Here is a 57,671-nt window from a genome sequence, read left to right on the forward strand (position 1 = left end):
TGGCACTAGCGAAGAAAAATCGGTTATTCCATAGCGGCTGAGCTCTTTTATCAGCGTCGGATTGAGCTGCATGGGTTCGGGATTGGCCAAAAATGTTACTGCGATCACACCTCCAAAAAAAATACCTGCTACAAAAAACATATTCCAAAGTTCCTTTTTCCAGTCATATTGAAAAAAGGAAATGTTCGCCGGGATACACATAGCGCAAACGTGCCTGAGCGACGAAGAGATACCAAAGGATTTATTACCCAGTATCAACAAAGCAGGTACCGTAAGACCGATCAGCGGCCCGGCCACATACCATGGCCAGGGCTGTTTTATCATTTCCAGCATAGTTTTAGATTTTTATCAAATTTTTTTTCTGAGCTTATCCCAGGCGCCGCCGTTATAAATCTCGACCGCCGCTGCCCTTAATAGTTCCGCCGCGATCTCGCTGCGGGCACCGCTCCGGCAACAGGTAAACACCGGCTTTCCATCTTTGTTAAAAAACACGGCTTTTGAGCCGATCGTATCAAGTAGTATATTAACACTCCCGTCGATATGCCCGGACGCAAATTCCTGAGGGCTGCGCACGTCAACGATCAGTGCACCGCTGTCAACCAGACTTTTGAAGTCTGGTTGACATTTTCCGAATAATACCGATACAATTCCCATGCTCCGATTCACAAAAGTGTACTTGGACAAACGAAATTGCTTACTTCTAACTCACCAGACTCTTTGATTGCCTTAAATCCTCCTTTTACATCGATCAGATTATTATATCCTCTGGCTTTCAGTATGGAATTAAATATCATTGACCGGTAACCACCTGCACAGTGCACTGCATATGATCTATTTTTATCGATCTGAGCCAGATAATCATTCACATAATCGAGTGGGACATTTTCGGCGCCAACCACATGTTCAGAATTAAATTCGATGGCTTTGCGTACATCCAGAACGGTGAGGGAAGGATCAATTTTCAAACGTTTACTCAATTGATCCGGGCTCACCAGTTCAATCTGATCTACTTCCTTACCTGCTTTAATCCAGGCATGTACTCCACCTTGCAAATACCCGATGGTATGGTCATAACCAACCCGGGCCAGCCGTGTCACCACTTCTTCTTCTCGTCCCGGCTCTGTGATCAGCAAAATTCTTTGTTTAATATCCGGTATCAAGGTCCCTACCCAGGGAGCAAAACTTCCATTTATCCCGATATTGATGGAATTCGGAATAAACCTCTCTGCAAAGATCTCCGCATCCCTGGTATCAATCATTACAGCATCTGTTTCATTAGCCGCCGCTTCAAAAGCAGCTGGATCCAGCGCATGGGCTCCGCGTTCGAGTACTGTATCGATGCTTTCATAACCGCTGATGTTCATCATCACATTTTCGGGAAAATATGCCGGAGGAGGCATCAGGCCATTGGTAACCTCTTTAACAAATTCCTCTTTGGTCATATCAGCCCGCAGCGCATAGTTGAATATTTTCTGATTACCAAGCGTATCAGTAGTTTCCTTGCTCATATTTTTGCCACACGCACTGCCTGCTCCGTGAGCGGGATACACGATAATGTCATTTGGCAACGGCATGATTTTCTGTCTTAAAGAATCAAAAAGATGTTCCGCCAGCTTTTGCTGCGTCAATTCTGCTGATACTTTTTGTGCCAGGTCCGGGCGTCCTACATCACCAATAAAAAGTGTATCACCGGTGAAAATTCCAACCTGTTTTTCCTGCTCATCTTTTAACAGATAACAGGTACTCTCCATCGTATGCCCAGGCGTATGCAAAATTGAAAAAGTGACATCTCCCACGCTCAGTACCTGACCATCTGCCGCTACAAGGGCATCAAATCCAGGTCTGGCAGTCGGCCCATACACAATTTGCGCACCTGTTTTTTCGGCAAGATCAATATGACCTGAAACAAAATCCGCATGAAAGTGTGTTTCAAGCACATATTTGATTTTTGCCCCATCTTTTTCGGCCCTTTTAATATAAGGTTCCACTTCACGAAGCGGGTCGATAACGACCGCTTCCCCATTACTTTCAATATAATACGCGCCCTGTGCAAGACAGCCAGTATAAATTTGTTCTATTTTCATTTGATGTATTATTAATGTTGTGCTTTCTTCTTTGAGATAACGATACAATGTTCGGGATATCGGTTCAGGAGTTCAGTGACATTTATCACGCTGGACCAAAACATTGATAACATTTTTCCATTTAGGAAGAAACTTTCCTGTTCGCCGGAGGTATTGTCTATAATCCGGATAAGCGACAAGAAGCATCCGCTCTTCATAAATGGATTTAAAATGAAAAAGCACCACGAGCAGCACCACAACAATCATTTTACCTGCGTGCCCTTGGTGCAAGCCATAACCAGACAGACCTGTGATAATCCCTGTGTAAAGCGGATGACGGATAAGGTAGTAAATGCCATTTGTTACCAGGCGACCATCAGACCGAACAAACGGAAACGGAGTAAGACTTTTTCTGAGCTGATACAAACCGGCCAGAAAAATTACTGTTCCACTCATTAGCAAGGCAAGCCCGACAATTTTGATAACTGGATTTGCTTTTATATTGAATAAAGCGGGAATAAAGATGTATCCAGCAAACAACGATAATTGGATACCCACAAAAATCAGGTCTTTCTTTTTTCTCCTGAACATTACACAGTTATTTTGCACGAAGCATTTAATTTATTTCAGGTGCAAGAGCTCGGTTGATATAATATAGATCCCCATCACCAGCACAAACCAGCCAAATCCTTTTTTTAGATAAGTCGCATTTATCCTTTTAGCAACTGCCCCACCGATCAGCACCCCGGTCATGGAAATGGCGGTAATTTTTATCAGGAATATCCAGTCAATTATAAAGTGACCCATATCGCCGGCAAAACCGATGAGCGAATTCAGTGCGATGACCAGAAGTGAAGTGCCGACCGCTTCTTTCATTGGCATACCAAGGACAAGTACAAGTGTCGGTATCAAGAGAAAGCCTCCGCCTGCCCCAAGGATTCCCGTGGTCAGTCCGATTCCTACACCGCTCAGTAACATTCTGATCATATTTCCTATCAAATCGCATTCAAAGCACCCCGGTTTTCTTTCCTTGCTTCTGATCATCCCAATGGATGCTGCTACCATTAAGGCCGCGAAAAGAATCATCGTCAGTATTGGCTCGGTGATTCGGAGCTCGCCAATCCTGAACAGATCCCCCGGGATCATTGGGATCAGCAATTTGCGTGTTAAAAAAACCGTCGTGATCGATGTGCTGCCAAAAAGCAGCGCCGTTTTAATTTTAACAGAACCTTTCCTGTAATTGTTATAAGCCCCTACTAGACTAGTTGATCCCACAATAAAAAGAGAGTAGGATGTTGATAAAATCGGACTAATACCAAACAGGTAAACAAGAACCGGAACGGTGAGTATAGACCCGCCACCTCCGATCAGGCCAAGCGAAACACCGATAAATACAGAGGCTATATAAGCTGTAATTTCCATTTTGAATCAATTATGATATAAAATTCAGAATCTTCTTATGTCTGGAAAGTGATAAAAGTCACATACAGAAAACAATTTGATTATGACCATCAGAATATGAAATTGGACAGGTTACTGAGATCATTTCCCAATTCAACCAAATTTCAGATAATTCATATTTATGATCACTGATCGTTTTGTTTTAGTAAAAAACGGATCTGGTTAATTGAGCTGAATGGTCCATCCTAAATTACGCTGGACTGAAAATTGCAGGGCGCAGATATAAAATCAAACAAACCGGAAGAAGGCATTTTAAATGTCTTTTTTTTATACTTCATACATTAAAATGACAACAAGACAAATCGTACTCGCATCAAGACCGGTAGGCTTACCGACTAAGGAAAATTTCAGATTTGAAAATATTGACCTTTCCGAAATAAAGGACGGAGAAGTGCTGCTTAAAGGGTTATACTATTCAGTCGATCCCTACATGCGGGGCAGAATGAATGATGCTAAATCTTATGTTCCGCCATTTCAGCTGAACGAACCTTTGACAGGCAGCGTGGTGGCTGTTGTATCTGAAAGTAAATCAGATTCCTTTACAACGGGCGATTATGTTCTGGCATCTTTGCCCTGGATGGAGAAATGTATTGTGAACGAAAAAGAAATTCACAAAATTGATACAACCATAGCGCCCGCCAGCAGTTATCTGGGTGTGCTGGGCATGACCGGCTTAACGGCATATCTGGGACTTATGCAAATCGGGAAACCAAAATCCGGCGAAACTGTTGTAGTTTCTGGCGCTGCCGGGGCGGTAGGTATCGTAGTTGGACAAATAGCAAAAATTCAGGGTTGCCGGGTAATCGGTATCGCCGGATCCGACAAAAAGACAAACCTGCTAACGGAAGAATTTGGTTTTGACGTGGCTGTCAATTACAAGACAACCGATGATTTAACAAAGGCGATTGTAGATGCTTGTCCGGATGGTGTCGATATTTATTTCGATAATGTGGGTGGCGAAATATCCGACGTGGTGATCAGCCTCATGAATTTCCATTCACGAATTCCATTGTGCGGACAGATTGCACTCTACAACAATACCGGTGATGTCACAGGCCCAAGGCTGCAGCCTATGCTGCTAACAAGAAGCATACTGATGCAGGGTTTTATTGTGAGCGACTACAAAAGTTTATTTCCCGAAGCCACCAAACAATTATCTGAATGGGTGAAAAACGGAAAATTAAAATCCACAGAAACCATCATAAACGGCTTTGAACAGCTCCCAGATGCACTAATTGGATTGTTCAGCGGAGAAAATGAAGGAAAAATGATCGTTCAAGCAGCGGATACAGAATAAATTCTATGTTATCTTGATCTCAGGAAAGAGCGTTTTGCCTGGCGATCCATTGAAAATAGGGAAAACAGATTCTGACCCGGCGAAGCGGCCATTTATTCGCTAGGCACCTCCAATGAAGACTGTCATTTCCCAAATAAATTTTGCTTATGCCGGAGTGCGGCGCCGGCATAAGCAAAATTTAAAACTTGAAACAGTTATCCAATGACTTAATTTGAGGATTTCACTATCAAAGTAATCTTAGAGAATACTTATTTTCGCAACGCGTTAGCTCCATGGCTAATCTTACTTCCCTACTACTACACTCACCATACCTCGTGCCGGAACTGTCACTCTTATACCATTTTTTGAGAAAGCTGATCTTGCTTTTAAATTTGTGTAATCTAAGGGACCACCTGCAATACCGCTCGGCGCAGAGCCATTGATGATGACTTTTCTCGAAAAATCACCATTGTCATTACTGCCTTCCAAACTATACCAGTAAAAACGGTCACCTTTTTTCAAGTTTTCAAATTTTACCTCTGCCGTTTGGGGAGAAGCAGAAATATTGATCAGAGCGACACTTGCCTGACCTGAAGAAAATGTAGAGGCGTAGGATTTAATAGCAGTATTGCTGGCTTGAACAGTGGATTTCACCAACCTGTCTCCCATATTCTTTTGAAGAAAGTAAAGATAGTAAAATGAGGGTCTAGGTGTCCATTTGGCAACATTGGGCTCATTGCCATCACTAAAAAGTCCGTGATCATCGCCTTCCGCCCAAAAATTCAGTAAGTCCCACCGAGCAGCCAGACCGTATTTATTAACAATTGATTCTCCAACAACAAGCGCAGCAAAAACTCCACTTACGTTTGAAACCTGTTGTTTGGAGCTTTTGGCCCACATGTTCCATTCGGTCATCGCAATTGGTTTTAAGCCGGCTCCATTTGAAGTAATGGTCTGGGTAACATAATTCATCATTTTTGAAGGCTGGGAAATTGCGGCACCCAAAACCACAGCAGCTGTGGAATTCTCTTCATAAGGAGTAAAATAATTATGGACAATATAAAAATCCGGCCTATTACCCGCTTCGGGGAGCATACCTTCATTCCATGTTTTGACGGTATTGGTCTGCCAAGATTCTGGTACGGATTCGTACATGACGGCACCTATACTGATTTTTGCCCCTACTTCCGCAGCTGCCTTTCGCATGGAATCGGCAAAAACTTTAAAGTGCTGCGCGTAAAGTTTCCCAGTCAAATATTCGGGCTGTCCGTCTTTGTTTTTCGAAACATCAATCCGATATCCCCACTCCCAGTCGCCATAATTTTCATTGCCAACTTCCCAGTATTGCGTCCGTCCTTTGTCATAACGTACCCAGTCGGCGGCAAGATGCGCAGCCGTTGCCACCGGATCCGAGCTTGTCCCGTAACGGGCATAACCATAGTTCACGGTCAACACGCCCTTGCTGTTACTTTGGCTTAACATATCATAATAATTATCCAGCGACGCGCGCCAGTTATCATTTGTCTTTCCAAAACCATAACCAGGTTCTTTTTTTATATTATCCTTATCGGTAAGCATGATTGGCGCATCAGCTGGTAAACCGCCGGGTCTTGCATTCCAAAAATAAACGTCACTGCCACTGCCGGCAGGAAAGCGGATAATATTGGGTTTCAGATTATTAATATGGTTCATAAAAACCGGCTCGCTTATCATGGGTGTCATCCAGGTATTGGCATTGTGTCCAAAACTTGTCAGCGGAATTTTAGTAATAACCTCCGAAGCATCCACAGTGACGGTCACATCTGCTGATGCAGGTACGTCGGATTCTATAAAAGCCGGGGTCTGAAAAGTTTTTGGCATCCAGGTATCCAAAAACAACCCCATGGTTTTTGCAGTTTCCGGATCATTCGCAGGCTTAATCTCCTGCTCTGTTGCTTCCTGATCACCAGAAATCACATCTGTATTTTTACAGGAAAAAGTAACGGGTATTATCCATATCATAAGAACGATACGGAAAAAATATTGCTTTGTAAACAACATAATCGATTCAGTTTAAGCCAGCAATTACGATTTGGCAAGGGCGTAGGAATAGTGTAAACAAAAGGTATCAACGATACCCTTTGTTCAATAATAGTGAGGATAAACGGTTATTATCTCAACCCAATATGATCAAGGTAAATCGAACCTGACCAGCCAGTTTCCTGAAACATTAATTCTGTTATTGTTGCTGGATTTCCAAGATCGGACTTACTAAGTTTATATTCCGTCCAAACGCCTTCTTTCAGGATGATCACAAAAGGACTTCCCGTATTGGCCACTACGTTCAGCTTTTTTCCTTCGGTTCCCGGAAGACCAAATACGGAAAAACTGATCTCAGAATAACTTGCCGTAGCAACACTTGCGCCCGCAAATTTCAAAGCGCCCCAGGCACCGGTGAAAGTCATTTTTGCAGCATCGTTACCATCACGGACGTTGTCGGTACTGGCAAAATCCGCCGTGCTTCCCCAGCCCCAGTTTGACCAGCCGTTCATTAGGGCATCTTCATAAATAGCGTATTTCAAAGGCGCTAGATCAGGCAGATCACCCACGAATTTTAAAGCCTCAGCAGATTCTACAGTAAGGCCGGAATAAGCTACCAGTGTAACAATGCCCTTGTTGGCTGTTTTCGGAATTTTTAAAACAATCTGCGTTGCAGTTTTGGATACAAATTCAGTAATCGGTGCTGTCAGACCTTTTAGTAAAACCCCTTGAACCAGGTCCAGATTTGTACCTGTAATAGTCAGCTCTTTTTCTCGTTCAGCCGGATTTGGCGCAATCGATTTCAAGATTGGTAAGGCAATAACCAGATCTTTTTCGGTCTCGATGGTCATGGGCTCTGTGCCGCCTGCTAAAAAAATCAATGGCCCGGTCTGCGCTCCAAAAGGCACCGTTACGACCAGTTCGTTCAAAGTTTGGCTGACGAACTGGATTACGGCCGTGTCTTTGGCAAAACGCACTTCTTTGATCCAGTTTAGATATTGACCTTTGATGGTAATATTTTCACCAGGGCGTGCGGATTCCGGCACAGATTCTATCTTTACAGCAACCTCAAAACTTAAAATTGTTTTAGACACAATATCGCCAGCCGCAGTTTTCAAAGTGACCGTTCCCTCTGAAGTTTCATTGGGTACAACCAAAACGATCAGTTCCGAAGACTGCTTCACAAACGCAGAACTCGGCACGGTGGCATTTTTAAGTTCGATGGCCGTAACTTTATCAAGATTAGTACCAATAAAACTGATCTGCTCACCAGGTTTTACACCGGACGGACCAAAACTTAAAAGCTGAACATCATCCGTAACCGTAACATCGTCTTCCTTGCAAGCTATAAAAATGCCCACAAACATTATCATGCAGAGGATGGTGAAAAACCTCTTGTTATTTATTTTTCTCATGTTGATATCGGGATAGGGCTATTTTTTAATTGTTTTTGGAACCACACGGAAATTGTCGAGCGAAATGTCGGCATCAAGATCTCCTCCCCCATGAAATAATAACCTGGTGTAATACCCAGCCGGACTTACCGCCATTTTAACACCTGCCGCTTCGTAGCTTGCAGCAACCTGTTCAAAAGGTATAATCACTGTTCTCCACTCGCCTTTTGTGTCATACGGCGGAGCCCACTGGTAAGCATCAGTAACAAAATCCTTGCTCAATCCAACATTGATTTTCAACATGTTGTTATTATAAGGCTTCACAGTATTCACCTCAAATTTAAGGTTATAATCGGCCGGTTTAAGAATGGCTTCATCCGGGACATTTTTGCTGATAGCTCCCATGGCATCCGGCGGGCCGCCTGCAACTTCTTTCCAAGCCCACCCTGCAATAGCTTCCTTAACACGGATATAATTTCCATTAATCGCTACCGGATCGCCTTCTGCTGGTTTGGTAACAACATATTTTTCATTCCACCAACCTGTAAAAGGATCACTGCTCAGGAAAATATTGCGGTTGTCACGAAACCAGAAATCTGATTTTGTTTCACCAAAATTCGTGGAAACTGTAATCTGGCCAGCCGCAGCATCTGCGGGCACCCTTACCCTGATCGTTTTTGCTTCAACCGAAACTATCTCACCTTTTGCACCGCCTGCAAACGTAACGGTAAGAGGCTCATAAAAATAATCTCCATTGATTGTAGCAACCTCACCTGCAGCAACATATTCACAAGCCATACTGGCCAGAGATGGCTCACTGATCTGCACTTTAAAATCGTGTTCCAAAACTGCTCCGCCCGAAAATAAGATCCTCATTTTGTTGGTAATATCCTTCGGAATAACGCTCGGAATACTGACCAGAATTGATTTGTTTGATACATAAGTTGGTGTCAACGCAGCACGCTGGTCATTGAACCAGATTTCCGAAGCGTCCTGTAAATTCTCGCCAACAATAGCAATTAAGGTTCCCTGAAAAGCAGCTACCAAAAGCGAGTCAGAAGATTCAGGTTTGGTAACACGCACATAGGTAATACTCGGAGCGCCGCCATTCGGCAGATCATCTTCCGAACAGGAAATTGTAAAAACGGCCATTCCGCATAATACTGCGAACAGCACGGTGAATTGATATATAGTCTTCATTGAATAATTCTTTTTGATACAAAAACAGAAATTATTTTTTGTAATAATCAACCGCGGGTTTCTGAAGATTGGGCGCCTGGCTCAACTCCGCCGAAGGAATCGGCAACAGGAAGTTTCCACTGTTCGCAATAATCGTCCGCTCGTTGGTCGCCCAGGCTGTTTTGGTAAATGTCCAAGATGTCGGATTCGGAAACTGATCCGGTGCTGTAAAAAACAGACCACGGTCCTGCGAATTTAAAATTGCATAAGCTTTGGCCGGGTTGTAATAATGCAAACTGACCAGATCGTACCATGCCATACCTTCCATTGCAAATTCGACAGTTCTTTCTTTGAAAATCGCATCAAAAGTTAAAGGATCTTCAACAGCAGGTAGGCCGGCACGTGTATGCACCTTGTTGAAATAGGAAAGCGCGGTTGCATCGGCAGTAGAAGCATTATTCCCCAAGACCGCCTCAACATATATAAGATACATTTCTGCAAGACGCATCATATAGGTATCATTCCCATAATTTTGAGACGCAGCCAATCCACCAACATCCTTCGCTTTTCCGGTTATATATTTTTTGATCGAAACAAAATTGTTATCCGTACCTGTGAAAGGAAAAATCAGCTTTTGTTCCCCTCCCGGGATAGTCTGGGTAATCTCAGGATAAGAAGCTCCGGGAAGCATGAAAGTCGCTTTCAATCTTTGATCAAGCGTTCTCCCCTGCATGCCGGTGGCTGTGGTTTTGATCCCATCATATTGGCTTATCATCCACCAGGTTGCACTTTTATCACCTCCCCAACCGTCTCCGTTGGCAATGTCAGAACTGTAAGCCAGGTAAGCAGGAGATGTATTTTGTGTTCCATATGCGCCGGGAGAATATACCCATTGCAGCGAAAAAAGCGACTCCGGGTTGTTATCATAAGGAAAAAGAAAAAGATCCGAGTAATTCTTCATTAGAGAAGCACCACTTTTTGTGATTACCCTTTCCGCAAAATATTTTGCACTGTCCAAAAACATCTGACTTCTTTGTCCGGATCCGTTTGATTCCACACCAGAGCGGTTCAGGTAAAAACGAGCAAGCATACCTTCAGCTGACCATTTTGTTACGCGTCCGGGACGGATAGGCGTTTCAGGCAGATCGTTGGCAGCACTCCGCATTTCACTGGTTATGAATTTCCAGACACTTTCAGGCGTATTTCTGGTGACTGTAGTATCAGACAAAAGTTTCAGGTTGTCTTCAATGACCGGTACGGCTCCCCAGTTCATGACTAAAAAGCGGTAGGCCAGCGCACGGATAAAGCGGGCTTCTGCGATAGCCATTTTTTTTACGGTTGGCGAAACGGCTGCTCCGGCAAACTGGTTGATATTATTGATTGCCAGATTGGATTGTCCTACTACAATAAAGAAAGATCTCCACGCAGAACCATTTTCAGGTGTGTTTCCTGTTGTATTGAAAAGTACATTTCCCCGGTCGTTGTACGCAGAAAATGCAGTTCCAGCCCGAAAATCCCCAAGGTTATAAGATGCTTTGTCATTGTAGTCAAACCAGACTTTACTGTACAGAAGTGCAGTAGCGGCAAGTACCTGATCATCGGTCTGATAAAAACTTGCGTCTACAATAGAATCCAGTGGAGGTCTTTCCAGAAAATCCTCAGAGCAGGCCGATAAAATGAAAACCGGTATCAAAGCGGTAATCAAATAATATATATGTTTAATATCTTTCATGTTTTTCAAAAAATTAGAAGTCTAAGCCCAAACTAAAAGTATAAACCGGAGTCAGCGGATAGCGGCCGTAGTCCAGACCAATCGCCTGATTACCAGGACTTGCATCCCTGGATACATAAGCTCCAACTTCCGGATCAAAGCCGGTATATTTGGTGAAAGTCAAAACATTTTGTGCACCAAAACTCACTCTGGCTCCCCTTACAATTTTCTGTTTTGACATAAATGCCGCAGGCACGTTATAGGTAAGCGACACGTTTTTCAAACGAATGAACGAGCCATCTTCCACCCATTTATCCGTATGGCGGGTGAAGTTTCCATTCGGGCCGTTGGAAATCCTGGCCACATCGGTTCCCGGATTCGCAAGTACCACTTCACCTGATTCATTGGTAATCGGTTTTGCATAGTCCATCGCGTGAACCAGAAGATTCCGGCTCAGATTAATATTGCTTGCATTGGTGTTCAGCTTGCCGAGATAATTGTAAATGTCATTTCCATAGGTACTCGTAAATAACAAACTCAGATCAAAGCCCTTGTAAGAAAATGTGTTTGTCAAACCCGCGAACATTTTCGGCCAGGGATTACCAATGGAAGTAAGGTCATTTTCATCAATTTTTCCATCGCCGTTCAGGTCTTTGAATTTGACATCACCCACCCAAATATTGTCTACATTTGTAGGCAGGCGATTTCCGTTGTTATCAACAGGCACTGCACTCGCATCAATTTCAGCAACCGACTGGAACAGGCCTTCTTCCTGATAGCCCCTGAAAAGCCACGGAGCTTTGCCCACTTCCGAACGCTGCGTCCAATCCTGCATCCACCAGGAAGTACGGTCCACAAAAGCACTTTCAGAATAGAAAGATTTGATTTTAGTTTTGAAACTTGAAACGTTGAAGCTGGTTTCCCATTTAAAACCGCCTCTGTTAATATTGGTCGTATTGATTGTGAAGCCAAAGCCTTTGTTTTGCAGCGCACCAATATTAACCGTTGGCGACCCAACAGCTCCGGTCCCGTTAGTTCCCATATACCAGGGAAGCGGTTTTTCCATCAACAAATTGTCGGTATTTTTGATATAATAATCCAATTCAAACTGTATCCGGTTATCGAGCAAACCTACATTGATACCAAAGTTATTCGTTTTGGTCTCCTCCCATTGAAGTCCTGGATTGCTGTATTTTGTTGGCAGAAATCCCGTTGAAGTTGGTGTTGCACCCGTTCCCATCGGAGAATAAATGCCACCACTTCCGCCCTGGTTACCTGTAATCCCGGTCTCAAATCTCAATTTCAACTCACTAATGGCCGGAACGTGGAAAAATGCTTCCTGCGAAACTCTCCATGCCGCAGAAACAGATGGGAAAAAGCCCCATTTATTATCCTTTCCAAAATTGGCGGAACCATCACGGCGGACCGTTCCCATCACGATATATTTATCACCATAGTTGTAATTCAACCTTCCAAGATATGATTCCATCGCCCAGTTGCCTGAACCACCAGAATTACTTGAAGTAAGCGCGTCACCGGCTGCAAGGTCAAAAATGTCGTTGGTAAGAAATCCGGTCCTAGTAGCACCAACATTTTTCCAGCCAGATTCCTGGGCTTCATGACTTACCATAACGTTGATATTATGTTTTCCAAAAGACTTTACATATTCCAAAAGTTGGTTCCAGTTCCAGTATGTATTAACGCCCGTTCCGTTGGTAAGTGAAGCCGCAACATTTTTCGCCCAGCCTATTGAATAAGTTGGGATATAATAAGTTGAATTTGAATAACCAATATTGGTATTAAATGAGGACCTGAAATTAAGTCCTTTTACAATTTCAATCCCAAGATTCAAGCCGCCTAAAAATTGTCTTCTCAACAATTTATTTGTGGTCAGGTTTGCAATGGCAATCGGGTTAACAGGCGCGAACTGATTTGCACCATTGTTCAGATCACCTCCACCCCAGGAACCATCCAAATTTTTAACAGGCACCTGAGGTGTCAGCTGCAAAGCACTGGCAATCACATTTTCCTGGCTCGTTGTCAGGTTATCATTGGTTTGGTTGAAGCTCAAATTGGCCCCCAGAGACGCCCATTTTCTTGGTTTATTGTCAAGATTAAGACGGAAACCGTAACGGTTGAAACCTGATCCCAGTGCAACGCCATCCTGTTTCAGATATTCTCCTGACAAATAATAAGTCGTTTTATCATTTCCGCCGCTCAAACTCAGCTGATGTTTATTCATAGGAGCACTTTTGAAAAGCTCCTTTTGCCAATCTGTGCCTGTTCCAAGCAAGGACGGATCCAGAAATTCTGTGGGTGTATTGCCACCGGCAAGCTGGTGATATTCACCCACCATCTGCGCATACTGCTGCAAATTCATAACGCCAAGCGGCTCTGGAGCCGTTTGCAAACTATACTGATAGCCATAAGAAATTTTTGTATCCCCAGATTTTCCACGTTTCGTTGTGACGATCAATACCCCGTTGGTTGCCCGGGAACCGTAAATCGCTGTGGCAGAGGGACCTTGCAATACTTCAATGGATTCAATATCAGCGGGGTTTAATCCAGCCAGTGGATTTGAAGAACTTTGTGAACCGTAAGCCACAGACTGGCCGGGAATCTGAACTCCATCCACGACATAAAGCGGCTCATTACTGCCACTAATGGAATTTACACCACGGATATTCACAGAAATTCCACCGCCAGGCTGACCTGAATTTTGCGTTACATACACCCCTGCTGCTCTCCCCTGAATGGCTTGTTCAATTGTTGTATTAACAGTTCGCCCGATATCTTTTGCTGAAACCGACGTCTGTGCCGTGGTAAGATCGGCTCTTTTCATCTGGCCGTAACCAACAACAACCACTTCTTCCAGTGCTTTTGTATCAACCAGAAGCGTAACATCTAAAACGCTTTTATTGCCAACCGGCACTTCTTTCGGCAGATATCCAACGAATGAAAATATCAAAACCGAGCTCGTACCCGGTACTGAAAGCGAAAACCTGCCATCGGCAGATGTCGTTGTTCCCTGTGGCAAACCTTTGATCACGATACTTACCCCCGGAAGAGGCTCGCCTTTTTCGTCGGTCACTTTACCGGAAACATCAACGGCCGTTAATAAATATCCGGAAACCTTATTTGATAACAAACTGGTCGGACCAATGTCACTTTTTGTCAGTGTTGATGCAGGCAAACTGCTTTGGGCATTGACAGGAACATTATTCGCTGTGGTTGCTTTTCTCTTTTTAACAACTATCGTTTTATCAATAATAGAATAACTGAGAGGCTGGTTTTCAAATACCCGGTCCAGAACGGATTTCAGTTCTTCTCCATTAACCCGGATATTTACGGGTAATGTATTTTTCAACAAGCGGTTGTTATACAAAAAATTATATCCTGTTTGCTTTCTTATTTCATTGAATACTTTTTCCAGGCCGCTATTATTTTCGTTAAGTCTAACGGTCTGTGAATATACGCCCGCACTGACCTGCATAAATGCTACCAGAAAAAGCAAAGCGGTGAGCTTCATAATTCGTCCTATTTTTAGTTTTGAGCTGCCAGGGAGCAATCTCTTTTTTGAGCAGACGCGACCTGGAATTATGCGGGCAAAGCCGCATTGATAAAGTAAAGCATATTTCATACTTTTACATTGTTGAGGTTAACTGTACATGTTTCGTGTTTCGCAATAAATACTGGGCTGGATTTTAACCTGAATCTTTTCCGCTGTACTTTTTTCCTGCCAGGGAATCAAGTGTGGCTGATTCCACTTCGGACTCCACTCCGAAGTGTTTTTTTTGGTCATCCTGCAAACTTCCGTCAGCTGTCGTCCATTTCTATGTTGGGTTTAAATTTTTGAATTGTAGTTGTTACCTATCAGTTATTCCACAGCACTCACCTCCACCTGTTTGTCTTTTACTTTAAATTTCACTCCGCCACCTTCTTCCAGAATATCCAGTATACTTGAAATAGCTACTTTTTTGGACACATATCCCGTAAACTGATCCTGCGGAAGTGGACCGCTGTATACAACATCCAGATCATACCACCGTGAAAGCTGGCGCATCACTTCCTGAATACTGGTATCCTTAAATTTGAAGTAACCTTTCTGCCAGGCCACTGCGCTTTCTGTATCCACTTTTTCGACAGCAATTGCAGCTTGTTTCGGTTTGACGATAGATTGTTCGCCTGGTTTCAATTTCACCGTTTCCAAAGAAATTTTTCCCTCTGCAATCGTAGAAACCTTCACGCTTCCTTCCAGCAGGGTTGTTTTCACAACAGACTCATCACGGTAAGAATTGACATTAAAATGTGTTCCGATCACTTCGATGATCTGGTTATTTGAAACGACCATGAAGGGAACACGCTTTTTATTCAGACTGACTTTTGCCACTTCAAAATACACCTCACCGGTAATTTCAACTTTTCTTTCATCTGCACTGAAAACCGCAGGAAACCGGATTGACGAAAGAGAATTCAGCCATACGTTTGTACCGTCCGAAAGCCTGATCTGATATTGACCTGCTTTAGGTGTGGTGATCTGGTTGTAGATTCCGGTTTTATTAGGAATGCCGTCACGATCTTCCAATTGTTTTCCGTAAACCAACTGACCATCTGTCACTTTATTGATGTTAATACCAGACTGGCTTGCGATTTGTCCGTCACCGGCTTCATTCAAATTGATAACAGATCCATCCGCAAGCGTCAGCATAGCTTTATTTCCGCCCGGAGCAGCATCGCTTTCAAGTGCCTGAGCGGCGATATTTTTAGCAGGTTTTGATTTTTGCATCAGGATATAATAACTTCCGATTCCGATCAGCACCAATACCGCGGCGACAGCGAACCGACGGAAATACCACCAAAGACTTACAACATCAGTTTCATGCTCATCTTCATAATCTAAAACCTGTTCTTGTTCCATTCGATCGATACGGTCTTCAATTTTTCCGATTAAATCAGAATAAATATCCGAGTTTGCAGGCTCAGCACTATTCTTTAAAATATGCTGATAGCGGTCCATCACATTCCGTGCTTCAACAGGGGAAATAGAATTAAACCAACGCATAAACGCCTGATGTTCTTCTTCTGTATGGCGGTTTTCCGCATACTTTTCCAGAAAGGGGTAGTAATTTTCTTCCATATAGTGAGAAGACGGATTGGCTTGCTAAAAGAACCCCTCACTATTGAAATTATTTTCACTTTTTTTTGAACTTATTGAATACCAGACAGGAAATACATGATAATTACCATATCTGTTGTCATTTCCCCATGTTTACGGAGATAATCTTTCACAAAATTTGTTGCCGCATAAAGCTGTTTTTTGACAACCGACTTAGAGATTGAAAGCTTCTCGGCAATCTCGTCCAGCGATAATTCTTCTTTTGTTTTAAGCTCAAAAATCTGTTTCCTTTTTTCAGGAAGCTGATTTATAGCATCTTGTGCAAGTTGAAAATATTGACCGTATATAATTTCTGAATCCGTCTGATCTGTGCTTTCTTCTGAAAACGGCCCGGTCAGATTTCGATATCTGTTTTCCGTCTGTTCCCTGCGCAGATGATCCAACAGGAGATTTTTTGCCGTTTTAAAAATATAGGGCTGAAAAGATTGAACATACAAAAGGCCTTCTTTTTTCTCCCAGATCTTCACAAAAACATCCTGAACAATTTCCTCGCTAAGCTCCCTTGATCTTGTAAAAAGAAAAATATACCGGATTAATGAAGAAAGATGGCCAGTATATAAACTTGCAAAAGCCTCTCTGTCGCCTCCTGCGCAGCGCTCCATAAGGTCCCTCTCTTCTTTAATTTCGATCATTGGTTGATTAGCCGTCAAAATATTTTCATGCATTGGTATCCAAAGTAATTAAACTGGCAATCAGGAGTTAACATTTTGTTTAAAAATAAAATTCAAATATTACATTTATTCTACAATAAGTTCTATTCAACATGAAAAATTTGTGCCAAAATGGAAAGAAAATACGAATAATATTCTCCTCAATCATATAGGATTTGATAAGCTTAGGGAAAAGATTATAACTGTATATAAATGAATGAGTTAATGCAACGCTGATTAGAAAATAGCATCAATATTTTTGATCATGCAGGTGGCTAATGCTTTTAAAGAATGTAAGATAGACAGAAATACAGTACAATTGATTTCATAGTGTCCTTCTTATGACCAATCGTAGAAATAAATAGGGTAAAACATAACGACTATTCTTCAGAATTCATTAGCTGGCCAGTAGAGCAGCCATTAAAAATTTTAAATGGATAATGACGACATGCTTCTGCTGCACCGTCCTTTATCATTCATAAAGCCTGATCAGGTCGCGCGAGTTATTAAGAAATTAAATGACAGGTTAAAATTATAGTTTGCCAGTTTCACTGCTTTCCAAACTCATTTAATTATTAAAATATGATAACCACATTTAATCGGCCATTCTTTATAGTTTTCCTGCCTGTATTTGTAACTTTTCTATGGCAATTTAGAACTTACCAGGCGTAAAATACCCGAACCGAATAGCGTTTGTAATTATAATTCAGAAGAACGCCGTTTTGGCTGATGTAACCTACCGTCGCTGTGGTGCTGAGCTTTTCTTTACTGCTGGCAAGCGACAGACTGTAATTCTGTATGGCGGCATCCCTCAAAAGCAGATCATACCAATCAGTCCCTTTTCCGGCATAATGAGCTGGATTTTGGTACTCGACCGGAATGCTTGTTGCCTGTCCGAGCCGAATTTTTTCCTGAAAAACTTCATTCTCATACTAAGCAAATTCCTGCGCGTTCATCATATCCGGCCGGCCACGCTGAGGCACCTGCTGTACACCGTAACTTGCGTTAAAGCTGATGGTGGAACGCCCGTTTCCAGCTCTTTTTGTTGTGATCAGCACTACCCCATTGGAAGCTCTTGACCCATACAACGCAGTTGCTGATGCATCTTTCAGGATTGAGAATGTTTCAATCTCATCAGGATTAATGTTGCTGATATCGCCCACAATCGGAAAGCCATCCACAACATAAAGCGACTGACTACTTCCGCTGATCGAAGCAGCACCACGAATCCGTATAGACATACCTCCTACTGGCTAATTGTAATCCAAGTGAAGAATAGTCATATCATTGAAAGTGTCATTCGCAATTATCAAGTAAATAAGTCTTTTAATACCTGGTTTGCCGCGTGATATCCACACAAACCATGCACACCACCACCAGGAGGAGTCGAAGCCGAACATAAATAAATTCCCCCGGTAGATGTCCGGTACGGGGATAAACTTAAAACCGGACGGCTATACAATTGAGCCACGTTTTGAAGTCCGCCGTTAACATCACCGCCAATATAATTTGGATTATATTCCTGCATCTGTAATGCATTCAACGTACTTCTTTTCAGTATTGTATCTTTAAAACCGGGTGCAAATCTCTCAATCTGATTTTCAATAATATTGGTCATATCAACCTGAGAGCCGTTGGGGACGTGGCAATAAGCCCAGGCTGTATGTTTTCCTTCGGGCGCACGGGTTTTATCAAACTGACTTGGCTGTGATAAAAGCACATATGGTTTGTCGGCGTGTTTGCCATCAGAAGTGATTTTTTCACTATACGCGATCTCTTCAAAAGTATTTCCAAGATGAACCGTTCCAGCTCCGGATGTACTTTTGGCAGTAAAAGGAATGGGTTCGCTAAGGGCCCAGTCCATCTTAAAAACACCCATACCGTATTTAAACTTTTTCAGTCTGCTGACATACGAAGTCCCCAGTTTTTCACCCGCAATTTCGATCAGCTGCTTTGGTCCGACATCAAAAAGGACTGCTTTTGCAGAGGGTAGTTCGTTGATGGATTTTACAAAAAAACCAGTTTGTATTTTCCCTCCCAGTGAAAGAAAATAAGACGCCAGCGCATTGGCAAGTGACTGCGATCCGCCTTCCACAATTGGCCATCCGCCAATATGTGCCGCCGAGGTCATCACAAGCCCGATGGCTGAGGATGCCAGATTATCAAAAGGCTGAACGGCATGAGCCGCTACGCCAGCCCAAAGTCCTCGTGCCTGTTTTGTTTTGAAACGATTTGCAGTCCAGCTGATCGGAGGTAAAGCTTTCATGCCAAAGGATGCCAGTGCGAGTGGATATCTGGGAATAGGAAAAGGGCCCAGGATATCGGGTAAAAGTTTTGGCAGATCCTTTACAGGTTTTTTTATCAAAGAAAGATAAGCATCTCGATCCTGACCCAGCCCGGCCGCGGTATCTTCCAGCGAGTTTTTCAGCAAGGCCACCGTACCGTCATCAAATGGGTGCGCTGCGGCATAGGTTGGTTCAATCAGCGAAAGCCCGTGTTCTCTAAGCGGGATTGATGTAAAAAAGGGAGAAATGGCAGCCATCGGATGTACGGCAGAACATACATCATGGTGATAACCGGGAAGTGTCAACTCGGAAGTCCGCATGCCACCGCCTATGGTATCCCGTCCTTCTACCAATAAAACAGAAAGACCTGCCTTTTGAAGCGTAATGGCGGCCGCAAAACCGTTTGGGCCAGAACCTACCACGACTGCGTCATAATCCGTATTTTTCATTTATATATTATTTGTTGTGCATTAAAAAATGCATCAAACCTGCTGAATCAATTAAGTGGCTTTAAACAAAACCTGCCCATCATTTTGAATATACCAGGCCGTGACCGGATTGTAGTGATAACCCATATTTCCGCCACGGGCTGCAAGCAGATCTTTTAAAAACGGTTGAACGTAACCCGTTTCATCCACCGTTCTGCTGAGAATTTCGGTTGGCTGCCCGTTCCAGTTCCACAGATAACGGAAAGCAGTATGTGCTTTATCCATGACGGGATCCTGTAATTCAGCCAGTTTCCAGGTTTTTCCTGCATCCGTACTGACTTCCACCCGAACCACCTTTCCTCTTCCACTCCAGGCAATTCCCCGAATTTCAATCCAGCCTTTTTCTACTTTCTGAGGATAAGAAGGATAAGTAATGATAGACCTCGCATCGATCGTGAAACTAAACTGGCGGATTTTTCCACCACCGATTGCTTCGGTATATTTTGATGTTTCCTGACGTGTTTGAAAAGGCTGATCTGATAATTCAATTCTACGGAGCCATTTTACATTGATATTTCCCTCCCATCCCGGCAAAAATAAACGCACTGGATATCCCTGCTCCGGCCGGATTGCCTCACCGTTTTGAGCATAACAAATAATGGCATCTTCCCAGCCTTTTTCGATCGGAACACTTCTTGTCATGACCGCCGCATCACCGCCTTCTGCCAGAAACCAGGTTGATTTTGGACTCACGCCTACTTCCCGAAACAACGTAGAAAGTTTCACACCCGTCCATTCGCTCTGGCTGGTAAGTCCGCAGATTTGCTGCGGAGTAACCTTTCCATCGACCGAGCCACGATAATTTCCCGAACATTCCAGAAAGGCAATCCGGGAAACCGAAGGAAAACGCTTTAAATCTGCCAATGTAAAGACCATCGGCCTATTTACCATACCATGAATAACCAGCTCATATTTTGCCGGATCAATGGCTGGTACGCCGTTATGGTTTCTTTCGAAATGAAGATCAGAGGGCGTTATTGTACCAAACAAATCCTGCAGGGGCGTTCTGGAAGAAATATCCGAAGGAGCCTTCACCGGTTTTTCAAAGGGTGATCTTGTCCCCAAAGTTCCAGGCCGTACACCCGGAACTTTGGTTGGATCCTCTATTTCTTCAATTAAATGCAGTTCCGATTTCGTCAGTGCAGCCTGGAAATTTTTCCCTGAGGCAGTTTGCGCCAAAACCACAGCCGCCGTGGCAGCTCCGCCAAGAAGTGTTCTGCGACTTATTTTTTTCTCTGTTATCAGCGGTTTATTTCCATTTTGATCAGGCATCACAATGATTCAATTTTTAAAGGTTTGCTAACGAATTTCCGGGCCATCCCTGCGGTCATCCGGCACGAAAAAATCGCGTGCAGGCATTACAACTTTGGGGAGCGTTTTGGCATTAATAATATCGTCAGCTTTTATCAAACCGTTTTCATGCAATAAAAAGGCAGTAAGATTGTACACTTCCTGATCCGTAAGCGAACCGGGCTGATTAAATGGCATCGCCCGTTTGATATAATCAAAAACCGTCGTGCCGTATGGCCAGTAATTTCCAATTGTTTTATTCCTTGCTTTTACCTTCGGATCTGTTGGATTTTTTATCGTTACAAGCTGATCGTTCGGCCCTTCCACACCGGTAGCACCATGGCAACCGGAACATTTTGCCGCATAAACCAACTTACCTTCGGAAACTTTTCCCGAACCTGCCGGAAGACCTTTCCCGTCAGGCCGGACATCCGTATCCAGCAGCGCAATTTCTTTAAGCGTGGCTGTTCTCCCAAAACCAAAAGATTTGGGGTAATGAAGCGTATCAGCCTGACCACCATTTTTAGCGGTAGTCAGGCTTTGTAATGAGGTCAATGATATTGAAAAAAGCAGACAGACTGCTGCCATAAGCACTGTGGATTTAGTCATATTTTCCTGCGTCAAGCGTACTTTTTGGCAAAACATAATTTCTGTTAACCCGGTCAAGCACAACATAAAGCGAATCTTTGTTCTGGTCAATTCCTCTTAAAATGACATGAGACCCATCGGTTGTCTGGTAAGTCAAAATCATCCTGTTGCGTTTTTCATTTTTGGGTGCTTCGGCAAATTCCCGGTCGCGGCGTGTGGAAGCTGCGCGGGGATCAATTTTTTTGGCCTCATCTCCAATATGGACCCAGGCAGCTTTACTGATCCAGTTAGGATCCGGCTCGTCTTCCGGTTTAAGTTTCTTCTTTTTTGGTTTCGGGGCTCCGCCTGAAAGATCCGTTGCATCCCGCGCACCCAGCTCCCTTCCTGACGGCGCTTTGAATTTGTCCTGCAAGTACAAAACGTGATCAACCGGGTCACCATAATAATGGAAAACCCTTTGTCCGCCACCCGTTCCGGTCAGCTCAAAAGTCCTGCTTATATCTCTCATCGGCGAGCCTCCACCATTGGAAAGATCAAGTGGTGTTGGTTTGTTGACTTTGAAAGTCAGTGTGGTCCATTTTTCAAAAGTCGCCCATTGCCACCTTACAGTATCCTGAGGCGAGTAAGGAATTACTTTATTATTGATACGAAATTCAGTTACATTATAATTTCCCCGAAGCTCTTTAATCCCAGCCGTTGAAGGTTGTTTATACGGATCATACAGGAAATTAACCAGTGACAGAAAAAAAAACAAAAAGAGAAAAATACCGATTACGGCCGATTTCACACCAAGTCTTGCATATTTCTGCCACGCCTTCGTAAAGGTTGGATAATAGTTGACAGGGACGGTGAAGCGTTCAAGAATAAAAAGATTGTACAAACGCGGGATATCCTGCACCATCAGAAACGCAGACAAAATCACAAAGTAGGAACTGTACACATGCACGCCTCCGTCATAGGCAAAATTGACATAAACAATATCGCCTAATGCGCCATAAAGAAGGATGGCTCCCAGGAAAGTTGTCTTTCTGAAAAACAATAAGACGCCGCCGGCAATCTCAACAACACCGGCAAAAACCTGGTACCAGGGCACAATCCCCACGGACAGCCAGTAAATTTTCTGCAAAGTAAAATCACCGAAATCAGTGTTCAAAAGTCCGAGTGACGGATACGGCATTTGTGTTGGCAGCAATTTGGTAAATCCAAAACCGATGATACCAATGCCTGCACGGTACCGCACAATGGTGCGCAGCCAGTAATTCAGTTTGATATAATTCTGCGGATCTTTTTTCAGAACCTTGACCACTATCGTCCAGATTGCACCCACCACAATCGCGAAAATAAGTGTAATTACATAAGTCGCGTAACCGTTCAAACTACTTCCAAAAAGGGTCCTGCCGAAAATTTCCAGACCAGAGCCAAAACGCGCTACATCGTACGGGTCCCGGTAATGCAGATTAGTCCAGTCTATCGAAAATACGACCTTATACCACTCCGGATTCCACGGCAAAGAAATGCTGACAAAGAAGACAAATGCTATCCGAAAGAGGATTTTCTGCCACTCCGGCCATCGATTCCCACCAAAAGCAGTTGCATCTGCAGGGCCAGCGACGCGGCGGGTCTCTTCTATTACATCTGCCGAGTTACTCGTTGAAATTGACATAATGAATGTTGTTTTATATTTTAATTTCGAACAGTTTCATTTCAAAGTTTCGGACTTCCTCTTCTTCCGAGTTTCTTAATTTCGGTCTGCAAATACTTTTTGTTGATTTTTTCAAGACGGACAAAAACAGAGTCGCGGTCGCTGTTTATTCCTGAAAGGATAATCGTTGCGGAATCCGGCCTGGTGTAATGAAGCTGGAATTTGTCGTCAGGATAATGTTTGTTTCTGTTTTGCAGATTCAGCACCTGCGCCGTTGGGTCAATTTTGTAGCTGTAATAGTGTCTTCCCGCAGAGCCCAGAAATTCATAAACCCTGTCTTTATCATTTTCATTGATCTCCTCAATATTTGTAGAATCAATGATAACCGGTTTGTTCGAACGAATACTAAGCGTAGCCCATTTTTCAAAGACCACATCTTTCCAACGAACCGGGTCCACTAGCGAATAAGCCAAAACCTGGTTATTGATCTTGAATTCAGCCACATTATAAAGTCCTGCCGCTTTGGCCAGACCGGGCGCTTTCGGGTATTGGTATGGATCGTTGTGATAGCCGTTCCTGGTTTTAAAACCAAAATGTATTACAAAGAAGAAAATGAAAAATACTTTAAGGCCAAGTCTGCCATACTGCTGCCATTTCCATTGAAATGTAGGATGGAAACGGTTGGGGATCGTCGGTTTTTCCAGGGTTAGCAAACTGTAAAGTCTTGGTGCATCAAAGGCAAACAAAAACAGCGCAAGCAGAATCAGGTAAAAACTGTAAACAGCCTCTCCGCCCCCATAAGCAAGATTTGACATAAAAACATTTCCCGTAAAAGGAATGATGATCAATGTTCCAATGACAGTCGTTTTTCTGTTTAAAAGCAGAAGTCCGCCCAGAATTTCAATCAATCCAAGAAAAGACTGATATCCCGGAACAACGCCCAGGCTCAATGCAAATATTTTCCAGTCAGAGAAATCGCCATACTGCGTGTTCAGGTTACTGATAGAAGGCAGCGGTGACTGAAGCGGGAAAAATTTAATCAGACCGTAAGCGATCAAACCCAGCGCAAGCCGGTAACGGACAATGACCCGGATCCAATAATATAGTGCATTATATTCCTGTTTTTCCTTTCCAACAAGTCCCCAGATCAATCCACCGATTATTGCAATAACCAAAAGGATAAACAAATTCAGGAAAGAATTTTCCGCGAAAAACTCCGGAGAGTAATGCGCCAGTTTGAAAAAATCACCATAATGAAGATCCAGCCAGTTGATCGAAAATACGGTTTTATAATATTTCCAATCCAGCGGAACAGCCAGCAAAAAGAAATAGATAAAGGAAATCCTGAATGCTGTCTTTTCAGCGTTGCTCCATGGCAACTGAAAATTCTCGCCTGGCTCTTCATTTATATACACACCACTTGACACATTTGACGTTGCCATAGATTAAGGGTTTAAGATTTAATATCCTGGATTTTGTTCCAAAGCTTTGTCGATCTGAAGCTGCACAGATGGAATCGGCATCAGATAACGATTGGGGTCTGTGATACCTAACACCGTGGCAGCACGGCCCGTACGAACCAGGTCAAACCAACGGTGCGGTTCCAGTGCAAATTCTATCCTTCGCTCATTTTCAACTGCCAGAAGAAGATCGTCCTTAGAGCTCGCAGAAGTTGCTGCAAGGCCCGCTCTTGTGCGAATTGCGTTCACATCCGCAGCAGCGTCAGTAAGTTTTGCCAGCTGCGCACGTGCTTCCGCTCTGATCAGGTAAAGTTCAGCGATACGGATTACATAGGACGGATCCGAACCCGGCGAGCGATAATACAGATTTCCATACCACCGCGACTGATTGTCTTTTGCTGCAAGCGCACTTCTGTTTCCTCCTACCAAAGGATCATTTACCAAGGCAACAAATACATCATTTGGAGCCCATTGGCGGGTTCCTCCATTTGTCTGAGGCTGCCACTGTCCGCGGTGATCATTTATTTCAGAAGTTCCGTTGTAAAAAATTTCAAAAACAGACTCCTGTGTTCCGCGCACGTTATTTGCAAAAAATGCACTATATGGCGTTAAAAGTTTATAATTGGTAATATCCGAAATCACTTTGGTGGCATATTCCTCTGCTTTCGCCCAGTCTTTTTGGTATAAATAATAACGTGATTTTAAAGCCCAAACTGTTTTACGTGTAGCATGATACCGGTTGACTGTTTCTGCCAAAAGCGGCTCGGCAGCGTCAAGATCTTTCAAAACCTGTGCATAGGTTTCAGCCTGCGTACTACGTTTAATACCAGAGTTTTCCGACGGTGACGAAGTTGGCTGCGTGATCAGCGGAACTCCTCCCCAGGTTCTGGCAAGATCGAAATAAGCAAGTGCCCGGAGGAAGTAGGCTTCGCCGACAATCGGGTTTTTCAATGCGTCTGTCAACGTTGGATCTGTAACGGCCGGAACTTTTGCGATCACCTGATTGGCACGATTAATTGTGGCATAGATTGCAATCCATGCGCCGCTAATTGTAGAATTTTCTGCGTTTACTCTATGATTGATAAACTCCTGTATCTGCGATTGAGAACCTGTCCACTGGATATTGTCTCCCGACAAATAACCGATCGACTGAAACGTGGTCCCGTAATAACTGGAATTGGCAACGGCATTATAAACTCCACGCAAAGCTGTTTCTGCGGAAGCTTTATCAAATATGGTTTGCTCGTCGGAAATGGAAGCTTTCGGTTCAACGTCCAGAAAAGAATCGCAGGAGGTCAGCACCGATAAACCCAGTGACAGCGCAAGAAAATAATTAATTCGTTTCATGTTTCTCATCATTGTTTTGAGAATAGTATTTAATTTCTGCTTCGCTGATTAAAGCGTGATGTTTAGACCAACCTGGATCGAACGGGGCTGCGGAGGCGTTCCCAAATCAATACCCTGCTGATTGGCCGCACTGCTTGCACTCGATTCCGGATCAAGGCCGGTGTATTTTGTAAACGTCAGCAGATTAGCACCTTGTAAAAACAAGCGAAGTGTCTCAATTCTTAATTTGTTGGTAAGTGTTTTTGGTATGGTATAGCCAAGATTCAGTGAGCGGAGGCGAAGGAATGATCCGTCTTCAAGCCAGCGACTGCCACCGTCGCGGTAGTTATTGACGTTTACACCATCTGGTCTTGGCACGTAGGTAACGTCACCCGGTTTTTGCCATCTGGCATTATTGCTGGCAAAAATCACCCTGGCCGCATCACGTGCTCCACCACCTTCTCCGAAGAATTTGTTGTGGTTGTAAATTTTGTTTCCATATTGAAAAGCAAAAAATACGCCCAGGTCAATACCTTTATAAGTAAAGTTATTGGTAATACCGCCGAAGAATTTTGGCCAGATACTTCCATAAACCTGACGGTCATCAACTGTGATTTTACCATCTTTGTTTACATCTTCATAAACCGTATTTCCCGTCTGTGAATCAACATAAAGCTGTTTGTAAACCCAGAAAGAATAAAGTGGTGTACCCTGCTGCTGCAAGATCAGGTCACGGCTACCGTAGCGTAGGGGATTGGCAAGTTTCTCAATCTTGTTTACGTTTCTTGCTACGTTAAAATTTGTTGTCCAGGTAAAATCAGACTTTCTGATGTTGGCCGTCTGTATACTGAATTCAAACCCTTTGTTACTGATCTCCGCCGCGTTGCTCCAATAGGTATTAAAACCACTTGTTCCGGGCAGAGAAACCTGTAACAAACCGTCAGAAGTATATTTTCGGTATGCGTTCAGTTCAACAGTAATTCTCTGATCAAACAAACCTAGGTCAAGACCTACGTTAAGCTGACTTGTTTTTTCCCATCTCAAATTTGGATTGGCCAGCTGCTGAGGAGCAATTCCGGGCAGACCTTCATAGGAAGAACCACCCGCCCAAAGACCACGTGCGGCGAAATCTCCGATACCGTTCTGGTTACCGGTGATACCATAACTTGTGCGAAGTTTCAGATCACTGATCACACGCGTTTCTTTCAGAAAATCTTCCTGTTTGATACGCCATGCAGCACCAACAGCCGGGAAATAACCCCATTTATTGTCCTTACCAAAACGTGAGGAGGCATCTCCGCGGACACTGACATCTACCAGATATTTTCCGCCATAATTGTAATCTGCTCTTGCGAAAAAGGAAGTTAAAGTATTTTTACTCCAGTTCTGAGAACTTGTTGTAACGGCAGCTGAGGAAATTTGTGTGAAAGAATTGTTTGCAAAACCGCGTCCTTCCGCGGCAGTACGCGAAGAAACAGAACTTTGCAATGTATTACCTATCAGAATTCCGAAAGAACTTTTTGCACCCAGGTTTTTACGGTAGGAAAGTGTTTGCTCGTTGATCCACGTTGTATACTGACCGATGCTCGAAGTAGCAAGTCCGCTGGGACTGCCAGCGATAAGATAAGTATTCCAATATTCGGATTCATCGTAATTGTTATAATCAATACCAAAACTGGATCTGAATTTTAGGTTCGGAAGAATATTGGCTTCGACATATAAATTACCGATGTAGCGAAGACTCGTCGAATTTACGTCGTAATATTTTAACAAAAGCGTAGTATTGTCAAAACCTGCACGGCCAACCAGCTCACCATTTTCATTTGTTGGCGACAGGTAAGTCGGCGTATGAAGCGCGGCCTGGAGAAGTCCCCCTGCCGGTCCGTCCCCGGCTCTTGCCTGGTTTCTAAAAGTGCGTGAAAAAGTATTGCTTACACCAACCGTAACGGCGTCATTAACTTTCTGATCAAGATTAACTTTGAAACTCGCTCTTTGAAAAGTGATCGGTTTTAGAATTGATTCCTGACCATTGTAACCCCCTCCAATGTAATATTTTGTCGTTTTTGTACCACCGCTTAGCGACAGATCGTAATTCTGAAGATGAGCCGTTTGAAAAACTTCACTTAAACGATCATACGTTTTTTGCTCTTCCGGTAACCCGCGTCCTCCTTCCGAAACCGGGCGAAAAGGTCTGTTGGCTTCGGTTCTGTTCAGGGAAGGCGTATCTTTTCCTGTGTTGATCCACCATTCATTTACCAGCGTTGCATGTTCTGGGCCAGTGGTCAGATCCCAAAGCTTGGCTGCTTTTGCCCAACCTTGCGAAGTACTGAAATTGATCTTGGCTTTTTGATCATAATTACCACGTTTGGTTGTTACGATGATAACACCATTTGCCCCGCGCGAACCGTATAGTGCTGTTGCTTCGGCATCTTTTAATACCTCAATACTTTCAATGTCTGAAGGATTTATATCGGCAATTGGGGATGTTGCTTTTCCACCTGTGCTGAAAGTCTGATTACTGGTACTGTTGATAAAAACACCATCCAGAACATACAACGGATCATTACTTGCATTGATAGAAGTCGCGCCGCGAACCCGGATATTGATCGCTTCACCAGGAACGCCCGTGCTGCTTGAAATCTGCACACCTGCGACTTTTCCCTGCAACTGTGCATCAAAACTTCCGGTAGGAATTCCTTTGGTTTCAGCGGGATCGATCTTACTGATGGATCCGATCAGGTTTTTACGTTCCTGCGTGCCGTATCCTACAACCACAACCTCGTTTAATAGTTTGTGATCGGCTGCTAATTCAACGTTTATTGTACTTCTGTTACCTGAATTTATTTGAAGCGTCTTATATCCGATAAAAGAAAAAGTCAGGAGTTCGTTAGGTTTGGAAAGGGTAATTTTGAAGTTTCCATCTACATCTGAAACAGCACCTAAACCCGTATTGTGCACACGAATACTTACGCCGGGTAAAGGTTCTTTGTTTTCATCCGTCACTTTTCCGCTTAATACAATGCCGCCAGAGCCGTTGGTTTGTCCAAAAGCAGAAATTTGTAGAACAGAGATTAAAAGAGTTATAGCAAAACTTACCATACTTCTTTTAATAACAAGGCCTCTGGCAGCAAGAGGTCTTGACTCAAGAGTAATAAAATGCATACATTTGATTGATTTAATTTAGACGATTGAATCTACTCCGCTCTGCCTGATTCGATCTGCGAAATCGAATTGTCCGGCAGGGCGGTTCTTGTTTAATACTACTTTAACTAATTTTTAATACTGATTAAAATTGATTTGTTCTATAAATTAAATAGACATTAATTCGTAGATGATTAAAGTTTGCATGGAACGCTATAGCTTTCATCCTGGCCCTTGACACACGAGAATATACTCTACTAATTCAATAGACAAAGTAATGTTATTAATCGTTAACCTTCAAGTATTTTCTGTATAATTTTAAAATAATTTAAGATTTTGTACTTGGCGGGATCGATATCGTCTGACCTCCCCCCGGAAAACTGGACAATAAAATCTAGAGAAAATCGGGCGATTTTGATAATTTAACGATCGGAAAAATCGCTTATGAAAAAGACGAAATTTAGTGAAGCGCAGATCATTTTTGCGCTGCGCCAGGCAGACACCGGCGTCCCGGTGGCAGAAGTTTGCCGGAAAATGGGTGTTAGCGAAGCTACCTATTATAACTGGAAAAAGAAGTACGCCGGTCTTGGTGTTCCAGAGCTACGAAAACTCCGACAGTTGGAAGAGGAAAACCAAAAATTAAAACAGCTTGTAGCAGATTTGAGCCTGGATAAGCAAATGTTACAGGATATTCTCAAAAAAAAGCTTTAAGGCCAGCCCAGAAACGGACGCTGGCCGCAAGCTTAATGAAAAATTATCAGATTGCCGTCCTGCGAGCATGTTCTGTTGTTTGCTTGCAGCGATCTTGCTGGTATTATAAACCGCATCGTCGAGACGATTCTGCTATTCGTCATCGAATAGGGAAATTGCACAGGTCCGAATTCGTTATGGTTATCAAAGAATTCATGTTTTACTCAGGCGGGAAGGTTGGAGAGACAACCATAAAAGGGTGTACAGGGTTTACAAAGAAGAAGGTTTAAACCTGCGCAGCAAGCGTCCAAGACGAAGCAGAGCTGCTTCACAGCGGCTTGACAGACCACAGCTTTCCAATATTCATCAAAGCTGGAGCGGACGCCGCGCGGCATGGATTTTGTAGCAGATCAGCTCTTTGACGGCCGAAAAATCCGGGCTTTAACTGTAGCGGTCCGCCGCGCGGTCGATAACTTTAGCCGGCAGTGTCTAGCGATCCATGTCGGCCAATCGCTAAAAGGAGAAGATGTTGTTGCTGTGATGAATCAGCTAAAAATTGTAAATTTAGCTGTCCCCAATCGGATTCAAGTCGATAACGGTGCTGAATTTATTTCAAAAGCGCTGGACAAGTGGTGTTATGATAACAGCGTTACGCTTGACTTTTCAAGGCCTGGAAAACCAACGGATAACCCTTTTATTGAGTCCTTTAACGGTAGCTTTAGAGCGGACGCCGCGCGGATGAGTGCTTAAACGCACATTGGTTTTTATCACTTGAAGATGCACAGGAAAAAATTGAAAGTTGGCGACAAGAGTATAACAGCTTTAGGCCACATAGTTCATTGGGAAATTTAACCGCAGCCGCGGACGGCTCCTGATGAGATCGTGATGCGGGTGAAAAAAGAGGAAAATACCGACCCGATTTTCCAGTTTTAGCTGTCCAAGAATTGGGAGGCCCTCAATACAAAAAATACGAATATAACTTTTTACAGAAATCCAAGGTGGTTTTGTAAGTGTAGTGAATGTTATGAACCATCACAATTAAACAACGTATTATGCCGCCGTGTAGATGAATTAAAATCGCAATTACTTAATCCAATCGCATTAATATCTTCAAATTACGAATTGAAAGTCTCAGCAGCTGATTCGAAAACCGGGGCAATCAACTTTACTAAAGGAAAGTCCAACCCAACCGTAAAATAGACCAACTAATATATTCGCCACAACATTCAGCTTATTAGTCACTATTTGCCTGCGATCTTCGAATCATTCATTAACCTTGTATATTAATAAACATGTCAATACGATGACTTTGAGTTCGAAGATACCTCTTTTATTTCTCTTCTTTTTAAGCCATGCTGTTATCGCGCACCAAGGGACGCTGCAAGGGCACGTTTATGATGCTGTGACTCAAAAACCTCTTAATTCGGCTACCATTATAGTTGCCGGAACAAAGTTTTCGGCGGTATCCAATGAGTTGGGGGAATTTAAGATTAAAGGAATGGATGCAGGAAACTATCAGGCAAGCGTGTTTTCTTTGGGTCTTGAAAGTGTAAGCAGAGATTTTAGAATTTCCGATGCAGAAACCACAAACCTGGACTTCTTCCTTAATGTGGGCGCCATTGAACTTTCTGAACTAAAAGTTCAGGCACCTCACGCACATACGCAGCAGCTGATCAGCTCGATTGATATTAAACTTCGCCCGATAAACAATTCCCAGGAAGTACTCAGAATGGTGCCGGGATTGTTTATTGGCCAGCATGCAGGCGGTGGAAAAGCAGAACAGATTTTTCTGCGGGGTTTTGATATTGACCACGGTACCGATATTAGTATCAGTGCCGATGGAATGCCCGTTAACATGGTATCACACGCGCATGGCCAAGGCTATGCGGATCTTCATTTTATCATACCCGAACTAATTGAAAATGTGAATTTTAAAAAGGGACCATATACCGCTGAAAAAGGGAATTTCACCACAGCCGGCTGGGTTGATTTTCGGACCAGGGATATGCTCGACAGAAGTTTTCTCAAAGTGGAAGCCGGGCAGTTTGATACTTATCGGGGGATGGCAGCTTTTAACTTATTGTCGGAGACGAAAAAGCAGCAAGGAGAATCTGCCTATGTGGCCGGGGAATATAGTTTCAGCAACAGTTATTTTGATTCTCCACAGCATTTCAAACGGGTCAATGGTATCACCAAATACAACAAAAAAATTAATAACAATACCTATTTAAATGCGTCCGCATCGCGCTTTTATTCCAAATGGAACCATTCCGGACAAATACACGACCGCGCCGTAGCATCCGGGCTGATATCGCACTTTGGTGCAATCGATGACAAGGAAGGCGGTGAAACTTCAAGGACTAATCTGAGCCTGAAACTGACCACCGAATTAAGTCATGGGGGATTAATCAAAAACCAGGTCTACTATTCGCATTACAACTTTGAGCTGTTTTCGAATTTCACATTCTTTTTAGTTGATTCTATCAACGGGGACCAGATCCGGCAAAAAGAAAACCGTAACATCTTTGGCTATAACGGAGCGTACACGAAGTCAGGGTATCTGGCCGGTATGCCGGCGGAGACGAGCTTTGGTATTACCTACCGGCAGGACCTGACCGATAGCACAGAACTTTCAAGAACGGTAAACCGGTCCGAAATAACCCAAAGATTGATGCTTGGCAACATAAACGAAACCAATCTTGGGGCCTATGTGAGCCAAACCATTATTTTAAGAAGCGATTTAAGCCTGAATGCAAGCCTAAGGTACGACCAGTTTTTTAACCGCTATCAGGATCTGCTGACTTTTGCAAATGGCAAAGCTAAGGCGGGAATATTATCTCCAAAAGTCAACCTGTATTATTCACCGTTCAAGAACGTACAGTTGTATGCGAATGCCGGAAAAGGTTTTCACTCCAATGACACGCGGGCGGGCGGCGATCCGCTTGTGGTAGCACAAAAAGGCAAAGATATCCTGCCGCCGGCATACGGCACAGATCTTGGGCTGAACTGGAAACCAGTACCCAGATTATTTCTGAACGTAGCGGCCTGGTATTTATGGCTCAAACAGGAATTTGTTTATGTGGGTGATGAAGGCGTCGTTGAGCCCAGCGGGCGATCAGTAAGAAAAGGAATTGATCTGACTGCTAGGTACCAGCTATCAAAAAACCTCTTTTTTGATAGCGATTTAAATATCACCAAACCCCGTGCAATTGATCAGGAAAAAGGCAGTGATTACATCCCTTTGGCACCCGTGTTTACCTCAACGGGCGGGCTCACTTTTAAAAGGTCAACCGGTCTGAATGGCTCACTGCGCTACCGCTATATGGCCGACCGCCCTGCCAATGAAGATTACAGCATCGTCGCAAAAGGTTATTTCATAGCGGATGCCCTGATTAATTATACGCAAAAAAGATATATTGTTGGGCTTTCAGTCATGAATATTTTAAATACAAAGTGGAAAGAGACCCAGTTCGCTACCGAAAGCAGGTTGAAAAATGAAGCAGAGCCGGTTGAGGAAATACATTTCACTGCAGGCAGCCCATTTTTCGCTAAACTTGCGCTCACTTTTTACTTGAAATAGACACTGTGAAAAATCAAATCAGGACATACTTGTATCACACCATCGGTTGTCTGGCCTTTGTGCTGCTTCCGTTGATGATTTCGCCACGTCCGCCTGAGGAAACTGGCGCTTTCTTTAACCGTCCGACTGTGCGCGATCTGATCGCGAATGTGTTGATGCTCTTGTTTTTTTATGTTAATTATTATCTGATAATCCCCAGGATCTATTTCAGAAAAAAGTACCTTAACTATTTCATTGTGGTCACAATCAGCTTTGTGCTGATCATTGTTCTGCCTTCCTTACTGACCGGTGAGGATTTTACTGCGAATACACGAGGCCCTTCTCCGGCTAGTCAGATGATGCAGGGCGGGATGCCCAGAAAACCGCAGAGCCCCTTTATAATGGAGGTCCGGCACCACATTTACCTGTTTTGTGTGGTTATTCTTTTTTCTATTTTATTACAGGTGAACCGACGCTTTCATCAGTCTGAACGTGATAAGACCGAGGCTGAACTGGCCAACCTGAAAGCGCAGATTCATCCCCATTTCCTTTTTAACACGCTCAACAGTATCTATGCGCTTTCCGTCACAGGAAGTGAAAAAGCACCGGACAGCATTGTAAAGCTATCCGAATTCATGCGGTACCTTTTAAAGGATGCGAAAGAGAACCAGGTCCTGCTATCAAAAGAACTCGATTATATATCCAATTACCTGGATTTGCAGTCTTCAAGGCTCAGGGATTCGGTCCGGATCAATTATGAGTTATCCGGAAGCCCGGGCCAGAGCAAGGTTGCACCGCTTCTGCTATTCGCATTTATAGAGAATGCTTTCAAGCATGGGGTAAACCCGGAAGAAGACTCTCAAATAGATATCCGCATTTCAATGTCAGAATCAGCCGTTGAACTGCTGGTACGCAACAACAAGGTTGTAATCAATAATATGGAAAATTCTTTGGGTATCGGTGTTTCCAATTCGCAGGATCGACTTACGCGTCTTTATCCGGAAAAACACAAATTAGCAATCGAAAGTATGCCAGACTATTTTCTGGTGAGCCTATCCCTCGAACTAACATGATTAAAGCCATAGCCATTGACGATGAAAGGCCTGCACTGGAAATCCTTGGAACCTTCTGCGGCAGGACAGACTTTATCGACCTACAAAAGACCTTTATCAAAACCGGTCAGGCGCGTGAGTATCTGGAAGAAAACCCGGTTGACCTTATATTTCTGGATATTCATATGCCGGTCGTTTCCGGAATCGATTTCTTTAAAAACATCCCGCATCCGGCTATGGTCATTTTTACGACCGCCTATGCGGAATATGCAGTAGAAAGTTATGAACTTAATGCGGTCGACTACCTTTTAAAACCTTTTTCGCAGGACAGGTTTCTGCTGGCTGCGAATAAGGCATTACAAATGTTTCAGGGTGCCAGGCAAAAATCCGGTGCGGACTCACCGGTACTTTATTTTCGGGTCGATTATGGTTTAGTCCCTATATCTATCAATGATATTCTTTTTATAGAAGGGCTTGACAATTATCTTAAAATTCATCTTATCAGCCAGAAGCCTGTCGTTGTGCGCCTTACCATGAAGGCGATGATGGAAAAGCTTCCCGAACACGGCTTTGTGCGCATACACCGCTCCTACATCGTTTCACTCGATAAAGTAGCATCCTTCCGTAATAAACATATTCAGATCGGCCAAGAAGAAATTCCTGTCGGGGCTAGTTATGAAGAGTATTTTAAGAGCATATTCAGATAGTTCGTCACAACATTCGGCAGATTCGCCACTATTTTTTTCGAAACCTCCAGTACTACGCGTTAATCGCTTTACAATCGGATTAATAATTTTTTACGTTCACAATCAATTCACAATCTATGAATGCTACTAGATGTTGCTCTCTGCTGATCTTTTCGCTTTTTTTAACGATGCTTTTCGCATGCAATAAAAGCGATGACGATGTCACTTCTGAGGATGCCAGTATTACTGCCCTGACCTGTACTTCTGCGACATTCTCAACTACTGCCATTAATGGAACGGCCTACTCAGGAACAGCTACGGTTCCCTACACAGGAGGAAATGCTGCGGCTTACAGTGCCGGCAGCGCTATTTCGTCTACCGGAGTGACAGGGCTTACCGCGACCTTGCAGGCAGGTACACTGGCAAGTGGTGCCGGCAACCTGGCTTTTACCATTGCAGGTACTCCAACCTCTGCGGGAACGGCCAGTTTTGCGATCAGTTTTGGCAGCATCAGCTGCACAATGACGCTTACGGTATCAGCTTCGTCAACCAGTACAGTTGATTGCAGTAGCGCCACAACAACGGTTGCCAAGGTAGTTTGTGCTGTAGAAGCCTTTAAGGCAACACTTACGGCCACACAGCTGGCTACCGTTCAACTTGACTTTACCAAGGCAAATGCAATCAAGTGGTCCAATTTGCCAGGCGGGGTAAGCATTCGTAACGGACTCGAATTTAGTACTTTGACTGCTGCACAGCTGACCGCCGCCAAAGCCGTGATCGCTGCTGCATCCGGAACGACAGCCAACGATGGTTATGATGAATTCTCACAGGTCAATGCAGCAGACGATGTGCTTGGGACCAAGGCCGGTAGCGGGTATTCTTCTGGTAAATATATCATCGCCTTTTTGGGTACACCAAGTGTTACAGGAACCTGGATGCTTCAATTTGGGGGTCACCACTATGCACAGAATATCACCTATAATGCAGGGGCCGTGGCAAGTGCAACGCCTTCTCACCAGGGTATCGAGCCGAAAAACTGGACCTCTGGCACGACTACCTATGCTCCCATGGCTTTGGAGCATGATGCGATGGCTGCCATGCTGGCTTCACTGAGCACAGCTCAATTGGCGTCGGCGAAATTATCGACTACTTTCAGTGACGTTTCCCTGGGCCCAAATAAAGACGGACAGTTTCCGACTACCAAGCTGGGTGTTGCAGTAAGTACGTTATCGGATGCGCAGAAACTTCTGGTTCTGGCGGCTATGAAACCCTGGACCAATGATGTGGATGACGCTACGGGTACTGCGAATCTGAAACTATATGAAAATGAACTGGCTGGGACTTACATATCCTATTCAGGAAACGCAACGCTGACAAGCAACGCGGATTATGTGCGCATTGACGGCCCAAGTGTGTGGATCGAGTTTGTTTGTCAATCTGGTGTGGTTTATCAGAATGAAATCCACTACCACGCTGTTTATCGCGATCATACGCGCGATTATAACGGACTTTAATGAGCCATTTCATGTATAATGATATTTTCATCAGCCGTCCAAAACGACGGCTGATGTTTTCCATCCTTTTGGTTTTTGTACTTTCTGTAAAGGGGTTCGCGCACCCGATGCCTAATTCAGTTGTGTTGCTTGATATTCAGCCCAAGCAGGTACTTATGGAGTTGCAGCTGCCTTTAAATGAGCTCGAACTGGCGTTCGGACATGATGTCAACAAGAATCCGTTGGGATTGCTTAACCGGCTAAGGCCTGAGTTGTCGGCATATCTGCTTAGCCATATCCATCCTATCAGTAGCGATGGCAGCGGATGGATCGTAAAGCTGTATGATTTACAGGTGCAACAGGTTCAGCAGAGCCCCAGCGGGCCTTATTATGAGCTGACGGCCGATCTGATGCTTACGCCTCCGGCTGGTTACAGCACCCGGGAATTTATTCTAAATTATGATATCATTTTGCACCAGGTTGCCACACACTTCGCATTGATTTCTGTGCGGCAGGACTGGGAGGGCGGCGTATTTGCCAGCGAGCCGATCCGGTTGGGAGTGATCGACTGGGATACCCGAAACAATGTCATCCATCCGTTTAAAGTCAGCCTGGGTGACGGCGGGACTTGGCAAGGTTTTAAACAAACAGCCGTTCTGGGCATGCACCACATTGCCGAAGGGACAGACCATTTGCTTTTTTTGCTGGTACTTCTGCTTGCGGCACCATTACTGACAGTTGACGGCAAATGGGGAACGTTTGGAGGTGTGCGTTACAGTCTGGCCAGGTTATTGAAAATCGTCACCGCATTCACGATCGGACACTCGGTCACCCTTGTGGCAGGTGCGCTGGAGTGGTTTAGCTTTCCAGGTCAGCCCGTGGAAGTTCTTATTGCATTCTCTATTTTCATATCCGCTTTCCACGCGGTCAGACCTGTTTTTTTGGGTAAAGAGGCCTATGTTGCAGCCGGTTTCGGACTTATCCACGGCATGGCATTCGCAGGTACACTCGTTGATCTGAACCTGAATTCGTTTCAGCTTGGGATGAGCATACTGGGCTTCAACCTGGGTATCGAGCTAATGCAGTTACTCGTCATAGCGGTAGTGTTTCCATGGCTGATGATTTTGAGCCGCACTAAACTGTATTCACCGTTAAGGATTGGCGGAGCGTTATTGTCGGCGGCGGCCGCAACCGGATGGATCATTGAAAGGATTACTTCAAAACCCAACGTGATAACGACAATCATGGATGTTACTGCTGGTCATGCATCGTGGATCTTAGTGGCATTGGCTGTCTTAGCCATATTGAGCCTTTTTACCAGCAGAGCGAGGACCCAACTAGGTTAATTCAGGACAAAAAATTTTTAGCATGATGAACAGTTTCATACATCGGATTTTATTTGATCCTCATAACTTCCAGTCTGTTGTACAGGCATGTGTCGCCGGTAACCGCTCAGCCCAGCGCGAGCTGTTTAAAAAGTATTTCAGTTATGGCAAAAGTATTTGCTTCAGATATACAGCCTCCCCGGAGGAAGCAGAAGAGGTGCTAAATGAAGGTTTTTTAAAGGTATTTAACAATCTGGGAAAATATGATCCTGATTATCCTTTTAAAGCCTGGCTTCGAACTATTATGGTAAACACCGCCATAAGTCACTATCGTAAGACCCGAAAATACAATGACGCCTGGGTCTCACTCGACCACTTTTCCGACTTCGATCTTGACGATAGTGATGATGTACTGAATCAGACTGCTACACAGGAAATATTGCAAGTCATTCAGCAGCTCAGGCCTATATACCGAACGGTCTTTCTAATGAACGCCGTAGATGGCTATGCACTAAACGAAATCTCAGAATTGCTGAATATGAATAATGCTACGGTCAGATCACATTATTTCAGAGCAAGACAGGAGTTACGGGAGCGTCTGGCCCAGGAATATCCACATCTGTCTGGACGCATCGGTCAGATGAATTAAAATATTCCCCGGCCCAATCATTGCAGTGAAAATGCAGTGATGTTTGGAGTGGTGATTGCTATGCACCTGAATTAATGGTTATTGATCTTGCAGTATAAATAGCTTTGGTATTTGTCTATTAGCTCTCCCAAGCTCATGAATTTGAAACCACATATTACCAACATCCGGATATCAAGAACATGTCGTTTTGGTTGAAATTGCTTATGTTAAATAATTGATCTATATTTTTCGAACCACTGATAAACATTAATCGTTCGGTGGTCAATTTGCCACGTAATCAGATGGTTAAGCCATCAGACTTTGCCAAATTATTTATCATATTTATAAATATAAAAGGTTTATCAACCATTCGGTGACATGTAAAAGTAGACAACTTGCTTTATAGAACTTTGCTGTAAAACTTTTTTAGGATTATACAGGTAATGTAAAGAGCTATACGAAAAGTTAAACGAATAAGTGATTAGTTATTTTTTACAGTTTGCTGCTTTTTTATTAAATCCAGTGTAAACTTTAAAGCGTCCCGGTATTCTACCTGATCATCCGGAACTACTCCCCGGAAATCAGTCTCTTTGGCGCCGATGTTGTAATATAAATTGTGCGATATGGTCAGTTCCATGTTTGTTACAGGAAGGTGTGTAGTGATGATATCTCCAAAGCTTACAATCAGTCCGCCTGTCTCCTGCCCTACTACTTTCCCGAGTTTGTAGTGATGAATCGCCTGCGTAAAATCAGCAGCGGAAGAAAATGTAAAAGGGCTTGTCAGTACAAACAGCTGGCCATCAAACCGGTTGGAAAGGCTCTTTCTTTTAATAAGTGGATATTCTTCCACTTCGATACTGCCATTTCTTTTATTCATCATCACTTCATAAGCAGTGCTGTTGCGATCCGTATTTGCATTGTTTTTATACCTTTCTTTTTGCAGACGGCTATATTTTGTAACCACTTTCGCGTATTGATTGAAGTCAGATTTGACAAAATAATGTAAAAATTCATCGCTAATTTCCGAGTCTCCTCCCAGATTAGACCTTAAATCAATGATGAGTTTGTCTACTTTTTGTTCTTTAAGAAGAGAAAACGTCGAATCTGCAAAACGCAGAAAAGTTGGTTTGTCTTCAAAACTTCGAAAGTCTATGATGGCCGCATTCAGACTATCCACCAGCCTCAAACTATAAGGTGCCTGACTAGGTGGTGCTTGACTTTCCTTTGGCTTACGCGCGTTAAACTCCTTGTCGCTGATACCAGCAAGTGCAATTTTCTTTATTCCCTGTCCGGAAGCATAGGTAATTGTGTAGCTGCTATCGATGTTATACAATTGTTTTAGATGCAATTGAAAAAATGAGCTCCCAAAGGCAAGGCGGAAATCCTGACTTTCTCCCGCGGTCATCTTCATGATATCATTTATTATTGTTTTGGATGCGATGTTGTTTATTGACAATATCTCTCCATTTACCGGTATGGGAATATCCAGATCAGGCAGTATAGGCCCCTGATAAGAAATATAAGGCTTTTTAACTGAAAATTTCAGCCTGACCGGTATCCTGAACGGGTTAGGATACAGCGTATAAAATTCAGATAAGGGCATTGCCAGATCCGTATGCCCGTCTTCCAGCCTGACCAGTACAGGTTCTATGAGCTGATAAAAAAATAAAGTAGATAAAGGTTTGGTGATCTGCCGTTTCACATCAGCGATGTCTCTGTAAAACGAATCTTTGGGATACCGGTAATAAGGATCCGGATGCGTATCCTCTATAAATTTAACCAGGGAATCAATATCGCTTTTCAGCTTTTGAGGATCGTATTTTTTGGGTAAATCCTGCGCCTGAACGATACAAAAGGCAGAACCCCTAACCAGGAAAAACGTAATCTGTAAAAACAATCTTAAAGTTGTAAACATAACGCTACTCTTCATTCTGCGGTAGTTAAATTTCATGGCTAATAGAATAATCCCAACCTGAGCAGTGGGCTTCGATATCAATACGATGCAACTTTTTACAGAAATGTTGCATGAGCAGCGATTTTCTTGATATATATTCCTGAATGAACCGTTTGATCAATCCCTTAACCGCTTAATTACAAAGTGTCACTTACATCCACACGAGAGTCTATTTTATCCTCGGCAAGATCTTTCAGGCCTTAAAAAAGCATAATTAAAAACAGCAGGAAACATCGGCGCGCAAACCTGCCGGGTTTATTTTGAACTATCCGCTGACACCTCCCCGGCACCCATTTACCGCTAAATAAATATTTCCGGGTTTTATATCACTTTTATGCGAACTAATTTGCTACTTAGGGTTACAATCTAACCTTCCCTATATATGACAACGTTATTGAAATCTCTATGTTTGCTTCTTTGTAGAAATTCTTCCTTGAAAGTTCTGGGTAATCTTTAGCTTTTTCTTTGTTGGGATTGGTGGTTGGTAGCTTGATGGGGGTTTGGCTCTGTTGGTGGTGGTTAAAGACTAACTGCTTTTTGCTGTGAATTACCCATGTGTCTATTCATATCTCTCCCTTTAATTGTTCAAATAAATACGATAAGTACGATAGAACTTTCGCATACTTAGATAGTTAGCTGATATAATAAACAACGACACCGATGACAATTCAAGAAAAAATTGAAAATATTCTGATAAACGAAAATGCTTATTTTTATGAGAATAGCGATAATGTTCAGATTTCTAATAATAAGATTACAGAAATTTTCAGAATTGTATCATCTGTAAAAACAGGTAACTATCTTTTAAATTCTATTCGTTTAAGATTAAATCAAAATGAGAACATCTACTATTCTATTTGTGTCTTTAAATATACGACAAAACCTACATTCATCGAAGAGGAATTGCCAAATTGGGATGAGGAAAAGATTGCATATTTACTTATTGTTGAAATAGAAGACTACATAGTAATAAGTAAAAAAAATATAAGTAAACTTCAAGATTTTTTAAAACAATTCAAACCGTTAGACTATTCTGTTTTATCTACCTTATTTGTAACAGACGATACAAGTTTTGAGAAGTTTTCGCTTAAAAATTTAAATGTCTCTGACAAAGCTCTTAGAGAAAAAACAGTTGAAGCAATTGATTTAAAAGAAAACTTCTCTGCTCTTGGAGCCAATAATTATTTACTAAATTCTTTAAGGTTGAAAAATAATGATGAGAAAACATCCTTGATGTTAAACTCATCCCGCATTAATAAATTTGGCAAGAAGAATTCGATAGACAATTTTTGCCTTTGGTCTAAAAATCTAGTTCATCAAATTAAAAGCCATGTAAACACTAGTACATTCTTGTCAATTTTTGCTGAACCACAAGATTATGAAACTCTTAAAGATGGATTAATTCCAATTTCTATACTGTTCAATTTTAGTAATATTTATACAGATTTTGAGCAAGGAGTAATCAATCGAGTTATAGTTAGATATACACTTGAAGATGGAAGGATTCACGATAAGGAAATCAATCTAATTGATTTCCTTGCAAAATTTGAAAGACTATGTAAAGTGGACACTGTTGCTGGAGTTAACTTAATTAAAAATAAAACTAGTAAAGACTTAGAAATAAAACTTAATGACAAATCAATAACAATACGTTCTCAGAAATTAAAGAACGTGAAGCTTATACAAGATAATGGAAATGAAATTTCAGTAATCGACTACATAAATGGTAAAAATTCATTTATCATCAACTTTGACAATATAGATTTAGCATATTCAAATAGAAAATTGTTTAAAGACAGTCGCCTTATTGGAAATATTCCCAACTTTTTGAAAATATTTAAAACGCATAATTACCTTAATAATATTACATCAGAAAAAGGCGCATTCTTAACGACTTCAACCTCATTTGAAAGCAATTCACTCTTCGGATTTGTAGAAAACAATTTTCTAAATGACTTTGATTATTTTATCTGTGATGATTTATCAAAAGAATGGGCAGACCATATTGGAATTTCTGAAAACAAAATTTCGTTTTTTCATTCAAAACATAAAACATCCAATGCTTCTGCTTCTGCATTTCAGGATATAGTTGGACAAGCTCAAAAAAATCTTGGTAATTTGACACCACAAGATTTTCAATTGGAAAGCAAAAGAAATATTTGGAATTCGACATACAATAGTTCAGACCGAGTAAATACATTAATAGTTAGAAGCAGAAGAGGTCAGAATTCAGACCAAATTATTGACCAATTCAAAGAGACAATAAAAAATCCTTATCTCAGAAAAGAAGTAATTCTTGTCATAGATTTTATTTCAAAAGCAAATCTTGAAACATATTTAGACGATTTGGTTAATGGAGTATATTTTGCTGAGAGGAATGAAACAATACAAATATTATGGTTTATTTCATCATTAATTTCTAGTTGTCAGGAGCTAAATACAGAAGTAACAATATATTGCAAACCATAAATTACATCAGCTAACATCAGTTTGGCAAAATGGCGGGTTTAGTGCTAAATTCAAGTTCAGTTTTTCAATTGGACTTTATTGTGCTTCGATTTCCGCCACTTCGCCAAGCTGAAAAACGTTGTCTTATGCTTCGTAGCGCATCAACCTAACTATGACAAAAAAAGCAAACTTTCAAGTTGACCCAAAACTCGCCGAACTTTTAGGTGAAACCTATAAGTCGACAGAAGATGCGACCAAAGAATTAGTGGACAATGCCTTTGACGCTGATGCAGATAATATTTGGGTAACTCTTCCTGCACCTTTGACACCTGATGCAGTTGTAACAATTGTCGACGATGGAACAGGAATGAAAGAGCATGAACTTAGAACAGAATATTTAAAAATTGCAAGTAGTAGACTATTAAGAAAAGGCGAAAAGACGTATAACAAGCAAAGAACTGTAAAAGGCAGAAAAGGAATTGGTAAATTTTCAGGGCTTATGGTTGCTGAAATTATGGAAATCAAGACGAAGGCAGGCGGCAAGGAAACAACATTGATAATTACAAAAGAAGAATTAGCCAAAGAAAAATACGACTTAGAAAAGGTAGATCTTCCAATTAGTGTAACTGACTGCCCTAAAAATGAACACGGAACAACAATTACTCTTAAAGGACTTAACCAAAACTTTGATTTTCCTAACCCAGAAAAATTAAAGCAAATTTTAGTTTGGGATTATGGTCGTGTTTCAGATTTATCAATTTTCGTAAATGACGAAAAAATTGGCATTCAAGATTTTCAAGGTAAGACAATCGAAAAAAACATAGTTCTAGAAAATGGGAAAACAGCCAAAATTATTTATAAATCACCGACAAACCAGTTGGTAGAGCAGGGTTGATTTACCGAGTTGGTAATAAAATTGTCGGCAGACCGGAGAACTTTTTAAAAGATGATGACCTAATTCCTGATAAACTCAAAAAAAGGGTAGTAGGAGAAATTATTTGTGACGATTTAGAAGACTACGTAACAGCCGATTGGGGAGCAATCGTTGAGAACAGTAAATTAAATGAAAGCATAAGATGTTCTGTAAAAATCGAACTTACCGATTCCTTGAATTCAGTTTTCAAGACAGATATGCACTTAGCTCGACAGAGGTACAATCAAAAGATAAATAGAGAACTTCAAAAATTACCTGAATATAAAAGACAATTTGCAGAAAAATCTTTGCAACGAGTGTTAGAAAAATTCTACGGTGAACCCGAAGACAAAGTAAATACCATCATCTCTGTAATGGTTGATGCAATCGAAAAAGATTATTATTGGAATGTCATTCATAATATTGAAAGTTCAAGGGATGGCGATATTGAAAAATTTGCAGAAGCATTGTCAGACTTTGGCTTTCTTGAAATGTCAATAGTTACTGGGCAAGCGACAAACCGACTTCGATTTTTAGATGAATTAGATTTGCTAAACCAAAACCCCAAAATACTTGAAGCTACAATCCACAAAGCATTAGAACACAACTTATGGGTTTTAGGAAGCGAATATTCTTTAATATTTTCCAATAAAACACTGGCTTCCGCTCTTGAAAAATACTTAGGTGAAAAGTTTACTGGTGAAAGAGCCAACAAAAGACCAGACTTGTTTTTAGGAGAAGATATTCTACGAAGACATCTGCTTATTGAATTTAAGCGACCATCTGAAACAATCGGCAGAGACGCAGAGAATCAAGCGATAAAATACAGAGACGATTTAAACACAGTTATTCACAACAAAAAAATAAAAATACTGGTTATTGGCGGAACAGTTGATCCTGCAATATCATCACATAATGAAAGAGACGATGTTACACTACTAAGTTACACAAACTTAATTTCAACAGCAAGGACACAGCTTGACTGGTTATTACATGAACTCAAAGCCGAGAAATAGCACAGCAGGTAACATTGCGTTGGCTTTATAGGGTCTAACGAATATAGGCTCAACATTTGAAATACCGCTCAACCGTGGCCCGTCTCCTCACAAATCCATTGCCAAACACCACGAAAAACAACCTTAAAAAACTAAAAACACGCACCATCGTGTAACAACTATGGCAGCCGGAGCAATGAAGCCTTCCAGCAACCATGGATTTAACAGTGTGTTGTGTAAAACCAATTTAAATCAATCAGGAAACAACGACCTGTTTAAACCCGGAAGTAATGTAAGGGCGTTTTTGTAATAAACCTTTTTTAGTATCTGGTCGCTTAGCCCCATAGCATACATATTCCAGTGCGCGTGGTATCTTTTATGATAAGGGAAATACTCTTCATTGGTTTCCAGCACCCGAAAATAGGTGTTATACTCCGAAGGAACCCAGGAGTCTTCGCCAAAGAGAATCCTGTCCTGATATTTTTCAAAAAAACAAAGGGCCATAGCGGTTTGTCTGCCAAGTTCAGCAATAACGGCTCCAAATTCGGTGTACATATTTGGAAGCTCATCCATGAGCAAATCCGGCAGATGGATGATTTTGGGAAGCTTATAATCTCTATTTGTTGACAGTATTTCCTTGTGAGTAATACTTCTGAACAAAGTCAACCCAATCTTTTTCTCCTTCCGGTATGCGTACGTCGGGCTTAAAGCCGACGTTATCAATCCGAAAATCCTTCACCCAGCCGTTACGTCCCCAGGGTGTAGCTAAGTTGTATATCCCGTCACAGATTCTAAAATCCTGATCGCTTCCGTAATCCATGACACCATAAGAGTTTGTACCAAAAAGCGTTACTTTTTTACTTTGTTTACCTTCGAATATGTAGAACTCGGTAGCACTTCCACTTCCCTTATCAATCAGAAAGGCAATTTGCCGGGGGTAGCTTTGGGGATTTACGTCAAGGGTGCGAACCAGGTCACCAGAGTCTTTCACCATTTTGCCAGGGTTCGCCTTTGCGGCATTCAGCAAATTCACCACACGTTTGTAGTAGGGGTCGGTTGTATCCTTGGAAGCTTTTAACTCCCGTTCTTTGGATTTGATGAATTCTTCGCTGCTGCGATAATCCCATGCCGGATAAACGATTGGATTAGTGTAAATGAGCCTCGCCATTTCGTCGGAAGTGCTGGTGTTACCGCCACCGTTTCCTCGTAAATCCATGATCAGATACGGGGTTTTGGCCAGCAGTTCGCGGTTTGCGGCCAACATACTATCCAGTTTACCCACTTCCCTCTGGTCGAAAACGGCAAGTTTCACATATAGAAAATCGTCATTTAATTTCCTGAAAGTCACGAGATCTGTCCTGTTTTTATTGGCCTCCATGTTTGATACCGCCTGTTTTGTGCCTCTCATCCATACCGAGGATACGTGGCTGTCCTTAAAAAATCCGGTATAGGTTTGTAAGACGGTCTGGCATGCCAAAGGACTATTAACGGAAGATGCTTTGGTTCGCAGATTTTTGATTAATTTGTCGTAGGCCGGTCGCGTTTTAGCGGTAACCTTGTCGTCAAATCCGGCATAAATCCGGGTTACTTTGTCAATAACTTCTTCCAAAGCCCGGGAGCAGGAACATGCATCAGGATTTACAGCTTTTTGTCCGGAATTTTCCTGCGCCTGGACAAATGTATAAGTGAGGACAAAAATTAGCGTAAGAAATGGTATTATTTTCGTTTTCATGGACTGAGCGTGGTTTTGATAGGTCTTTTGATTTAGAGAAAAAGCTTTGTTACTTTCATGGTGATGTGTCTTGATATACCGCTGGTCAGCTCCCGGCATTTTAATTTCTGATGATGACAAATACGCTTCGTTGTGCAATTATAGAAGATGAGCCGCTGGCTCAGGAACTCCTTGAAAAATACGTCCGACGTGTTTCTTCGCTGGAACATGCCGCAACATTCGATGACGCCATTGTAGCTTATGATCAACTGCCGGCTATGCATCCGGATATTATTTTTCTGGATATTAACATGCCGGAAATGACGGGGATCGAATTCCTGAGGGCCTATCCTACCCCACATCCTGCGGTAATTGTAACAACGGCAAATCCAAATCACGCCCTGGATGGTTTCGATATGGGTGTTACTGATTATCTACTGAAACCCATTACGTTTGACCGTTTCCTTAAAGCTATTGGCCGCGCCAGGGAAAAAGTGAACGGGACTTCCCAGCCAGTTTCTGCTGCTGTCACATCTGAGAACTTACCGGTTTTGTCAGAAAAAGGTACACCATCAGATTTTATATTTTTCAAGACCGATAAAAAGCTGGAACAGGTTCATTTCGACGAAATCGTTTTTGTGGAATCGCTTGGCGACTACATCAAAGTTTTCCTTTCTGATCGTTTTCTTGTTACACTTGTCACAATGAAAAAACTTTGCGAGACACTTCCTTCTGATCGTTTCCTTCGTATTCACAGATCCTGTCTGGTGCAACTTCGCTATATCAAAACGCTGGAAGGAAACACGGTGATCATGGCTTCCGGTCAGGAATTGATTATAGGCCCTAACTTTCGGGAGGAGGTAAAACTTGCTCTGAAAAAATGGCTGATTTCATAGTACCACTGTTTTGATTTAGCCTTCATCGACTATGGGAGCAAAGGTATCGGGTCAATGACAATCAGCTTTATTAATTCGATGGAGTCCATATTATTTCCGATGAAGATGTAAAATGTTTTTTATCGGATAAAACCTGGCTCTAGTCGAAAAAGTAACTGAAATACTTCCTGAACAGATTCCTTTGAAGAACTTTTTAAAAGATTCAGAATTTCTCCAAATATTATAATGATCAGACTGGATATCGTTGCTGACAATACAAAATACCATGGCTGGACACGTGTAGGTTTTCATGCCCTGCTGATATCAGGTATTGTACTGCTGATATTTTCTGCATACGTCCCGTGGTTTTTGTATCCATCGGCGCCGCTCGATTATCCATTTAAAACGTACGCGGGCCCCATTATACGTGACGCATTTTGTGTGGTCGTTCAATATTATTTCCTTGTCTTTCTATTCACCCGTTATGCCCGAAAACCCTTGCTTCTGGTAATTGGGATGGCAGTTTACTATTTTATTCTATTTACCTGTTATTACTACACGTCCTATCTTGTTAAGCATTACTGCGGCTTACCGGATGATTACACAGGCTCCATCAGCCATTTCGACAGGACACCCTATTGGAAAGCATTGTTTCATCCGGCAACATTCTATCATTTGATGTTCATTATAGAACGGGCTTTTTATCCGCTGGCGCTGAAGTTGCTGATTGAGATATACAGGCGGCAAGTACGGAATGCCAATTTGCAACAGGACTACAATCGTCTCGAACTTGATTTTCTAAAAAACCAGATCAGTCCACATTTTTTGTTTAATGTCCTCAACAGCATTTATGCGCTTACTGAGGAAGAAAGCCCTCGTGCGGCAAAAATTGTACAGCAGTTATCCGGAATGATGCGCTATTCACTTTATGAAACTGCCGATGTTACGGTACCTCTGTATAAGGAACTGGCGTTTATCAGAAACTATGTGGAGCTGGAACAACTCAGAACTTCAAAAAGACTAACCCTTGAAACCAGTTATCCCAATCCAGTGGACGAGATGCTGGTAATCGCGCCATTTGTTCTGATCACATTTATTGAAAATGCTTTTAAGCATGGTGTAGGAAGTACCACCAAAAAGTCCTTTGTTAAAATTGATCTCACATTGAGGGACGAAGTGCTTCATCTTTCGATTGTAAATAGTAAACCCGTCAATGGCAAAAAAACAATTGGCGGATTAGGGTTGGTCAATGTACGCAAAAGATTGGCGGCGCTTTATCCCGATCACCGGTTACAGGTGCTGGATGATGCGCTGCAATATACCATGACTTTGACGCTGACTTTGTCCAAAAGCAAAATCCCTGCCGCAACTTTGAAAGCCGGGGTCTTGGAAGTTAAAGCGGATCAAATCAGGTAAAATTAAGCGTACGTCGGGAAATTGAAAATATCGGGATCGTATCAACTATGCTTTGATCAAACTTCAAAGAAGTGAATAAACAGTTTATAGAACTGATGGCACGGGCAATTCTTTCCATCTCACTTTCGGCAATATGCTGCACGTCTTGCCTGATTTCCATGTAATTTCTTTGTACCATAAAGGAATCCAGCTTTCTAATCACAGGGATCGGATTGTATGCATTCTGCTCAGCTTTCAATGCTTGATGATCATTAATGATTTGGGCATGAAAAGTCTTCAAATCTATTTTTTGATCGGGATTATCGGCTACCATAGCTACAAATTCTCAGGAGCTAAGGCCAGCAATTTCCTTATTACATAAATCTTGAATAATACAATGAGAAGGCGCTCCCTGTCCGTTCCAGATTAGTAGCTGTATTTTGTAAGGCGATCTATTCTCGCATGCATAGAAAATGGCTTCTACGAAATTTGATTTATTAAATTCTTTGTGATATATTTATAATAAATAGTAATTCAATGCAACACTATTTAATTAGTGTATATCAAAAAATATCAGATCAGCAGATCAGTACTCTGAATTTAACCATACTACCTTCTTATGAACAAATTTATTGTAAAGACAAATGACTTTCATAAGCCATATACATGGATTTTACGATCAATGTACGCTATTCTAGCTTTGCTCGTTTTATATATTATAGACTTACAAAAATTAGAAAACGGTTTTCTTTGGATTGGTTATTCTCTTGCTATTCTGATAGTACTCCTATTTTTTACAATACCCGTCGACGAACTGACTCTGGATAAGGACCATCTTTACTTTGAGAAAAAATCGATACTACCCTTTTTCAATAAGACAGTAAAACACCAAGTTTCTAAAATACAACAGATTGGAGTTGGTGGGAATTCTGCAAGAATTGGAACGTATGCACTTCTTAATCCCAGAATTTGTAGAAGCAAAATAGAAATAATTTTTAAAGATAATTCCTCTAAAATTTACGATTTATCTATTTCAAAAAAAGACTCAAAAGAAATAGCAAATAAAATAAGACAGTTAATAAATTAACTATCTACGTCAAATAGCCTCCGTGTATTTTTTTGCAATTTTGGGTACATTCCTTAATTCTTCTAATCAGATGAAAGCAGGAGGAATAGACTTCTCGATATCTTTCCAGGTCAGGGAGTGACTGCCACTTACACCCGAAGCGTTGTGATGCAATGTAAGGATTAAATGTTTAAATCGGGGACGATATATAACACCTGACCTCCATAACCAGCAGCATAGATTACAGGAAATACCTTCTCTTTAACACCGAATACACCCCGCCACCATTGATACCCGTATCCCCAGTCCGAGCTTGACTCATTTTGTAAGGGATGTCCTCATGCCAATCCAGTCCGGCCATCAGGGTTAAGGCATTACGCGGCGTGGGCTGTGGGAATTTTTCTTCCATAGATTTCTTGTAGGCCCAGAAGAAAGCTGTTAATGGTGCATTCAGATTTTGGATCAAGCCACCATCTTTTGCGATACCAATCAGGAGCGACCTCACACTTTTTTTACAGGATTGTAAACTATGGATTCTTTCTCGTTCAGCTAAATAAAAGTATTCGTCCAAGCGACAACTTTCCATTCTGGGCAACAAGCACTGCATCCACCCCATGATATTTCCCCTCAATTTGTTCTCGAAAAGATCGTGTAATATCTTGGAATTCGCAGTCTACATATTAAATGCATCCACTTTCCAACTGTAGTGGTTCTACAGTTCCGCTACACTTAATTAGCTTGGAAAAGTAGGACAAAACTAGGTTTTTTTCTGGTGGCCGTATTTATTCATTTTTTTGTCGCGCCAATAAGCCTGTTCTCGGATTCTCTCTTTTGTTGGATCATATTCTTTTTCAATCTCATCCCAGAATGGCGCTTTAGCGGAATGTTCACTGGCTACTTCAATCGGTGTTTTTCCATTTAAACTACTGTGGGGACGGAAGTAATTATAGTAGAATTGCCATTCAGCAAGTTTATCATTAAGGTCTGGGTCGTTCAGGTCAACAGTTCTGTAAAACTCTTGAAGGTCAGTCTGCTGACTTCTCTCAACTTTCCCATTCAGATGCGGAGATCGCGGCTTAATAGGCCTAAATTTGATGCAGTATTCCATCAATCTTTCCTGGAACGCAACTGCAAAGAATTCCTGTCCCCGGTCAGTTTGGATGCGCTGAACGGGATAGTGAAATTCTTCAATCAGCTTATCCAGAAAGTCAATCGAATTAGCAGCTGAGCGTCGTTTATAAAGATTTAGCACCCTTAGCCGCGTACAGTCATCAATAGCAGTGTATTGATACAACCCAGCCTTTATCTTGCAAACGTCTAATTGCACGCGTTCACCTGGGATCAGCTTTGCATACCTAATTGGCGGATTGTTTTTCCTATATCGACGAATAGGTTTTATAGCGTGTTTTTTTAGTATTCGTGCTACGGTAGAAGTAGCTATTTTCAGTTCGTGGTGTCTTAACAAGTGGGAGCAAATTCTTAGTTTTCCATAGTTAAACTCATTTCGAATTTTAAGTACAAGTGTCTCTTGCTCAATACTAAACTTTTGACAGCCTAACCGCTTTGGGCGATGTGATCGGTCAACCAACTTCTCTTCGTCCTGCCTTTTAAGCCAGCGCTGTAAAGTAGATCTAGCAATACCACATCTGCGAGCGGTTACTGAGATATTTCCCAATTGCTTGTAAAGCGCTACCCACTTCTGCCGGGCTTCAATCTTTAAATTTTCAATGGCCATAATAAGGTGGTTGGATCAGAAACACCTCATTTTTTCTCGCAACCTCTCCGGATATGTGAGAGAGGATTGCGAGAAAAAATGATCATTAATTTAAAGAATTGATCGCAATACAAAAAATATGAATATAACTTTTTAGAGAAATCAAAGGAGACTGTAAGTGTAGCGAATGTTATGAACCATCACAGTTTAACCATCACCGGTACAGGCGGAGCTTGATAGCTCTATTTTAGCAGCGCGCGATTTTCCCGATCAATCCTCCCCGGTCGCTGTGACGTCCAACGATCTGTTTTCGTCAAAGTCAGCGTTTCAGATTTGCGACTGGGTAATTGAGTAGACCTTCAATTTCTGATTTATTCTTCGAAAGATTACCAGTAAATGTCGTTCCCTAGCCTAGGTCCAGGAATATTTTTGAATCTGTTATGTTTATACCAGACAATATTCCTTCCGCCATTGATTCCGGAATTGCAAACCTGCCGCTCCATGAATCAGAAAAAAATCATGACGCAGCTCAACATCGAGCGGACCTTTAAGATGTGGCATAGCCTCAAATTCAGTATGCCAGATTCCTACCAGTTTTTGCTTATCAGTAGAACGCCCAGAACATTGACGAAAAATGACAAACCTATGCAATACCTCAATATCCTTCTCAGCATAATGAATTGTAGACTTAGGGGATTTTGGTTGCCATCAAAAATAATGTAAGATTGGTAAATTTCCTTCGCACTTCAACAGAATGCCAACAGTCTGATCACTGCGCGGCGCTCGTTTCTTGCTTGAAACAAGTATCCTAGCTTCTTCAGATTTTAACTGATTTTTGACTTACATCTTACATCACTAAGTACAAAATCCTGGCCCGCTTCTCGGAGCCGCCTCAATGTACCGGATTACAGCCTATTTTAACCGTAAAATAAGTTTATTCATTTATACGCTTGAAGTCAGATAGCTTTTCGTAACGTTGCTGGTCATCTACTCAATGTTATAAATGAAAAACAATTATCCTGCTCCTTTTTATAAAGGCTATTTTCCATTTCTTCTTAAAAATGCTGTTTTTTACCTAATTTTAATTGCAAATCTGCTGAGCTGCTCGAAAGAAGAAGCGAAGACAGTATCACCCAATATCCCCAAAGAACAGGAAGTTCGCTATCCTTATACAATCGAGAATATTTCGGATGAGACCTTATATACTTTCAACAATGATGCGTCTAATCCAAAGGAAAATTACAACGAAGTAAAATTATCGGCAGGTCAGAAAATCGTGGTGCAAGCCTTAAGTTCTAGCAAGATAACGCCCATGATCCGCTCAGAAAAACCGGGTCTGCAAACCGAGTTCATTTATAACAATCTGACTCAATTATATCAGATTAACGGTTACATGAATGTGTTTGAAGCTTCCATCAGTGGTGATGCCAGTATGGTAAGTATCTATTTCCCTAATCCTAATACGGGAAAGCCGGACAGTTTGGTAAATGTAAAGCTACCTCAGGTACTAATTTACAAAACATACGTTAATCAAACTATTGCCATCATTGTTAGTAAAGAGGTTGTGCAGGGTACAATTAGTCTGGCTACAAAAATTAAGGGAAAAACAGATATTACCAGATCTACCAGTGCCTCCCAGGCAGTTATAAATAGCTCGACAGATTTAACAAAAAAAACAACGATTGTAATTGTTGAAGAACCAATTGCGGTTGTCTCCAATCCCACGACACCAAATCCCACCGCACCAACCAATCCTACTGCACCAACCAATCCCACTACACCAACCAATCCCACTACACCAACCAATCCTACCGATCCAAGCTGCGGCATGTACAATGGGAAACCAGTTTACACAGGCCCCAGAGGAGGATGTTATTATATTAATTCAAACGGCAATAAAACCTATGTAGCTAGAAATTTCTGTTGTTAATCAGGCAAAACGTATTCCCAATAATACTTAATAACTAAGCGTTCCATTCCTGTCAAATCGTTGTGATATTGTACTCCATTATCGATCACCGCAACGCTTACCGTATTATAACCTCGGATTATATCTTAGGCTTTTGCTGAGCTGCTGACCATTCTGGAAACTATATCTTGCATTATGGGTGCGTAGAGCATTGTCGACTCTAATATGATAATAACTGATGCTGCCACCCAGTCTAATTCCAAGCAATTCGGCTTTTACACCGGCTTACAACTGATTGGCTGAAACAGGCTTTGGTTTAAACAGACTGCCATTTGGCTGCTCGACGGGTCGCTGGTTTTGAAACCCGTTCATGAAATTTCGAAACAGCGATACCTGATCTTTTACGATCTGATAAGCGATTCCCAGTTTGGGAGAAAGCGAAGGCTGAACAAAACCTCCGTCATAAGTTTGCTCAAAATGTTTATAAGGAAGACTCAGCATGGTTGAAAAACGATCTGTCCGGTTGATCACGTCGGAAACATATATACCCAAAATATTTCCACCGTAGGCATCATGCAAAGTTGTGGTGGAAGGATTTGCCATCATTATATTCACTCTGCTCAGCCCCACTCTTTAAAAGGTGTTATTAATATTGATCTTTTCAAGCGGAATGACGCTGTAAGTCACGGTTCATCGTTGTATTCGTAACTGGCTGCGATCAACAGATTATGAGCAAAACGGCCGGTATTGAAACTGCCAATAAAATTCTACTGAACATTGGCATACGTTCTTTCTCTTGGCTCAAAATGGCTGATACTTATGACTGTTGTATCGGCACTGATCCAGTTCACATATGGCTGATAGCTATGATTCAAAAATTCGTTTACATCCGATACCCCGTGGATGATGTATAGTTTTTACTGATTTGACATCCTGCCTTCCCAAAGTATTTGTGGCCTTTGCATCGCTGAGCAAATCATTATGAAAGAAAGATTTTTTTAAAACCCTGCGGAATGTCTTTGGTGGATTTGAAACGGACCTGATCTGCAAAAAGCAGCGTTTAGGCCAGCCGTGTTGCATCACTTTTTGAAATGTCCGAAATCAAACAGGAATGAAAGGCGATCGCTTGCCTGATAAGAAAGGCTCGGACTGATCACAAACCGTTTATTTTCCGATATTCATTTGAACTGTTTTGCTGATGATTGACGGCGTTGAATCTGAGCAGTACTGATTTGTCTTGATTCAGCGGGGTATTGATATCAACCGTTGCTCTGCTTAATTCAAAACTGCCCATGCTGTAACCCACTTCGCCACCAAATGCAGCATAGGATCTTTTGGTAACCAAATTCATGGCGCAGCCAAAAATGGATACCTGTGAACCAGACAGTGTACCTGACGGGCCTTTGATCATTTCGATCCGTTCAAAATTAGCGATTTCAGTTCCAGTCCTTTAAACCGAAGTCGCCATCCCATTTCTTGCATAGTCAAAGTTGGTAAAACCTCGGAACACAACGGCAAAACTTCCGGTAAAATATTCGGCAGGCGTAACACCGGCAGCAGCATAAAAGACATCTTTCACATCAGTCATCACCTGCTCTTTCATCAGATCCTTACCCACAACTTAACAGACCTGCGGATTTTCAAGATTTTTCAGCAGCATACGTACCACATAGTCAGTCTCTTTATTCATCAGCCAGTTCTCCCCACTGATAACAACCTCCTGTAATTGCTGATTGTCCTTGACTAAAGTGAAACTTACCGAGCTGGTTTCTCCGACTGTAACGGTTACCGTATTTTTTTGCGTAACAATGCCCGTAAAGCTCGCCGTAACTGTATAAGTTCCCACAGAAACTTTATTTATCCTGTTCCATCAACGACGGTTCCCTTCGTCATTTTTTCCAGAATAATATATACAAACACGCCGGGTTGGCCTTCTACTTGCCGATACAGAAAGTAACCAAGTCGCTCAACAAGCTAATTATCAATATTTTACATGCCTAAAATTTGACTCAGGTAACAAATGGGTAACAAAAATTGACTTTTTAATAACATCCGCCATAATTTCCCCGGTTATTTCCCCCTACTACTCCTGAGCATCTGCTGGACAAAATGTAATTACTGATTTCTATTAAGCACACTTACCACTAATTTTTTCACCGTCTCCATTTCTTCCGGCTTACTCGCCGCGGCAAACAAAGTGAGGCTGGCAAGAGCCTCATTACTTATTATTGGATCTCCAGATTTGGATTTCAAAAGAGAATTTCTTTTTAGAAACAACAAAAAACACGCAGCGGCAATCCGTTTATTACCGTCTACAAAACCGTGATTTTTTATAATGAGATAAAGTAAGGTTGCCGCCTTTTCTTCGAGGGAAGGATAAAAGTCCACGTCACTAAAACCCTTGCTGATCTGTATCACTGCGCTTTGAAAACTCCCATCTTTTTACTTTCCAAAAACATCGGAATCAAAATCCGCTTTCATGATTTCGACGATTTGCTGATAGTCTGATAGTTTCGGATAAATTGCCTGTCTAGTGCTAATTCCTTTACGGTCTAACTCTTCATGATCGTAATCATCTAGTAATTCCAAGCCCTTTGCAAATTGGCTCAGCCATGTGAAGTCAGTATCAATGATTTTACTTTCTATTGCTCTGCCTAAAATCCGAATACCGTCTTTGAGCGTTTGCACCTGTTGCTCTTTCTGAGCAAGACGTTGTTCGTTGATAATATATCCTTCTATTAAGTAGTCTTTTAAGCGTTGGGTTGCCCATTTACGGAATTGGGTACCTTGCTTAGATTTAACACGGTATCCAACTGAGATGATTACATCAAGACTATAGTGATCCACCTTATAGACTTTACCATCTGCTGCAGTTGTCGCAAAATTTGCGACAACTGCAGATTTCTCTAATTCTCCCTCGTCGAATACGTTATTTATGTGCTTACCGAGTGTTTTTATATCTCGACCAAAAAGCTCCGACAGCTGACTACGGTTGAGCCAGACAGTGTCTTTTTCAAACTTTACTTCTATCTGAGTTTGCCCTTCACTACTTTGAAATATCTCTATTTTCTTTTCCATGGTATTATATTTCAGAAGACCTTGAAAGACATAAAGTTATAAATTGATACAACATAGTTACCGTTAAATAATTATGTCTGGAAAGGGTATTAATCTTCTAAGATTAATTCACAATTTTAGAAGATTATAATACCATAATTTAAATCTCTTTTAAGCATTATACAACTACTCATTTAACTTATACCAACCTCTCTTAAAATGTCGAAAAAAATCAAACTTAGCCAAAAGCAAATCAGGAATCTACTCGGAAAATCTATCAAAATTACCTTGGAGATTATTGTTAAAGAAAATAATGAGCAATTATCAACAGTTAGTCTATCCGGCGGAGCAGATAAGGCTTCAATTAAGTACGAATTTACTCGTGATCAAATAACGCTTATAAATATCTCAATAGAAAACAAAAGTGTTCCTACCCCCGCTGACACAGGGAATGTAGAGTTAGATTTTATTCCATTATCAGGACAAATCACAGTCTCAGCAATAGCAACAGGTAATGGAACTGGGACATTGCAACTGATTTACTTGGGGAAAAATTTGTTGACACAGCCGATAGACTTCAATTTTTCAGGAGGCCATGGAACTATCAATCAACTCGTAAAAATCGGTTAATTATGAGACTAGTTTTATCAATCTTCTTAATTATAAATAGTATTTCAGTAACATTAGGGCAGTTTCTTACTCAAAGTGCAGATGGAAAAAGCTCAATCCCACTTCCACTCAAAGGAGCTGGGTTATCGGTAGATATAGGCAAAACGGAGGTAGTATTCGGTCTAAACAATTATGGACGTGTATTTGACACCACCGCAAATCGAGGTTTTATCGGTATAAATATTACAGGAAAGAATGAAGAAGGATTGTCAAATTTATTTAAAGCAGGAGACATTGTTGCCGAAGGGAGCTTTTTATTTTTTACAGGATACTCTTTCTCCAACAATTCTAGTATTAGCAAAAAATACCATGAAAGTGTTTTATATCAAAATATTATAACAAACAATGCCTTAATTGGAAAAATTCAGACCCAAGATTATGTC

Annotated in this window: 47 protein-coding genes and 2 pseudogenes (2 of these 49 running past the window's edge); 17 read left to right on the forward strand and 32 right to left on the reverse strand. The window is 42.0% G+C overall.

Going from position 1 to position 57,671, the window contains the following annotated elements; all coding sequences use genetic code 11:
• The 5 genes from BMY70_RS22395 to BMY70_RS22415 all read right to left on the reverse strand — a co-directional run.
• Nucleotides 1-333 carry the 5' portion of a YeeE/YedE family protein gene (locus BMY70_RS22395; protein ID WP_090338526.1) on the reverse strand. It extends 231 nt beyond the left edge of the window, so 333 of the gene's 564 nt are visible here — the first part of the coding sequence; it begins with the start codon at nucleotides 331-333; the stop codon falls past the left edge of the window.
• A 15-nt stretch (nucleotides 334-348) separates the two neighbouring features.
• Nucleotides 349-654, reverse strand: a complete 306-nt coding sequence (locus tag BMY70_RS22400; protein WP_090338527.1) for a rhodanese-like domain-containing protein — start codon at nucleotides 652-654, stop codon at nucleotides 349-351.
• An 8-nt stretch (nucleotides 655-662) separates the two neighbouring features.
• Complete coding sequence (locus BMY70_RS22405; protein WP_090338528.1) at nucleotides 663-2,084, reverse strand: MBL fold metallo-hydrolase; 1,422 nt, start codon at nucleotides 2,082-2,084, stop codon at nucleotides 663-665.
• A gap of 72 nt (nucleotides 2,085-2,156) precedes the next feature.
• Nucleotides 2,157-2,654 (reverse strand): methyltransferase family protein, encoded by a 498-nt coding sequence (locus tag BMY70_RS22410; protein ID WP_090338529.1) that lies wholly within the window; start codon nucleotides 2,652-2,654, stop codon nucleotides 2,157-2,159.
• Between the two features lie 30 nt (nucleotides 2,655-2,684).
• Nucleotides 2,685-3,485: a sulfite exporter TauE/SafE family protein gene (locus tag BMY70_RS22415; protein WP_090338530.1), complete on the reverse strand. Its 801-nt coding sequence runs from the start codon at nucleotides 3,483-3,485 to the stop codon at nucleotides 2,685-2,687.
• Between the two features lie 325 nt (nucleotides 3,486-3,810).
• On the opposite strand from BMY70_RS22415, the gene BMY70_RS22420 reads away from it, so the two are divergent.
• Nucleotides 3,811-4,821 carry an NADP-dependent oxidoreductase gene (locus tag BMY70_RS22420; RefSeq protein WP_090338836.1) on the forward strand — a complete coding sequence of 337 codons (1,011 nt, stop codon included), beginning with the start codon at nucleotides 3,811-3,813 and terminating at the stop codon, nucleotides 4,819-4,821.
• A gap of 282 nt (nucleotides 4,822-5,103) precedes the next feature.
• Here BMY70_RS22420 and BMY70_RS22425 read toward each other — a convergent pair whose 3' ends face one another.
• From BMY70_RS22425 to BMY70_RS22495, 15 genes are all read right to left on the reverse strand, one after another.
• On the reverse strand, nucleotides 5,104-6,840 hold the full coding sequence (locus tag BMY70_RS22425) for an alpha-L-arabinofuranosidase (protein ID WP_090338531.1): 1,737 nt from the start codon (nucleotides 6,838-6,840) through the stop codon (nucleotides 5,104-5,106).
• A gap of 110 nt (nucleotides 6,841-6,950) precedes the next feature.
• Complete coding sequence (locus tag BMY70_RS22430) at nucleotides 6,951-8,192, reverse strand: IPT/TIG domain-containing protein (RefSeq protein ID WP_177197112.1); 1,242 nt, start codon at nucleotides 8,190-8,192, stop codon at nucleotides 6,951-6,953.
• A gap of 60 nt (nucleotides 8,193-8,252) precedes the next feature.
• Nucleotides 8,253-9,413: a glycan-binding surface protein gene (locus BMY70_RS22435; RefSeq protein ID WP_090338533.1), complete on the reverse strand. Its 1,161-nt coding sequence runs from the start codon at nucleotides 9,411-9,413 to the stop codon at nucleotides 8,253-8,255.
• 31 nt (nucleotides 9,414-9,444) lie between these two features.
• On the reverse strand, nucleotides 9,445-11,124 hold the full coding sequence (locus BMY70_RS22440) for a RagB/SusD family nutrient uptake outer membrane protein (RefSeq protein ID WP_090338534.1): 1,680 nt from the start codon (nucleotides 11,122-11,124) through the stop codon (nucleotides 9,445-9,447).
• A 13-nt stretch (nucleotides 11,125-11,137) separates the two neighbouring features.
• Entirely contained in the window at nucleotides 11,138-14,632 is a 3,495-nt protein-coding gene (locus BMY70_RS22445) for a TonB-dependent receptor (protein WP_177197113.1), read from the reverse strand.
• 348 nt (nucleotides 14,633-14,980) lie between these two features.
• Nucleotides 14,981-16,240, reverse strand: coding sequence for a FecR family protein (locus tag BMY70_RS22450; protein ID WP_090338535.1), 1,260 nt, complete (start codon nucleotides 16,238-16,240; stop codon nucleotides 14,981-14,983).
• A 71-nt stretch (nucleotides 16,241-16,311) separates the two neighbouring features.
• Nucleotides 16,312-16,911 carry an RNA polymerase sigma factor gene (locus BMY70_RS22455; protein WP_177197114.1) on the reverse strand — a complete coding sequence of 200 codons (600 nt, stop codon included), beginning with the start codon at nucleotides 16,909-16,911 and terminating at the stop codon, nucleotides 16,312-16,314.
• A 950-nt stretch (nucleotides 16,912-17,861) separates the two neighbouring features.
• A complete protein-coding gene (locus BMY70_RS22460) occupies nucleotides 17,862-18,170 on the reverse strand; it encodes a TonB-dependent receptor plug domain-containing protein (protein ID WP_090338537.1) in 309 nt (102 codons plus the stop codon).
• Between the two features lie 68 nt (nucleotides 18,171-18,238).
• Nucleotides 18,239-19,663, reverse strand: a complete 1,425-nt coding sequence (locus tag BMY70_RS22465) for a phytoene desaturase family protein (RefSeq protein ID WP_090338538.1) — start codon at nucleotides 19,661-19,663, stop codon at nucleotides 18,239-18,241.
• 51 nt (nucleotides 19,664-19,714) lie between these two features.
• A complete protein-coding gene (gene soxC, locus BMY70_RS22470; protein ID WP_090338539.1) occupies nucleotides 19,715-20,974 on the reverse strand; it encodes a sulfite dehydrogenase in 1,260 nt (419 codons plus the stop codon).
• A 27-nt stretch (nucleotides 20,975-21,001) separates the two neighbouring features.
• Entirely contained in the window at nucleotides 21,002-21,580 is a 579-nt protein-coding gene (locus BMY70_RS22475) for a c-type cytochrome (RefSeq protein WP_229209731.1), read from the reverse strand.
• A gap of 13 nt (nucleotides 21,581-21,593) precedes the next feature.
• Nucleotides 21,594-23,243, reverse strand: coding sequence for a hypothetical protein (locus BMY70_RS22480; protein ID WP_229209732.1), 1,650 nt, complete (start codon nucleotides 23,241-23,243; stop codon nucleotides 21,594-21,596).
• A gap of 41 nt (nucleotides 23,244-23,284) precedes the next feature.
• Nucleotides 23,285-24,664, reverse strand: a complete 1,380-nt coding sequence (locus BMY70_RS22485; protein ID WP_229209733.1) for a DoxX family protein — start codon at nucleotides 24,662-24,664, stop codon at nucleotides 23,285-23,287.
• 18 nt (nucleotides 24,665-24,682) lie between these two features.
• Nucleotides 24,683-26,029 carry a RagB/SusD family nutrient uptake outer membrane protein gene (locus tag BMY70_RS22490; RefSeq protein WP_090338541.1) on the reverse strand — a complete coding sequence of 449 codons (1,347 nt, stop codon included), beginning with the start codon at nucleotides 26,027-26,029 and terminating at the stop codon, nucleotides 24,683-24,685.
• Nucleotides 26,030-26,077: 48 nt separating this feature from the next.
• Nucleotides 26,078-29,170, reverse strand: coding sequence for a SusC/RagA family TonB-linked outer membrane protein (locus BMY70_RS22495; protein ID WP_229209734.1), 3,093 nt, complete (start codon nucleotides 29,168-29,170; stop codon nucleotides 26,078-26,080).
• Between the two features lie 423 nt (nucleotides 29,171-29,593).
• Between BMY70_RS22495 and BMY70_RS22500 the strand changes: the two are divergent.
• From BMY70_RS22500 to BMY70_RS22530, 7 genes and pseudogenes are all read left to right on the forward strand, one after another.
• Nucleotides 29,594-30,714 (forward strand): annotated as a pseudogene (locus BMY70_RS22500) (IS3 family transposase).
• Nucleotides 30,715-31,142: 428 nt separating this feature from the next.
• Nucleotides 31,143-33,419 carry a TonB-dependent receptor gene (locus BMY70_RS22505; protein WP_090338542.1) on the forward strand — a complete coding sequence of 759 codons (2,277 nt, stop codon included), beginning with the start codon at nucleotides 31,143-31,145 and terminating at the stop codon, nucleotides 33,417-33,419.
• 5 nt (nucleotides 33,420-33,424) lie between these two features.
• A complete protein-coding gene (locus BMY70_RS22510) occupies nucleotides 33,425-34,471 on the forward strand; it encodes a sensor histidine kinase (protein WP_143072147.1) in 1,047 nt (348 codons plus the stop codon).
• Entirely contained in the window at nucleotides 34,468-35,157 is a 690-nt protein-coding gene (locus BMY70_RS22515; protein WP_090338544.1) for a LytR/AlgR family response regulator transcription factor, read from the forward strand. Before BMY70_RS22510 ends, BMY70_RS22515 begins: the two co-directional genes overlap by 4 nt.
• Nucleotides 35,158-35,324: 167 nt before the next feature.
• On the forward strand, nucleotides 35,325-36,650 hold the full coding sequence (locus tag BMY70_RS22520; RefSeq protein WP_229209735.1) for a DUF3500 domain-containing protein: 1,326 nt from the start codon (nucleotides 35,325-35,327) through the stop codon (nucleotides 36,648-36,650).
• Nucleotides 36,651-36,703: 53 nt separating this feature from the next.
• Entirely contained in the window at nucleotides 36,704-37,975 is a 1,272-nt protein-coding gene (locus BMY70_RS22525) for a HupE/UreJ family protein (RefSeq protein ID WP_229209736.1), read from the forward strand.
• A 22-nt stretch (nucleotides 37,976-37,997) separates the two neighbouring features.
• On the forward strand, nucleotides 37,998-38,603 hold the full coding sequence (locus tag BMY70_RS22530; RefSeq protein ID WP_310590653.1) for an RNA polymerase sigma factor: 606 nt from the start codon (nucleotides 37,998-38,000) through the stop codon (nucleotides 38,601-38,603).
• A gap of 460 nt (nucleotides 38,604-39,063) precedes the next feature.
• Here BMY70_RS22530 and BMY70_RS22535 read toward each other — a convergent pair whose 3' ends face one another.
• Nucleotides 39,064-40,512: a S41 family peptidase gene (locus BMY70_RS22535; RefSeq protein ID WP_177197115.1), complete on the reverse strand. Its 1,449-nt coding sequence runs from the start codon at nucleotides 40,510-40,512 to the stop codon at nucleotides 39,064-39,066.
• 684 nt (nucleotides 40,513-41,196) lie between these two features.
• Here BMY70_RS22535 and BMY70_RS22540 point away from each other — a divergent pair.
• The 3 genes from BMY70_RS22540 to BMY70_RS31135 all read left to right on the forward strand — a co-directional run bounded on the left by BMY70_RS22540 (nucleotide 41,197) and on the right by BMY70_RS31135 (nucleotide 44,913).
• Nucleotides 41,197-43,005 carry a hypothetical protein gene (locus BMY70_RS22540; RefSeq protein WP_090338547.1) on the forward strand — a complete coding sequence of 603 codons (1,809 nt, stop codon included), beginning with the start codon at nucleotides 41,197-41,199 and terminating at the stop codon, nucleotides 43,003-43,005.
• 151 nt (nucleotides 43,006-43,156) lie between these two features.
• Nucleotides 43,157-43,879 carry an ATP-binding protein gene (locus BMY70_RS31130; protein WP_218148669.1) on the forward strand — a complete coding sequence of 241 codons (723 nt, stop codon included), beginning with the start codon at nucleotides 43,157-43,159 and terminating at the stop codon, nucleotides 43,877-43,879.
• Nucleotides 43,876-44,913, forward strand: a complete 1,038-nt coding sequence (locus BMY70_RS31135; protein WP_218148670.1) for a hypothetical protein — start codon at nucleotides 43,876-43,878, stop codon at nucleotides 44,911-44,913. The genes BMY70_RS31130 and BMY70_RS31135 overlap by 4 nt, the downstream gene beginning before the upstream one ends.
• 231 nt (nucleotides 44,914-45,144) lie before the next feature.
• On the opposite strand, the pseudogene BMY70_RS22550 reads toward BMY70_RS31135, so the two are convergent.
• Nucleotides 45,145-45,474, reverse strand: a pseudogene (locus tag BMY70_RS22550) (amidohydrolase family protein); the annotation flags it as partial.
• A gap of 34 nt (nucleotides 45,475-45,508) precedes the next feature.
• The gene (locus BMY70_RS22555; protein WP_177197116.1) at nucleotides 45,509-46,624 is read right to left on the reverse strand and encodes a S41 family peptidase; all 1,116 of its coding nucleotides are present in this window, start codon (nucleotides 46,622-46,624) and stop codon (nucleotides 45,509-45,511) included.
• A 110-nt stretch (nucleotides 46,625-46,734) separates the two neighbouring features.
• Between BMY70_RS22555 and BMY70_RS22560 the strand changes: the two genes are divergently transcribed.
• On the forward strand, nucleotides 46,735-47,499 hold the full coding sequence (locus BMY70_RS22560) for a LytR/AlgR family response regulator transcription factor (protein WP_090338550.1): 765 nt from the start codon (nucleotides 46,735-46,737) through the stop codon (nucleotides 47,497-47,499).
• Nucleotides 47,500-47,724: 225 nt separating this feature from the next.
• Nucleotides 47,725-48,894 (forward strand): sensor histidine kinase, encoded by a 1,170-nt coding sequence (locus tag BMY70_RS22565; RefSeq protein ID WP_090338551.1) that lies wholly within the window; start codon nucleotides 47,725-47,727, stop codon nucleotides 48,892-48,894.
• On the opposite strand, the gene BMY70_RS22570 is transcribed toward BMY70_RS22565, so the two are convergent.
• The gene (locus tag BMY70_RS22570; protein WP_090338552.1) at nucleotides 48,887-49,207 is read right to left on the reverse strand and encodes a hypothetical protein; all 321 of its coding nucleotides are present in this window, start codon (nucleotides 49,205-49,207) and stop codon (nucleotides 48,887-48,889) included. The two genes, BMY70_RS22565 and BMY70_RS22570, sit on opposite strands and share 8 nt — an antisense overlap.
• Nucleotides 49,208-49,492: 285 nt before the next feature.
• Between BMY70_RS22570 and BMY70_RS22575 the strand changes: the two genes are divergently transcribed.
• Nucleotides 49,493-49,960: a hypothetical protein gene (locus BMY70_RS22575; RefSeq protein WP_090338553.1), complete on the forward strand. Its 468-nt coding sequence runs from the start codon at nucleotides 49,493-49,495 to the stop codon at nucleotides 49,958-49,960.
• A gap of 220 nt (nucleotides 49,961-50,180) precedes the next feature.
• Here the strand turns inward: BMY70_RS22575 and BMY70_RS22580 are convergent, their stop codons facing one another.
• Both BMY70_RS22580 and BMY70_RS22585 read right to left on the reverse strand, forming a co-directional pair.
• The gene (locus BMY70_RS22580; protein ID WP_143072149.1) at nucleotides 50,181-50,444 is read right to left on the reverse strand and encodes a hypothetical protein; all 264 of its coding nucleotides are present in this window, start codon (nucleotides 50,442-50,444) and stop codon (nucleotides 50,181-50,183) included.
• Nucleotides 50,445-50,696: 252 nt separating this feature from the next.
• Nucleotides 50,697-51,674, reverse strand: a complete 978-nt coding sequence (locus tag BMY70_RS22585) for an IS481 family transposase (protein WP_090338555.1) — start codon at nucleotides 51,672-51,674, stop codon at nucleotides 50,697-50,699.
• A gap of 982 nt (nucleotides 51,675-52,656) precedes the next feature.
• Between BMY70_RS22585 and BMY70_RS22595 the strand changes: the two genes are divergently transcribed.
• Complete coding sequence (locus tag BMY70_RS22595; RefSeq protein ID WP_090338557.1) at nucleotides 52,657-53,583, forward strand: hypothetical protein; 927 nt, start codon at nucleotides 52,657-52,659, stop codon at nucleotides 53,581-53,583.
• 264 nt (nucleotides 53,584-53,847) lie between these two features.
• Here the strand turns inward: BMY70_RS22595 and BMY70_RS22600 are convergent, their stop codons facing one another.
• From BMY70_RS22600 to BMY70_RS22620, 6 genes are all read right to left on the reverse strand, one after another.
• Nucleotides 53,848-54,168 carry a TonB-dependent receptor gene (locus BMY70_RS22600; protein ID WP_090338558.1) on the reverse strand — a complete coding sequence of 107 codons (321 nt, stop codon included), beginning with the start codon at nucleotides 54,166-54,168 and terminating at the stop codon, nucleotides 53,848-53,850.
• A gap of 547 nt (nucleotides 54,169-54,715) precedes the next feature.
• Nucleotides 54,716-54,973 carry a hypothetical protein gene (locus BMY70_RS22610; RefSeq protein ID WP_090338560.1) on the reverse strand — a complete coding sequence of 86 codons (258 nt, stop codon included), beginning with the start codon at nucleotides 54,971-54,973 and terminating at the stop codon, nucleotides 54,716-54,718.
• Between the two features lie 39 nt (nucleotides 54,974-55,012).
• Nucleotides 55,013-55,180: a hypothetical protein gene (locus BMY70_RS31010; RefSeq protein ID WP_177197117.1), complete on the reverse strand. Its 168-nt coding sequence runs from the start codon at nucleotides 55,178-55,180 to the stop codon at nucleotides 55,013-55,015.
• A 3-nt stretch (nucleotides 55,181-55,183) separates the two neighbouring features.
• On the reverse strand, nucleotides 55,184-55,408 hold the full coding sequence (locus BMY70_RS22615; protein ID WP_090338561.1) for a peptidase associated/transthyretin-like domain-containing protein: 225 nt from the start codon (nucleotides 55,406-55,408) through the stop codon (nucleotides 55,184-55,186).
• Nucleotides 55,409-55,677: 269 nt separating this feature from the next.
• Nucleotides 55,678-55,980, reverse strand: coding sequence for a type II toxin-antitoxin system death-on-curing family toxin (locus BMY70_RS31385; RefSeq protein WP_262485755.1), 303 nt, complete (start codon nucleotides 55,978-55,980; stop codon nucleotides 55,678-55,680).
• A 24-nt stretch (nucleotides 55,981-56,004) separates the two neighbouring features.
• On the reverse strand, nucleotides 56,005-56,640 hold the full coding sequence (locus BMY70_RS22620) for a virulence RhuM family protein (RefSeq protein WP_229209738.1): 636 nt from the start codon (nucleotides 56,638-56,640) through the stop codon (nucleotides 56,005-56,007).
• Between the two features lie 198 nt (nucleotides 56,641-56,838).
• On the opposite strand from BMY70_RS22620, the gene BMY70_RS22625 reads away from it, so the two are divergent.
• Both BMY70_RS22625 and BMY70_RS22630 read left to right on the forward strand, forming a co-directional pair.
• Complete coding sequence (locus BMY70_RS22625; RefSeq protein ID WP_090338562.1) at nucleotides 56,839-57,249, forward strand: hypothetical protein; 411 nt, start codon at nucleotides 56,839-56,841, stop codon at nucleotides 57,247-57,249.
• A gap of 2 nt (nucleotides 57,250-57,251) precedes the next feature.
• Nucleotides 57,252-57,671, forward strand: the start of a protein-coding gene (locus BMY70_RS22630; protein WP_090338563.1) for a hypothetical protein. It continues 954 nt past the right edge of the window; 420 of the gene's 1,374 nt are visible here — the first part of the coding sequence; the start codon lies at nucleotides 57,252-57,254; its stop codon lies off the right edge, out of view.

The sequence above is a fragment of the Dyadobacter koreensis genome, assembly GCF_900108855.1.
Classification (GTDB): domain Bacteria; phylum Bacteroidota; class Bacteroidia; order Cytophagales; family Spirosomataceae; genus Dyadobacter; species Dyadobacter koreensis.

What these genes read in the sequence shown, in the direction of transcription:
- BMY70_RS22400 (WP_090338527.1), bottom strand. Translation starts at nt 654, where the DNA reads ATGGGAATTGTATCGGTATTATTCGGAAAATGTCAACCAGACTTCAAA.
- BMY70_RS22405 (WP_090338528.1), bottom strand. Translation starts at nt 2,084, where the DNA reads ATGAAAATAGAACAAATTTATACTGGCTGTCTTGCACAGGGCGCGTAT.
- BMY70_RS22410 (WP_090338529.1), bottom strand. Translation starts at nt 2,654, where the DNA reads ATGTTCAGGAGAAAAAAGAAAGACCTGATTTTTGTGGGTATCCAATTA.
- BMY70_RS22415 (WP_090338530.1), bottom strand. Translation starts at nt 3,485, where the DNA reads ATGGAAATTACAGCTTATATAGCCTCTGTATTTATCGGTGTTTCGCTT.
- BMY70_RS22420 (WP_090338836.1), top strand. Translation starts at nt 3,811, where the DNA reads ATGACAACAAGACAAATCGTACTCGCATCAAGACCGGTAGGCTTACCG.
- BMY70_RS22425 (WP_090338531.1), bottom strand. Translation starts at nt 6,840, where the DNA reads ATGTTGTTTACAAAGCAATATTTTTTCCGTATCGTTCTTATGATATGG.
- BMY70_RS22430 (WP_177197112.1), bottom strand. Translation starts at nt 8,192, where the DNA reads ATGATAATGTTTGTGGGCATTTTTATAGCTTGCAAGGAAGACGATGTT.
- BMY70_RS22435 (WP_090338533.1), bottom strand. Translation starts at nt 9,413, where the DNA reads ATGAAGACTATATATCAATTCACCGTGCTGTTCGCAGTATTATGCGGA.
- BMY70_RS22440 (WP_090338534.1), bottom strand. Translation starts at nt 11,124, where the DNA reads ATGAAAGATATTAAACATATATATTATTTGATTACCGCTTTGATACCG.
- BMY70_RS22445 (WP_177197113.1), bottom strand. Translation starts at nt 14,632, where the DNA reads ATGAAGCTCACCGCTTTGCTTTTTCTGGTAGCATTTATGCAGGTCAGT.
- BMY70_RS22450 (WP_090338535.1), bottom strand. Translation starts at nt 16,240, where the DNA reads ATGGAAGAAAATTACTACCCCTTTCTGGAAAAGTATGCGGAAAACCGC.
- BMY70_RS22455 (WP_177197114.1), bottom strand. Translation starts at nt 16,911, where the DNA reads ATGATCGAAATTAAAGAAGAGAGGGACCTTATGGAGCGCTGCGCAGGA.
- BMY70_RS22460 (WP_090338537.1), bottom strand. Translation starts at nt 18,170, where the DNA reads ATGTCTATACGGATTCGTGGTGCTGCTTCGATCAGCGGAAGTAGTCAG.
- BMY70_RS22465 (WP_090338538.1), bottom strand. Translation starts at nt 19,663, where the DNA reads ATGAAAAATACGGATTATGACGCAGTCGTGGTAGGTTCTGGCCCAAAC.
- soxC (WP_090338539.1), bottom strand. Translation starts at nt 20,974, where the DNA reads ATGCCTGATCAAAATGGAAATAAACCGCTGATAACAGAGAAAAAAATA.
- BMY70_RS22475 (WP_229209731.1), bottom strand. Translation starts at nt 21,580, where the DNA reads ATGGCAGCAGTCTGTCTGCTTTTTTCAATATCATTGACCTCATTACAA.
- BMY70_RS22480 (WP_229209732.1), bottom strand. Translation starts at nt 23,243, where the DNA reads ATGTCAATTTCAACGAGTAACTCGGCAGATGTAATAGAAGAGACCCGC.
- BMY70_RS22485 (WP_229209733.1), bottom strand. Translation starts at nt 24,664, where the DNA reads ATGGCAACGTCAAATGTGTCAAGTGGTGTGTATATAAATGAAGAGCCA.
- BMY70_RS22490 (WP_090338541.1), bottom strand. Translation starts at nt 26,029, where the DNA reads ATGAAACGAATTAATTATTTTCTTGCGCTGTCACTGGGTTTATCGGTG.
- BMY70_RS22495 (WP_229209734.1), bottom strand. Translation starts at nt 29,170, where the DNA reads ATGCATTTTATTACTCTTGAGTCAAGACCTCTTGCTGCCAGAGGCCTT.
- BMY70_RS22505 (WP_090338542.1), top strand. Translation starts at nt 31,143, where the DNA reads ATGACTTTGAGTTCGAAGATACCTCTTTTATTTCTCTTCTTTTTAAGC.
- BMY70_RS22515 (WP_090338544.1), top strand. Translation starts at nt 34,468, where the DNA reads ATGATTAAAGCCATAGCCATTGACGATGAAAGGCCTGCACTGGAAATC.
- BMY70_RS22520 (WP_229209735.1), top strand. Translation starts at nt 35,325, where the DNA reads ATGCTTTTCGCATGCAATAAAAGCGATGACGATGTCACTTCTGAGGAT.
- BMY70_RS22525 (WP_229209736.1), top strand. Translation starts at nt 36,704, where the DNA reads ATGTTTTCCATCCTTTTGGTTTTTGTACTTTCTGTAAAGGGGTTCGCG.
- BMY70_RS22530 (WP_310590653.1), top strand. Translation starts at nt 37,998, where the DNA reads ATGATGAACAGTTTCATACATCGGATTTTATTTGATCCTCATAACTTC.
- BMY70_RS22535 (WP_177197115.1), bottom strand. Translation starts at nt 40,512, where the DNA reads ATGAAGAGTAGCGTTATGTTTACAACTTTAAGATTGTTTTTACAGATT.
- BMY70_RS22540 (WP_090338547.1), top strand. Translation starts at nt 41,197, where the DNA reads ATGACAATTCAAGAAAAAATTGAAAATATTCTGATAAACGAAAATGCT.
- BMY70_RS31130 (WP_218148669.1), top strand. Translation starts at nt 43,157, where the DNA reads ATGACAAAAAAAGCAAACTTTCAAGTTGACCCAAAACTCGCCGAACTT.
- BMY70_RS22555 (WP_177197116.1), bottom strand. Translation starts at nt 46,624, where the DNA reads ATGAAAACGAAAATAATACCATTTCTTACGCTAATTTTTGTCCTCACT.
- BMY70_RS22560 (WP_090338550.1), top strand. Translation starts at nt 46,735, where the DNA reads ATGATGACAAATACGCTTCGTTGTGCAATTATAGAAGATGAGCCGCTG.
- BMY70_RS22565 (WP_090338551.1), top strand. Translation starts at nt 47,725, where the DNA reads ATGATCAGACTGGATATCGTTGCTGACAATACAAAATACCATGGCTGG.
- BMY70_RS22570 (WP_090338552.1), bottom strand. Translation starts at nt 49,207, where the DNA reads ATGGTAGCCGATAATCCCGATCAAAAAATAGATTTGAAGACTTTTCAT.
- BMY70_RS22575 (WP_090338553.1), top strand. Translation starts at nt 49,493, where the DNA reads ATGAACAAATTTATTGTAAAGACAAATGACTTTCATAAGCCATATACA.
- BMY70_RS22585 (WP_090338555.1), bottom strand. Translation starts at nt 51,674, where the DNA reads ATGGCCATTGAAAATTTAAAGATTGAAGCCCGGCAGAAGTGGGTAGCG.
- BMY70_RS22595 (WP_090338557.1), top strand. Translation starts at nt 52,657, where the DNA reads ATGAAAAACAATTATCCTGCTCCTTTTTATAAAGGCTATTTTCCATTT.
- BMY70_RS22600 (WP_090338558.1), bottom strand. Translation starts at nt 54,168, where the DNA reads ATGATGGCAAATCCTTCCACCACAACTTTGCATGATGCCTACGGTGGA.
- BMY70_RS22610 (WP_090338560.1), bottom strand. Translation starts at nt 54,973, where the DNA reads ATGATCAAAGGCCCGTCAGGTACACTGTCTGGTTCACAGGTATCCATT.
- BMY70_RS22620 (WP_229209738.1), bottom strand. Translation starts at nt 56,640, where the DNA reads ATGGAAAAGAAAATAGAGATATTTCAAAGTAGTGAAGGGCAAACTCAG.
- BMY70_RS22625 (WP_090338562.1), top strand. Translation starts at nt 56,839, where the DNA reads ATGTCGAAAAAAATCAAACTTAGCCAAAAGCAAATCAGGAATCTACTC.